At 38.9% G+C, this 57671-nt stretch carries 53 protein-coding genes, 1 other RNA gene and 1 riboswitch (2 of these 55 only partly in view); of the genes, 37 read left to right on the forward strand and 17 right to left on the reverse strand.

Going from position 1 to position 57671, the window contains the following annotated elements:
* The 5 genes from ccoG to ccoN form a co-directional block, all read right to left on the reverse strand.
* A protein-coding gene (ccoG, locus tag TW85_RS11445) for a cytochrome c oxidase accessory protein CcoG (RefSeq protein ID WP_046017248.1) crosses the window boundary here: on the reverse strand, positions 1 to 1317 show its 5' portion. Its footprint begins 90 nt before the window's first position; 1317 of the gene's 1407 nt are visible here — the first part of the coding sequence; the start codon lies at positions 1315 to 1317; its stop codon lies off the left edge, out of view.
* A gap of 102 nt (positions 1318 to 1419) precedes the next feature.
* Positions 1420 to 2319 (reverse strand): cytochrome-c oxidase, cbb3-type subunit III, encoded by a 900-nt coding sequence (gene ccoP, locus TW85_RS11450; protein WP_046017249.1) that lies wholly within the window; start codon positions 2317 to 2319, stop codon positions 1420 to 1422.
* Positions 2316 to 2495 (reverse strand): CcoQ/FixQ family Cbb3-type cytochrome c oxidase assembly chaperone, encoded by a 180-nt coding sequence (locus TW85_RS11455; RefSeq protein ID WP_046017250.1) that lies wholly within the window; start codon positions 2493 to 2495, stop codon positions 2316 to 2318. The genes ccoP and TW85_RS11455 overlap by 4 nt, the downstream gene beginning before the upstream one ends.
* A 9-nt stretch (positions 2496 to 2504) precedes the next feature.
* Positions 2505 to 3107, reverse strand: coding sequence for a cytochrome-c oxidase, cbb3-type subunit II (gene ccoO / locus TW85_RS11460; protein WP_046017251.1), 603 nt, complete (start codon positions 3105 to 3107; stop codon positions 2505 to 2507).
* Positions 3108 to 3118: 11 nt separating this feature from the next.
* Positions 3119 to 4561 carry a cytochrome-c oxidase, cbb3-type subunit I gene (gene ccoN / locus TW85_RS11465; protein ID WP_046017252.1) on the reverse strand — a complete coding sequence of 481 codons (1443 nt, stop codon included), beginning with the start codon at positions 4559 to 4561 and terminating at the stop codon, positions 3119 to 3121.
* A gap of 232 nt (positions 4562 to 4793) precedes the next feature.
* Between ccoN and TW85_RS11470 the strand changes: the two genes are divergently transcribed.
* The 15 genes from TW85_RS11470 to TW85_RS11540 all read left to right on the forward strand — a co-directional run bounded on the left by TW85_RS11470 (position 4794) and on the right by TW85_RS11540 (position 18931).
* Positions 4794 to 5399 carry an alpha/beta family hydrolase gene (locus TW85_RS11470; protein WP_046017253.1) on the forward strand — a complete coding sequence of 202 codons (606 nt, stop codon included), beginning with the start codon at positions 4794 to 4796 and terminating at the stop codon, positions 5397 to 5399.
* 25 nt (positions 5400 to 5424) lie between these two features.
* On the forward strand, positions 5425 to 5667 hold the full coding sequence (gene tusA, locus TW85_RS11475) for a sulfurtransferase TusA (RefSeq protein ID WP_046017254.1): 243 nt from the start codon (positions 5425 to 5427) through the stop codon (positions 5665 to 5667).
* A gap of 194 nt (positions 5668 to 5861) precedes the next feature.
* The gene (locus TW85_RS11480) at positions 5862 to 6806 is read left to right on the forward strand and encodes a triacylglycerol lipase (RefSeq protein WP_046017255.1); all 945 of its coding nucleotides are present in this window, start codon (positions 5862 to 5864) and stop codon (positions 6804 to 6806) included.
* A 13-nt stretch (positions 6807 to 6819) separates the two neighbouring features.
* Complete coding sequence (locus TW85_RS11485) at positions 6820 to 7854, forward strand: lipase secretion chaperone (RefSeq protein WP_046017256.1); 1035 nt, start codon at positions 6820 to 6822, stop codon at positions 7852 to 7854.
* Between the two features lie 162 nt (positions 7855 to 8016).
* Positions 8017 to 8122: riboswitch (TPP riboswitch) on the forward strand.
* Between the two features lie 61 nt (positions 8123 to 8183).
* Positions 8184 to 9008 carry a bifunctional hydroxymethylpyrimidine kinase/phosphomethylpyrimidine kinase gene (thiD, locus tag TW85_RS11490; RefSeq protein ID WP_046017257.1) on the forward strand — a complete coding sequence of 275 codons (825 nt, stop codon included), beginning with the start codon at positions 8184 to 8186 and terminating at the stop codon, positions 9006 to 9008.
* Positions 9009 to 9011: 3 nt separating this feature from the next.
* Positions 9012 to 9839 carry an ATP-binding cassette domain-containing protein gene (locus tag TW85_RS11495; protein ID WP_046017258.1) on the forward strand — a complete coding sequence of 276 codons (828 nt, stop codon included), beginning with the start codon at positions 9012 to 9014 and terminating at the stop codon, positions 9837 to 9839.
* Positions 9836 to 10597, forward strand: coding sequence for an ABC transporter permease (locus tag TW85_RS11500; protein ID WP_046017259.1), 762 nt, complete (start codon positions 9836 to 9838; stop codon positions 10595 to 10597). The genes TW85_RS11495 and TW85_RS11500 overlap by 4 nt, the downstream gene beginning before the upstream one ends.
* Before the next feature lie 37 nt (positions 10598 to 10634).
* Positions 10635 to 11570 carry an ABC transporter substrate-binding protein gene (locus TW85_RS11505; RefSeq protein WP_046017260.1) on the forward strand — a complete coding sequence of 312 codons (936 nt, stop codon included), beginning with the start codon at positions 10635 to 10637 and terminating at the stop codon, positions 11568 to 11570.
* A gap of 73 nt (positions 11571 to 11643) precedes the next feature.
* Positions 11644 to 12366 carry a TenA family protein gene (locus TW85_RS11510; protein WP_202904853.1) on the forward strand — a complete coding sequence of 241 codons (723 nt, stop codon included), beginning with the start codon at positions 11644 to 11646 and terminating at the stop codon, positions 12364 to 12366.
* Complete coding sequence (locus tag TW85_RS11515) at positions 12356 to 13372, forward strand: FAD-dependent oxidoreductase (protein ID WP_046017261.1); 1017 nt, start codon at positions 12356 to 12358, stop codon at positions 13370 to 13372. Before TW85_RS11510 ends, TW85_RS11515 begins: the two co-directional genes overlap by 11 nt.
* Positions 13369 to 13566, forward strand: coding sequence for a sulfur carrier protein ThiS (gene thiS, locus TW85_RS11520; RefSeq protein WP_046017262.1), 198 nt, complete (start codon positions 13369 to 13371; stop codon positions 13564 to 13566). Before TW85_RS11515 ends, thiS begins: the two co-directional genes overlap by 4 nt.
* 1 nt (position 13567) lies before the next feature.
* The gene (locus tag TW85_RS11525) at positions 13568 to 14341 is read left to right on the forward strand and encodes a thiazole synthase (RefSeq protein WP_046017263.1); all 774 of its coding nucleotides are present in this window, start codon (positions 13568 to 13570) and stop codon (positions 14339 to 14341) included.
* A gap of 56 nt (positions 14342 to 14397) precedes the next feature.
* Positions 14398 to 15012, forward strand: coding sequence for a thiamine phosphate synthase (locus TW85_RS11530; protein ID WP_202904854.1), 615 nt, complete (start codon positions 14398 to 14400; stop codon positions 15010 to 15012).
* Between the two features lie 308 nt (positions 15013 to 15320).
* A complete protein-coding gene (locus tag TW85_RS11535) occupies positions 15321 to 16577 on the forward strand; it encodes an endonuclease (RefSeq protein ID WP_046017264.1) in 1257 nt (418 codons plus the stop codon).
* 329 nt (positions 16578 to 16906) lie between these two features.
* The gene (locus tag TW85_RS11540; RefSeq protein WP_197477716.1) at positions 16907 to 18931 is read left to right on the forward strand and encodes a hypothetical protein; all 2025 of its coding nucleotides are present in this window, start codon (positions 16907 to 16909) and stop codon (positions 18929 to 18931) included.
* Between the two features lie 77 nt (positions 18932 to 19008).
* Here the strand turns inward: TW85_RS11540 and TW85_RS11545 are convergent, their stop codons facing one another.
* The 4 genes from TW85_RS11545 to TW85_RS11560 form a co-directional block, all read right to left on the reverse strand.
* On the reverse strand, positions 19009 to 19776 hold the full coding sequence (locus tag TW85_RS11545; protein ID WP_046017266.1) for a class II glutamine amidotransferase: 768 nt from the start codon (positions 19774 to 19776) through the stop codon (positions 19009 to 19011).
* Between the two features lie 80 nt (positions 19777 to 19856).
* Positions 19857 to 21533, reverse strand: a complete 1677-nt coding sequence (locus TW85_RS11550; RefSeq protein ID WP_046017267.1) for a methyl-accepting chemotaxis protein — start codon at positions 21531 to 21533, stop codon at positions 19857 to 19859.
* Positions 21534 to 21985: 452 nt separating this feature from the next.
* Positions 21986 to 22393, reverse strand: a complete 408-nt coding sequence (gene hisI / locus TW85_RS11555) for a phosphoribosyl-AMP cyclohydrolase (RefSeq protein ID WP_046017268.1) — start codon at positions 22391 to 22393, stop codon at positions 21986 to 21988.
* On the reverse strand, positions 22390 to 23253 hold the full coding sequence (locus TW85_RS11560; RefSeq protein WP_046017269.1) for a 6-carboxytetrahydropterin synthase: 864 nt from the start codon (positions 23251 to 23253) through the stop codon (positions 22390 to 22392). The genes hisI and TW85_RS11560 overlap by 4 nt, the downstream gene beginning before the upstream one ends.
* A 347-nt stretch (positions 23254 to 23600) precedes the next feature.
* Here TW85_RS11560 and ffs point away from each other — a divergent pair.
* The 14 genes from ffs (at position 23601) to TW85_RS11620 (ending at position 41310) form a co-directional block, all read left to right on the forward strand.
* Positions 23601 to 23697, forward strand: an RNA gene (ffs, locus tag TW85_RS25840) — signal recognition particle sRNA small type.
* Between the two features lie 327 nt (positions 23698 to 24024).
* Complete coding sequence (locus TW85_RS26470) at positions 24025 to 24192, forward strand: hypothetical protein (protein ID WP_238326207.1); 168 nt, start codon at positions 24025 to 24027, stop codon at positions 24190 to 24192.
* Between the two features lie 82 nt (positions 24193 to 24274).
* Positions 24275 to 24505: a DUF4113 domain-containing protein gene (locus tag TW85_RS26475; protein ID WP_052702112.1), complete on the forward strand. Its 231-nt coding sequence runs from the start codon at positions 24275 to 24277 to the stop codon at positions 24503 to 24505.
* 191 nt (positions 24506 to 24696) lie between these two features.
* A complete protein-coding gene (locus TW85_RS11570) occupies positions 24697 to 25482 on the forward strand; it encodes a hypothetical protein (protein WP_046017270.1) in 786 nt (261 codons plus the stop codon).
* Positions 25483 to 26077: 595 nt separating this feature from the next.
* Positions 26078 to 27286, forward strand: coding sequence for a TIGR02391 family protein (locus tag TW85_RS11575; protein ID WP_202904855.1), 1209 nt, complete (start codon positions 26078 to 26080; stop codon positions 27284 to 27286).
* Positions 27287 to 27423: 137 nt separating this feature from the next.
* The gene (locus TW85_RS25465) at positions 27424 to 28155 is read left to right on the forward strand and encodes an HNH endonuclease (protein ID WP_052702114.1); all 732 of its coding nucleotides are present in this window, start codon (positions 27424 to 27426) and stop codon (positions 28153 to 28155) included.
* Positions 28156 to 28820: 665 nt separating this feature from the next.
* On the forward strand, positions 28821 to 33893 hold the full coding sequence (locus TW85_RS11585; protein ID WP_046017272.1) for an AAA domain-containing protein: 5073 nt from the start codon (positions 28821 to 28823) through the stop codon (positions 33891 to 33893).
* Positions 33890 to 35272, forward strand: a complete 1383-nt coding sequence (locus TW85_RS11590) for a hypothetical protein (RefSeq protein WP_046017273.1) — start codon at positions 33890 to 33892, stop codon at positions 35270 to 35272. The genes TW85_RS11585 and TW85_RS11590 overlap by 4 nt, the downstream gene beginning before the upstream one ends.
* Before the next feature lie 85 nt (positions 35273 to 35357).
* A complete protein-coding gene (locus tag TW85_RS11595) occupies positions 35358 to 36137 on the forward strand; it encodes a hypothetical protein (RefSeq protein ID WP_202904856.1) in 780 nt (259 codons plus the stop codon).
* 113 nt (positions 36138 to 36250) lie between these two features.
* On the forward strand, positions 36251 to 36694 hold the full coding sequence (locus tag TW85_RS11600; RefSeq protein ID WP_046017274.1) for a hypothetical protein: 444 nt from the start codon (positions 36251 to 36253) through the stop codon (positions 36692 to 36694).
* Between the two features lie 788 nt (positions 36695 to 37482).
* Entirely contained in the window at positions 37483 to 38247 is a 765-nt protein-coding gene (locus TW85_RS11605) for a transporter substrate-binding domain-containing protein (RefSeq protein WP_046017275.1), read from the forward strand.
* A 188-nt stretch (positions 38248 to 38435) separates the two neighbouring features.
* Positions 38436 to 39329, forward strand: a complete 894-nt coding sequence (locus TW85_RS11610) for a LysR family transcriptional regulator (protein ID WP_046017276.1) — start codon at positions 38436 to 38438, stop codon at positions 39327 to 39329.
* Between the two features lie 178 nt (positions 39330 to 39507).
* Positions 39508 to 40449, forward strand: coding sequence for a 2OG-Fe(II) oxygenase (locus tag TW85_RS11615; protein WP_046017277.1), 942 nt, complete (start codon positions 39508 to 39510; stop codon positions 40447 to 40449).
* A gap of 537 nt (positions 40450 to 40986) precedes the next feature.
* Positions 40987 to 41310: a hypothetical protein gene (locus TW85_RS11620; RefSeq protein ID WP_046017278.1), complete on the forward strand. Its 324-nt coding sequence runs from the start codon at positions 40987 to 40989 to the stop codon at positions 41308 to 41310.
* Between the two features lie 131 nt (positions 41311 to 41441).
* On the opposite strand, the gene TW85_RS11625 is transcribed toward TW85_RS11620, so the two are convergent.
* From TW85_RS11625 to TW85_RS11635, 3 genes are all read right to left on the reverse strand, one after another.
* On the reverse strand, positions 41442 to 43292 hold the full coding sequence (locus TW85_RS11625; protein WP_046017279.1) for a monovalent cation:proton antiporter-2 (CPA2) family protein: 1851 nt from the start codon (positions 43290 to 43292) through the stop codon (positions 41442 to 41444).
* A 1-nt stretch (position 43293) separates the two neighbouring features.
* Complete coding sequence (locus tag TW85_RS11630) at positions 43294 to 43902, reverse strand: NAD(P)H-dependent oxidoreductase (protein ID WP_046017280.1); 609 nt, start codon at positions 43900 to 43902, stop codon at positions 43294 to 43296.
* Between the two features lie 242 nt (positions 43903 to 44144).
* Complete coding sequence (locus tag TW85_RS11635) at positions 44145 to 44990, reverse strand: enoyl-CoA hydratase/isomerase family protein (protein WP_046017281.1); 846 nt, start codon at positions 44988 to 44990, stop codon at positions 44145 to 44147.
* Between the two features lie 342 nt (positions 44991 to 45332).
* Here TW85_RS11635 and TW85_RS11640 point away from each other — a divergent pair, with 342 nt between their 5' ends.
* Positions 45333 to 46115 (forward strand): transporter substrate-binding domain-containing protein, encoded by a 783-nt coding sequence (locus TW85_RS11640; RefSeq protein WP_046017282.1) that lies wholly within the window; start codon positions 45333 to 45335, stop codon positions 46113 to 46115.
* 22 nt (positions 46116 to 46137) lie between these two features.
* Here the strand turns inward: TW85_RS11640 and TW85_RS11645 are convergent, their stop codons facing one another.
* On the reverse strand, positions 46138 to 46617 hold the full coding sequence (locus TW85_RS11645) for an Lrp/AsnC family transcriptional regulator (RefSeq protein WP_046017283.1): 480 nt from the start codon (positions 46615 to 46617) through the stop codon (positions 46138 to 46140).
* Between the two features lie 287 nt (positions 46618 to 46904).
* Positions 46905 to 47768 (reverse strand): hypothetical protein, encoded by an 864-nt coding sequence (locus TW85_RS11650; protein WP_046017284.1) that lies wholly within the window; start codon positions 47766 to 47768, stop codon positions 46905 to 46907.
* A 212-nt stretch (positions 47769 to 47980) separates the two neighbouring features.
* Between TW85_RS11650 and TW85_RS11655 the strand changes: the two genes are divergently transcribed.
* The 5 genes from TW85_RS11655 to TW85_RS11675 are packed head-to-tail and all read left to right on the forward strand — an operon-like array spanning position 47981 to position 52280.
* Positions 47981 to 49102 carry an ABC transporter substrate-binding protein gene (locus TW85_RS11655; RefSeq protein WP_157196937.1) on the forward strand — a complete coding sequence of 374 codons (1122 nt, stop codon included), beginning with the start codon at positions 47981 to 47983 and terminating at the stop codon, positions 49100 to 49102.
* Positions 49103 to 49121: 19 nt separating this feature from the next.
* Positions 49122 to 50165 (forward strand): iron ABC transporter permease, encoded by a 1044-nt coding sequence (locus TW85_RS11660; RefSeq protein ID WP_046017285.1) that lies wholly within the window; start codon positions 49122 to 49124, stop codon positions 50163 to 50165.
* Positions 50162 to 50947: an ABC transporter ATP-binding protein gene (locus TW85_RS11665; protein WP_046017286.1), complete on the forward strand. Its 786-nt coding sequence runs from the start codon at positions 50162 to 50164 to the stop codon at positions 50945 to 50947. Before TW85_RS11660 ends, TW85_RS11665 begins: the two co-directional genes overlap by 4 nt.
* Before the next feature lie 32 nt (positions 50948 to 50979).
* Complete coding sequence (locus TW85_RS11670) at positions 50980 to 51432, forward strand: plastocyanin/azurin family copper-binding protein (protein WP_046017287.1); 453 nt, start codon at positions 50980 to 50982, stop codon at positions 51430 to 51432.
* Positions 51429 to 52280, forward strand: coding sequence for a hypothetical protein (locus TW85_RS11675; RefSeq protein ID WP_046017288.1), 852 nt, complete (start codon positions 51429 to 51431; stop codon positions 52278 to 52280). The genes TW85_RS11670 and TW85_RS11675 overlap by 4 nt, the downstream gene beginning before the upstream one ends.
* A 22-nt stretch (positions 52281 to 52302) precedes the next feature.
* Here the strand turns inward: TW85_RS11675 and TW85_RS11680 are convergent, their stop codons facing one another.
* Positions 52303 to 53184 carry a LysR family transcriptional regulator gene (locus TW85_RS11680; RefSeq protein ID WP_046017289.1) on the reverse strand — a complete coding sequence of 294 codons (882 nt, stop codon included), beginning with the start codon at positions 53182 to 53184 and terminating at the stop codon, positions 52303 to 52305.
* A gap of 194 nt (positions 53185 to 53378) precedes the next feature.
* Between TW85_RS11680 and TW85_RS11685 the strand changes: the two genes are divergently transcribed.
* Positions 53379 to 54575 carry an MFS transporter gene (locus TW85_RS11685; RefSeq protein ID WP_046017290.1) on the forward strand — a complete coding sequence of 399 codons (1197 nt, stop codon included), beginning with the start codon at positions 53379 to 53381 and terminating at the stop codon, positions 54573 to 54575.
* 91 nt (positions 54576 to 54666) lie between these two features.
* Positions 54667 to 55275: a glutathione S-transferase family protein gene (locus TW85_RS11690; protein ID WP_046017291.1), complete on the forward strand. Its 609-nt coding sequence runs from the start codon at positions 54667 to 54669 to the stop codon at positions 55273 to 55275.
* Between the two features lie 80 nt (positions 55276 to 55355).
* On the opposite strand, the gene TW85_RS11695 is transcribed toward TW85_RS11690, so the two are convergent.
* Together TW85_RS11695 and TW85_RS11700 are read right to left on the reverse strand one after the other, a co-directional pair.
* Positions 55356 to 56489, reverse strand: coding sequence for a siderophore-interacting protein (locus TW85_RS11695; protein WP_046017292.1), 1134 nt, complete (start codon positions 56487 to 56489; stop codon positions 55356 to 55358).
* A gap of 75 nt (positions 56490 to 56564) precedes the next feature.
* On the reverse strand, positions 56565 to 57671 hold the 3' portion of the coding sequence (locus tag TW85_RS11700) for a type III PLP-dependent enzyme (RefSeq protein ID WP_046017293.1). 63 nt of this gene lie beyond the right edge of the window; 1107 of the gene's 1170 nt are visible here — the last part of the coding sequence; the start codon falls outside the window, past its right edge — the gene reads right to left on this strand; its stop codon occupies positions 56565 to 56567.

The following is a 57671-nucleotide window of genomic DNA, read 5'->3' on the forward strand; positions in this document are numbered from 1 at the left end:
CTTTTGTACTTTCAAAACATGAGGTGGAACCTGAATTGAAAGGGGAATAGAGCGAACTTCACCAGATGTTACGTAGATTTTCTTGCGGCCTATTACTTTAATGCCATCCAAGCCTTCAACTTCAAGTTTGAAAGTGTGGTCTGATTGGTCCATATTCATTACTTTAATGGTATAAATATTTTCAATCATGCCGCTAGGGGTCGTATTATATAGGCGATTTCTATCCTTTAAAACATCTAATCCAAGTGCTTCACGATCTGTCGCAATATAAGCAAAACTAATTACCATAATAAATAGTGCTATGGCGTATCCAATAGATTTTGGTCTCCACACTTTTGTCTTTTTCCCTTCTAGGCTATTTTCAGTGGTGTAACTGATTAAACCTTTAGGGTAGTTCATTTTCTCCATTACTGAATCGCATGCGTCGATACATAATGCGCAGCCTATGCACTGTATTTGAAGTCCTTCACGGATGTCTATGCCAGCAGGGCAAACATGGACACATTGATTACAGTCGATGCAATCGCCAAGGTTAAGTGCTTTTAGATCTGCACGACGCTTACGTTTGCCGCGGTTTTCCCCGCGAGCTTCATCATAAGAAATTACCAAGGTGTTTGTATCAAACATAACTGATTGGAAGCGAGCATAAGGGCACATGAAAGAGCAAACTTGCTCTCTCATCCAGCCTGCAAATAAATAAGTGGCACCCGTAAAAAATGCGATCCAAAAATAAGCCCAAGGGTGTGCTTCTAGAGTGAATATTTCAATGGAAAGCTCACGAATTGGGGTGAAGTAGCCAACAAATGCTAGCCCTGTTAAAGCTGAAAACAATACCCACAGAGCATGCTTGTTGAATTTCTTAAAAAACTTAGAGCGCGACATTGGTTGCTTATCAAGGGCAATACGTTGGTTACGGTTGCCTTCAGTTTTTTCTTCAATCCACATGAAAATCATGGTCCACACTGTTTGTGGGCATGTGTAGCCACACCAGACTCGACCAAAAAGTGTAGTCATTAGAAATAAAGCGAATGCCGCTATGATTAACAGCCAGGCGAGCAAGACAAAATCTTGTGGCCAGTAAGTAACATTGAAAATATGGAATTGACGACTAGGGAGGTCAAAAAATACAGCCTGACGATCGCCTAAATTAATCCATGGTGTTAAAAAGTAGCCTGCCATCAAAACCCAAAGAATCTTAGTCCTTATAGATTGAAAGAAGCCTTGAATTCGGCGGGTATAGATTTTTGTTCGTTTTTGATAAAGGTCGTATTCAACAACATCATTATCTAGATTCTTTAATGGAATCTGCTGACTCATAGCCATTCATCCTGTAAACAGATTAATAGAAAGTGACAGGAGAATAATACAGAAAAGAAGAGAGGATCGAGTGTGACATGGTGTCACACTCGAGAAGAAGCATTACTCTTGATGAGAAAGGCTGTATACGTAAGCAGAGACAATGTGAGTTTTGTCTTCACCTAAGATTTCATTCCATGCTGGCATTTTGCCTGCACGTCCGTTACGCAACGTTTGCATAACTTGCTGCTGAGTGCCGCCATATAACCAAATATCATCAGTTAGGTTTGGTGCGCCGAACAGTTTATTACCTTTACCATCTTGGCCGTGGCAAGCAACACAGTTTGCGGCAAAAATATCTTTACCTTTTGCGACTGCGTCGTTGTCAGTAGCTTTACCTGAAAGGCTTAGTACGTATTGAGTGGCATCGTTGATGCCTTGCTCGCCAAGACTTGCGCCCCATGCTGGCATAGCTGCTGTTCTACCGTGTAAGATGGTAGTTTTGATTTCGCTTGCTTCACCGCCATATAACCAATCGTTGTCAGTTAGGTTAGGGAAGCCGTAGCTGCCAGTCGCTGCTGAACCGTGACAAATTGCACAGTTATTTGAGAATAAGCGTTGACCTAGGCGCATTGCCTTTTCGTCTTGGCTTAGTTCAACAAGGTCTGTACTTTGGTATTTAGCAAATAAAGGCCCAAACTCTTGTTCCGCTTTAGCAACTTCACGCTCGTATTGGTTGATTTGAGTCCAACCAAGTAAGCCTTTAAAGTTACCAAGACCTGGGTAAAGGGCTAGGTAGATAAGTGCAAAAACAACAGTAATGACGAACTTCCAGTACCACCAGCGTGGTAGTGGGTTGTCAAGCTCTTCAATGCCGTCATAAACGTGTCCTGTAGTAGGTACTTCACCGTTAGGGTGTTTTTTATTACTACGAACACTCGCTAGTAACCAGTAGCAGCCAAAGATAGAGCCAAGTGTGATGGCAATAATCCAGGCGCTCCAAAAAGGAGTTAATTCATTCATTTTTGTTTATTCTCCACGGATTGCTTTTTGGGCATATCTTCATCTTCATCAAAAGGAAGGTTTGCAGCTTCATTGAAGTCACCTTTCTTTCTTTTGCTGAATGCCCATAACGTAACAGCGATAAAAGCAACGAATGCTAATACTGTTGCGATACTTCTAAGCGTATTAATGTCCATAATTGAGTCCTAGCGTTTGATTACTGTGCCAAGTTGCTGAAGGTAAGCAACTAGGGCATCAATCTCACGTTTGCCACGAACGTCTTCTTTCGCTGTTGTAATCTGCTCATCGGTGAAAGGTACACCAACAGAGCGTAGAGCTAGCATCTTGTCTGCAGTTGAGTTGCCATCAAGAGTGCTGTTAAACAACCAAGGGAAAGAAGGCATGTTTGACTCAGGTACAACATCACGTGGGTTGTATAAGTGAGCACGGTGCCATTCATCACTGTAACGTTGACCAACACGAGCTAGATCAGGGCCAGTTCGCTTAGAGCCCCAAAGGTGAGGGTGATCGTAAACAGATTCACCAGCAACACTATAAGGTCCATAACGTTCAGTTTCTGCTCTGAATGGACGAATCATTTGTGTGTGACAGCCAACACAACCTTCGCGGATATAGATATCACGACCTTCAAGCTCTAATGCTGTTAAAGGTTTTAGGTTTTCCACAGGCTGAGTGGTTTTTTGCATAAAAAACAGAGGTACGATTTCTACCATAGCACCGAAGCTGATTGCTACGATGATTAGTGCAATCATAAGGCCAATGTTCTTTTCGATTATTTCATGACGCATTTAAAAGCCCCTTATGCTGCTTGTGTATTTGCTGTGTTTGCAAGCTCTTGCTCTTTTTGGCAAGCACGTACAGTAAGGTAGGTGTTAACAGCCATTAATAGCATACCTGTTAAGAATAGAACGCCACCAATTACACGTACTGTCCAACCTGGCTTACTTGCATCAACAGCTTCAACAAAGCTGTATACCAAAGAACCGTCTTGGTTAAATGCACGCCACATTAGGCCTTGCATAATACCGTTTACCCACATTGAAGCGATGTAAAGTACAGTACCAATTGTTGCTAACCAGAAGTGAACGTTAATAAGTTTGATTGAGTGCATTTCACCAGCTTTACGGCCAAATACTACAGGCATCATATGGTAAACAGCGCCGATACTAACCATTGCAACCCAGCCTAAAGCACCAGCGTGTACGTGACCAATGGTCCAGTCAGTGTAGTGTGAAAGCGCGTTAACTGTTTTGATAGCCATCATTGGGCCTTCGAAGGTAGACATACCGTAGAAAGACAATGAAACAACTAAGAAACGTAGGATAGGGTCAGTACGTAGCTTGTGCCAAGCACCTGAAAGTGTCATTACACCGTTGATCATACCACCCCAAGAAGGTGCAAGTAGAATCAAAGACATTACCATACCAACACTTTGAGTCCACTCAGGAAGTGCAGTGTAATGTAAGTGGTGAGGGCCAGCCCAGATGTAAAGGGAAATCAACGCCCAAAAGTGAACGATAGACAAACGATATGAGAATACTGGACGACCAGTTTGTTTAGGTACAAAGTAGTACATGATACCTAAGAAACCAGCTGTTAAGAAGAAACCTACAGCGTTATGACCGTACCACCACTGTACCATGGCATCAATTGCGCCAGAGTAAATGGAGTAGGACTTAAATAAGCCAGCAGTCACAGATAAGCTGTTGAAAATGTGAAGCACTGCTACAGTTACGATGAATGCACCGAAGAACCAGTTAGCTACATAAATGTGCTTCATCTTACGTTGCATAATAGTGCCAAAGAAAACAACGGCATATACAACCCAGACGATAGTAATAAGAATATCGATAGGCCACTCTAATTCAGCGTACTCTTTAACTTGAGTAAAACCTAAAGGTAGAGTGATTGCCGCAGCGACGATAACTGTTTGCCAACCCCAAAAGGTAAAGCTAGCTAAAGTATCAGACCAAAGACGCGCTTGCGTTGTTCTTTGTACTACGAAATAAGACGTTGCGAAAAGTGCGCAACCGCCGAATCCGAAAATTACTGCGTTAGTGTGTAATGGTCGTAAACGACCAAAGTGTAGATATTCAATACCTGCGAAAATGTCTGGCCATACGAGTTGTGACGCGATTAATACGCCTAACCCCATGCCAACGACACCCCAAACGACTGTCATGATGGTGAATGCACGCACCACACTATAGTTGTAGGTTGGATGATCAAAAGCTGTGCTCATAGTTTCTTCCACAATCCACGAAGAGTGATTGACCTTGTAATTAATTGAAATGCCCGTATTAAGTTACTTCTTACAAAGACTTGGTAAGACCGACTTAAAAAGTCTCGAGTAATTAGTAAATCATACTGAAGCGGTGAGTAAACTAGCCGCGCTATTATAAGCGTTTTTGATCTTTTTTCTATTGGAGTAAGTTGTTTTTAATGGCTTTTCTTTGTCATATGGCAATATTTTTATGAGTAAGTTTTCTTTTTATATGGCCCATGGTGCGGGTCTTGGACATAGTGGTGGTTTTTTAGACAAATTTGGCGTGACATTTTGTCGCACACAAAAAATGAACTATTTGCCACTTACCTTTGAATATATGTCAGAAATCGAGGCCAGTGGTAAGCGTAGACCACCAACACGGTTTCCACAACTTGTCGATGAGTTTCGAAATAAGTTAGACCAAAATGCTTCTTTAAACTCACTTGTTGTAGCTGGTAAATCCATGGGTGGGCGTGTTGCATCGCAACTATCGTCAGATGAAAGAGTGGCAGCAATTGTGTGTTTAGGGTTTCCGTTTTATCAACAAGGTAAGCCAGAAAAACATCGCTTGTCTTTTTTACATGAAATTAACAAACCTTGTTTGATCATACAGGGGACTCGTGATGCATTTGGTAAGCCTGAATGGGTTAAACAACAAACGTTAAACCCAAACATTAAAGTGCATTGGTTTGAAGGCGCTGATCATGATTTTAATATGTTAAAATCGCTGAACAAAAATCAATCGCAAGTCATTGAAGAAATCAATGACGTAATTAAATCTTGGGTTGACTTAGACTTTAATATTGAAGCTTGAAATTAAAATGGGGATATGAGTAATAATGGACACTATAGAACATGATAGTTTTTTGGATGCAGTTGGGCTTTATTGTCCAGAGCCTGTCATGCTTTTGCACGTTGAAATGAGAAAGATTAAAGCTGAGCAAATACTTAAGGTTGAAGCGACTGATCCATCGACCACTCGAGATATTGTAAAGTTTTGCCAGTTTTTAGGGCATGAACTTATTCAGCAAAACGAAGAAGAAGGACACTTTTTTTATTGGATTAAGAAAAAGAAAAAGTGAATAAAGATATAACTTAGACTTGATTTTTATATAGTGGAGAAATAACAAAAAATCATATCTGTAATTGTTTGTTTTATACACGATTCTTACATACTCTCGACATTCCATAACAATAAAAAGCAATTTTGCGCACTTATAGGTCATTAATTTACGTTTAGTGTTTGTATTGTGCGCTTATAAATAAGGAATAGAATATGTTTAAGAAATCGTTAGCGATCGCCTGTATTGTTTCTTCCTCCCTTTGGTCTGCCAGCTCACAAGCTTGGTGGTTTTCATCTTCCGATGATGATTATACCCAAACAAAATATCCAATATTGTTAACCCATGGCATTTTAGGTTTTGATGAAATGTTAGGGGTCGACTATTGGTATAAAATTCCGCAGACACTTGAAGCAGAAGGTGCTGAGGTTTACACCACCCAGGTAGCAAATAGTCAGTCAGTTGAGGTTCGAGGCGAACAACTTTTGTCTGAAGTTCAAAATATTATTGCAGCAACAGGTGCGACCAAAGTCAATCTGATTGGGCATAGTCATGGTGGCCCTACAGTAAGATATGTTGCTTCGGTGAGACCTGATCTAATTGCTTCAGTCACCTCTGTGGGTGGCGTTAATAAAGGCTCTGATGTTGCAGATTTTGTAAGAAATGCTGTTCCAGAAGATTCAGCAGCTGAAGCGGTATTAGCTGGATTGACGACAGCATTAGCAACTGTGATTGATTATTTATCTGCAGGTGGTTATGAGCAAGATGTTCTTTCCATGCTTACTTCTTTAACGACCGAAGGCTCATTAGCATTTAATCAAAATCATCCTCAAGGTATTCCTACAACAGCATGTGGTGAAGGTGAATATAGTGTTAATGGTGTAAATTACTACTCTTGGAGCGGCGCGAGTGCGTTTACGAATGCACTAGACCCAAGTGATTACTTTCTTGGTTTAACATCTGTGTTAATTGACGACAGTAAAAATGATGGCCTGATTGAAAGCTGTGATAGTAATCTTGGTATGGTTGTTCGAAATGATTACAGCATGAACCATCTAGATGAGGTAAACCAATTCTTTGGTATACATCACTTGTTTGCAACTGATCCTTTAACCGTCTATCGCACACATGCTAATCGTCTTAAAAATGCTGGCCTTTAATGATTGGTGAGTTATGAATATTTCCCTAACTAAGAAAGTCTGCTTAATCGTGTTTGGTGGACTTGCATTTCTTGGTTTGGCGAAGTGGACAGGTGTTGCTTATCAAGCAGCGCCTGTCTTACAGACCAATCAAGATCAAGGCTCTTTAACCAATAACCAAATTTCAAATAAATCAGTTGAATCATTCGTTTTGTCATCTTCAGAAAAAGCCGACATAAAGGCTCAACTGAATGTTGCACAAAATAATGAATACAATCGCTTCAAAGATAAATTTGAATGGATAGGCTCACAATCCTCGTTAAGGGGAACCAGTATAGCTGGCTCATATCCTATTGATGCAGAGGGGCATTTACTTCCTCATATTAGTATTAAGCATAGATTTGATTATTTTATGACGCTGCTTGGTGAATTATCGTATGAACAACTCATTGAGTTAATAAAAGAAGATATCAAGCAATCACTTGAAGAGCCTGCTCTTAGTGAGGCGCTTTCATTGCTGGAAAATTATCAGGCTTATAAATATGCATTAAAGGCATTAGATGATGAATTTTCAAACTATCAAGTTAGCCTAAATGATAAGACTGCAATCATAAATAGGCAGATTAGCTTATACCAAGAAATAGATAAATTGCGCTATGAATATTTTGAACTTGATTATCGGTTGGCATTCTTTGCACAAGATATTGCAGATGAACAAGCGTTAATCGCAAATTTACAAGGTAATGATACAAACCGTGAAGAGGATAAAACCAAACTTAGTGGCTTAATAAATACACTAGAACTAACGAGTAAGGAAACGGGAGAAAGCTTATTTGATCTACAAGTAAAAGAGTTCGGAGTGGAAGCCGCCCAAAGGCTTGCTAATGTTAGAGAGTCGCGAAATGAGCTTAATACAAGAGTTAAAGAATATTTAAAGCAAAAGGAAGGTATCTTAAATTCAGGTCTATCTACCCAAGATCAAAGTTTAGAATTAAAGTACTTAATTGAATCAAGCTTCAGTTTAAGTGAGCAAAAGCGACTTAATGCTTTGGTTGCTATGCTAGAGTAATAACAAACTTGTGTTGTTGTTAACTTATTGATTTATTGTGAAATTTATTTAAAATTAAAGATTTTAATAAATTATTAGTAGATAAACTCCTTCGACTAACTAGTTGACACCTTCAATTTGTCTAGGCAATATCACGCAAAATTTGCTTAACAGCAATACATATTTAGTTAGTCGGGGTGCTCTTTTTGAGCTGAGACTGAGGTTCGCCTCTAGACCCGTTGAACCTGACCCAGTTAATACTGGCGTAGGGAACTGGCAAGCCTCATCTCTTTTAGACAATTTCGATCTGTCTGTCTTTTTTAGGCTCCAGTTTTAATTAGGAGCCTTATATGCAAACGCGCAATCAACCTTATATTTCGTTAACTATTGCTGGATCTGATAGTGGTGGTGGAGCAGGTATTCAAGCCGATATTAAAGCCATGTCTGCAACTGGGTCATTTGCATGTTCAGTGATCACAGCATTAACAGCGCAAAATACGCAAGGTGTTAGCGCCATACATCCTGTGCCGCAATCGTTTGTTGAAGATCAGCTTGAGAGTATTTTTTCTGATATGAAAGTTGATGCCGTTAAAATTGGCATGCTGTCAGATGCAGATACAATTCTCATGATTGCTCAAATACTAAAAAAGTACCAACCAAAAGCAGTAATTTTAGATCCTGTTATGGTGGCAACAAGCGGCGATGTACTTTTAGAATCGCAAGCAATTTCAAGCCTCGTTAATCACCTCATTCCTTTGGCTGATTTAATCACGCCAAACCTGTATGAAGCGCAAGTCTTATTAGGTAGAGATCTTAACGCTTTTCCGAAATCTAATGCAGAGTTAGAAAGTACAGCCAATGCTCTTTTGTCGCTTGGCTCTCAAGGCGTTTTATTAAAAGGAGGGCATATGGACACTCAAGACAGCACAGATGTTTGGGTGACCGAAAATCAAATTGAGTACTTTTCTAAAACAAGGGTGGTCACAACTAACACTCATGGAACGGGTTGCACCTTATCTTCAGCTATAACGAGCTATCTGGCACAAGGCTTGTCTATGTCTGAATCGATTAGAAAAGCTAAGGAATATATTTCACAAGCTTTAGTCGCCGCTAAGAATTATCAATTAGGTCAAGGTAGCGGGCCTGTTGATCACTTTTTTATGCTTAAGGCGTGATAGATGTCAGCTTGTAATGTTTTAGCATCAAACCTCACTAAACAAAATGAATACCTAGTAACAGCTAGTCTCAAGTATGAGGCTAGTCAAAGCTATATCTACCAAGATATCGAGCTCAGATTACCGTTAAATCAAGTGACCTGCTTGTTAGGTCAAAGTGGCTGTGGCAAGTCTAGCTTATTAAAGCATTTAGTTGGGCTACATAAGAATGCTTGTGTGAATGATTTATTGATACAAACAAGTGTGCATTCAAGTCTTGATGTAAAAGGCTTCCAGCATGAGCTCGCTTATATGGCGCAGCAGGATCTATTGCTGCCCTGGTTATCTGTTATTGATAATGTGCTGCTTGCTTATGATCTTAAGCGACCAATCTTGAAGAAAAAAAGTCAATTCAATCAGGCGTTAAAAAGTCGAGCGCAAGAAATTTTAGAGCAAGTCGGTTTACCTGATAAAGCTGATAAGAAAGTGTTTACCTTGTCAGGCGGTATGAGGCAGAGAGTCGCTTTAGCGAGAACCTTAATTCAAGATAAATCGATAATATTAATGGATGAGCCATTTTCGTCAGTTGATGCCATAACACGCGATAAGTTACAGCAGTTAAGTAGCCACCTATTAAAAAACAAGACTGTGCTTTTAGTGACACATGACCCACTTGAAGCCTTAGTTATGGGGCATAACATTTTACACTTTTCAAATAAAACTGAAAAAGAAACGACTCTCAAAACACTAGAGCCTATGCCTTTACCTAATTCTTTACCTCCACGAAATATTGGTAATGAAGTTTCTGGTTATCATGGGCAATTGATGCAGATAATGCAGGCAAGGCAATGAATAAATTTATCAATACAAGCTTTAGCCGAGTGCTCGTAATAAGTTTCCTACTAGTTTTATTTTGGTGGTTGATAGTAGCAGTAACTCAAGTTCCTAGCTTTATTCTTCCATCACCAGAGAAAGTTTTTACAAGATTTTGGCAGTTAACAGATGTGTTATACCCACATTTTTTGGTGACTCTAATTGAGATTGTCTTTGGTGTGTTGCTGGGAGTGTCAGCCGGATTAATTTTTGCGATTTTAATGGTTTACTTTAAGCCTGTTCGTATTTGGCTTTTGCCTGTATTGCTTTTCAGTCAGGCGATTCCTGTGTTTGCCATAGCGCCTATCCTAGTTCTTTGGTTTGGTTATGGGATAGTTTCGAAAGTCATTATGGCCGCGGTCATTATCTTCTTTCCTATTCTAATGACATCATTTGATGGTTTAAGGCAATCATCAAAAGACTATCTTGAGCTTGCTCAATCAATGCAAGCTAATCGTCTAAGTATTCTTTTTAGAATTCAACTTCCTGCTGCTTTACCTGTCATGGCGTCAGGGCTTCGAATGGCGATGGTTGTTGCCCCAATTGGCGCAATCATAGGAGAGTGGGTTGGCTCATCTCAAGGGTTGGGCTACTTCATGCTTTATGCCAATGCGCGAATGCAAGTGGCAGATATGTTCGCAGCACTATTCGTATTATGTCTACTTTCGATTTCACTTTATTACCTTGCTGATCAGTGTCTCAAGAAACTGATTTTTTGGCAGCAAGACAATAGTTAATAGCACCCAGTTATCACCCTTAAATAAGAGAAATATTATGTCTATGTTAAAGAAGTTAAATGCATTAATAGCGGGTTCATTACTCAGTTTGAGCGTTCAGGCTCAAGAGAGTATTGATGTGATGTTAGATTGGTTTGTTAATCCAGACCACGCTGCTTTGATTATCGCGGAGCAAAAAGGCCTGTTTAAAGATCAGGGTTTAAAGGTTAACTTGCAAGAACCAGCAGACCCTAGCATGCCTCCTAAATTGGTTGCTGCGGGTAAGGTTGATTTTGCAGTGACTTATCAGCCTGAACTAATACAAGATGTAGCTCACGGATTGCCACTTACTCGTATTTCAACCTTGATAGCAACACCACTTAACACGCTGATGGTTTTGAAAGATGGTGATATCAACTCATTAGCTGACCTTAAAGGTAAGTCTATTGGTACTGCTATTTCTGGTGGCGTCAGCGAAGCAACAATCGGTGTAATGCTTGAGAACTCAGGTCTAAGTTTAAGCGATGTATCTGTCATTAATGTTGGTTGGGCTTTATCCAGCTCTTTGGCATCTAAAAAAGTTGATGCCATCTATGGTGGATATCGTAACTTTGAAATGCATCAGCTCGCGATGGAAGGTTTTGAAGGTAAAGCATTTTTTGTAGAAGAAGAGGGCGTGCCTCCATATGATGAGTTAGTTGTTGTTGCAAACTCTCGTTCAGTTAATAAAACACAAGTAGCTAAGTTTAATCGAGCGCTAGAGCTTGCCACTCAATACATTGTTAACCACCCAAATGAAGCTTGGGAGTTGTTCAAGTCATACAAAAAAGATCTTGATACCAAGCTTAATCAGCTTGCATGGAAAGATACCTTGACTCGATTGGCGCTCCGCCCAGCGGCTTATGATGCTAATCGCTACCAATCCTATGCTGAGTTCTTACAGTCAGCTGGCATTATTTCAAAATTACCAAATACTAACGACTACCTTTTTTAATTGGTACTTAACCTATTTTAAATTTAGGGTTTTAGCGCAAGTTTAAGTGTTAAGGCCCTTTGGAGTGATTTATATGTCAGATGCAAACACGATTAGTGAAAGCTTGATGTCACTAAAAGGGTTAAATCGCCTTAGTGAAATGTTAGTGAAACCAAATGAAAAGGACTGGTTAGCTTATACGCAGCATGACTTTGTTAATCAGTTAGCGACAGGTGTCTTATCAAAGCCCGCTTTTCAGCATTATTTACAGCAAGATTATTTGTTCCTTAAACAATATGCCAGAGCTTATGCGCTTGCTATTTATAAAAGTGATTCGATTGAAGATATGCTGCCCAATCTTTCCTGTTTAACTGGTTTGGTAGAGCATGAAATTCAATTGCATATTAATTGCTGTAAAGAATGGGGGCTTGAAGAGAAAGCGCTTGATGAGCTAGACGAAGGTGTTGCGACTGTTGCTTATACGCGTTTTGTACTAGATGCAGGTCAAGCAGGCGATCTTACCGACTTACTTGTTGCTCTCGCTCCTTGTGCGTTAGGTTATGCTCAAATTGGATTCAGTCTAGATCAAGATGTCATAACCTTGAAGCAAGGCAATCCCTATTTAGAATGGATAGAAACCTACGCATCAAGTGAGTTTATTGAGTCTGCTTTGGCACAAATGGCACATCTAGAAAGCTTATTGCAAAATATCCCTGCTGACTCACCTAGATGGGTTAAATTAAGTCGCATTTTTGCCACTGCAACTAGAATGGAAGCTGCATTTTGGCAGCAAGGCTTAGATGTCAATGAAGGTTAATATTGTCGGTGCTGGTGTGGCTGGGCTTTCCCTTGCTTGGCAACTCGTGCAGCAAGGTGTTGAGGTTGAAATGTTTGAGCGAGGAACAAGAGTGGGTGAAAAAGCCTGTTCTTGGTTTGCTGGTGGCATGCTTGCACCATGGTGTGAAGCTGAAAATGCCGAACCTGTTGTACTCGAATATGGTAAAGAGTCATTGGCTTGGTGGCAAAATGCATTAGGTGAAGGCTTTGTAGATGCCAAAGGAACTTTGGTTTTTGCACAGCAAAGGGATAAAAAAGAGCTAAAACGTTTTGCAAGACGAACACAAGCTTATGAGGTTGTTGGTCACGATGTTATTTCAAGTCTAGAGCCTGACTTAGCCTCTCAATATCAAGAAGCGCTATTTTTTAAAGATGAAGCGCATTTAGATCCTAGAAAAGCCTTAATCAGATTGACAGAAGTTGTTCAGGCGTTAGGCGTTAAAATCAACTTTGAACAAGAAATCGAGCCAGAGGATCTACTGCCAGAAAAAGTAGTGGATTGTAGAGGCTATAACGCCGCTAAAACTGTGCAAAGCCTAAGACCTGTTAAAGGTGAGATGTTGTTGGTGAAAACCAATGAAATAAGCCTTTCTCGCCCTGTTAGGCTGCTCCATCCAAGAATTCCTTTATATGTTGTTCCGCGTGATGATCAGCATTTTATGATAGGCGCCACCATGATTGAAAATGGGCATGGTCATCAGTTTAGTGTGCGCTCAATGTTAGAGTTGCTTGGTTCTGCTTATGCATTGCACTCAAGTTTTGCAGAAGCTGAAATTATTGAAATGGGCGTTGATTTGAGACCCGCTTTTATCGACAACTTACCTAGAGTTGAGCGAGACAATAATATTTGGCGTATTAATGGTCTATATCGTCACGGTTATTTGTTAGCGCCTTACATGGCGAAACTCGCAGCGGATTCCATTTTTAGTGATACGCATGAAATTGAAAAACTCGCTGATTTCAAGATAAAGGAAGATAGGGTATGAAGATATATTTAAATGGTGTTGAGACGACGGTAGAGCATACCGAACTTGAGGCCGTACTTATTCAATTGGGTTATCAGGAAGTGACGATAGCGACCGCAATTAATGGTGATTTTGTGCCTTTATCTCTGCGTAAAAATACTCAGATTAATGAAGGCGATAAACTTGAAGTATTAGCGCCGATGCAAGGTGGATAGAATGTTAGAAGTTTACGGTGAAAAATTTACCAATAGATTGCTTTTAGGTAGTGCGCAATACCCATCGCCGGCTATCTTGTCGGAGTCAATCAAGCAGAGTCAGAGTCAAATTGTCACAGTATCATTAAGACGCGAAAGTGGGGGCGACCATGCTGGTCAAGCATTCTGGCAAATCATCCAAGATTTAAAGCTTAAAGTGTTGCCCAACACAGCCGGTTGTTACACGGTAAAAGAAGCGGTGACGACAGCACATATGGCGCGTGAAGTTTTTAATACAGACTGGATTAAATTAGAGGTTATAGGTGAAGAAGACACGCTGCAACCTAACGTTTTTGAATTAGTTGAAGCTGCTAAAATTTTAGTCGCGGATGGCTTTAAAGTATTCCCATATACCACGGACGATCTCATTGTTGCCGATAAGCTACTACAGGCAGGTTGCGAGGTGTTAATGCCTTGGGGGGCGCCTATTGGTTCAGGTCGAGGTTTAAATAACCCATATGCATTAAAAACTATGCGTTCGCATTTTCCTGATACGCCTTTAATTGTTGATGCTGGTATCGGGGTGCCATCTCATGCTGCTCAAGCTATGGAAATGGGGTTTGACGCTGTTCTTCTTAATACTGCTGTTGCGGGTGCTGGCGATCCAGTTGCAATGGCTAAAGCATTTAACTTGGCAATAGAGGCTGGCCTGCTAGCTTATGAGGCAGACCCGATTGATGCGAGAGATATGGCGGAGCCTTCAACTCCTATGATGGGGAAAGCTTTTTTAAGCTAATTCATTAGGAGCTATTAGAGTAGCTCCATGATTGTAAAAATTTGATGAGAAATAGAATGAAGAGCGCAATGACACAGCTAGATAGATTTTATCCCATTTTTGACTCTTATGATTGGCTCGAAAGACTGGTGCCATTAGGTATCAAGCTAGTGCAGCTTAGAATTAAAGATGAAAGCCAAGAGAGTATTAAATCTCAGATAGTAAAAGCGAAAGCATTATGCCATCAATATGAGTGTCAGTTGGTGATTAATGATTATTGGCAATTGGCGATAGAGCTAGGTTGTGATTATGTGCATTTAGGTCAAGAAGATTTAGATGTGGCTGACATTGAGGCAATTAAATCTGCAGGCATTAAATTAGGTATCAGTACCCATTGTGACGAAGAGTTAGAAAGAGCGCTGTTATTAAAACCGGATTACATCGCTTTAGGTCCTGTATATCCCACTATTTTGAAGAAAATGAAATGGCATCAACAAGGTGTCGAAAAGTTAACGCTTTGGAAAGAGCGAATTGGAGATGTTCCACTAGTGGCTATTGGTGGCATGACAATCGCTAGAGCAGAAGGTGCTTTTGACGCTCAAGCAGATAGTGTGGCAGCCGTTACAGATATTACCTTGAATCCAAGTCCAGAATCACAAGTACAAGCCTGGTTAAAAGCCACTCGATTGTAAATTTGGTTTTATATCAACTTATTGTGTTGGGTGAAAAATACCCAATTCTCGCTCGAATTTAGCTTGGCTGTGTATTTTTGGATAAAAAACATACAGCTAAGCCTATCCCCTCGTATTTTTCCTTTTGTTTAATAAATATACATTATCTTTGATAAATCCTGACCAAAAGGTCATGTAGTGATCTTTTGGTTTCAAAATATGAACCCGAGTTAAAAATGAACCCCATGTAATACTGCTTTGGCATAAGCCTTGTAGGTTAATTATTCACCAAATGTGATGTTAACTAATTAACTTAAAAGGAAAGATGTATGAAAGCACCAATTACAAGCTTATTACTACTTGGTAGTAGTTTGGGCTTCGCTGAGTTACAAATATCTGAAGTTCTTTACGACACACCAGGGACAGATTCAATTGAAGAGTGGATTGAAATCTACAATGCTGGGTGTGGGCAAGTTGATTTATCGAGTTATCAACTTAAAGATAATGGGGCAACTCATACCTTATCAGGAACTTTGGCAGCAAATACTTATTTTACCATTGCTAAAAGCTCAAGTGGGTTTGAGGCTATGTATGGTTTTTCACCGGACGCCTCTGGATTGGCTCTGTCCTTAGGGAATTCGGGCGATTATGTTGAACTTTATAATGGTGGTGATCTTGTTGATCTAGTGGCATGGGAGGGCAAGGTTTCAGGTTGGAATATTTCTGCTCAACATGTTTCTTTGTACCGTACTCAAACATCATCAGTGACAACGTCTTCTAATTGGGCAACAAGTAGTATCGATACCCCATCTACTGGCAACTTAACCCAAGATTGCAGTGGTGCAAGTGCAGGTGGTTCAGCTACTTATTCAGGTGATTATTATGATTCAGTATTAAACTTGTCTGGTGCTAGTTTAAAAGCTGCATTGCAAGATTTACTTGAATCAAACCATACCAAGCTTAGTTACAGTGAAGTGTGGGATGCACTTCAATACACAGATGAAGATTTAACGAACAGCAATAATGTTGTTTTGCTCTATACAGGTCGTAGCCATTCAAAAACGGATAGAGATGGACAGTCTGGGTTTGATAATGACAGTTGGAATAGAGAACATGTTTGGCCTAAATCTTTAGGTTTCTCTTCAACCTCACAATACGGCTATACGGATATTCACCATATTAGGCCCACTGATAAAACGGTAAACAGTTCACGTTCAAACAAAGATTACGATGAAGGCGGTAGCGCACAAGGAGAGGCTGCTGATACCTATGCAACAAGTGAGAGTTTTGAACCAAGGGATGAGGTGAAAGGGGATGTTGCCCGTATGATTTTTTATATGGATGTTAGATATGACGGTTCTGACGGTAATATGAGTGATTTGTATCTAGTCAATAATACTAGTTCAGAAACGGATGATCCCTTCTTTGGTGTTGTTTGTACCTTGTATACTTGGCATCAAGAAGATGCTGTTGATTCAAATGAAATGACTCGTAATGATCGTATTCAAGAGTGGCAGGGCAACCGTAACCCTTTGATTGATCACCCAGAGTGGGTAGATGAGTTCTACTCTAGTCAATGTAACTAGCTGACATAGCGTATAAATGTGGCTGATAAGGATGTCGGCCCTAATTAAGCTAATGCTGATAGATTTAAAAAGAAATGTAACTTATTGTTTTTATGAGGGTAAATGTAAGCTATTGTACCTCAGTGTATATATCTTTTGTGCTGGTCATCTGATATCTTGCTTAGTTAACAATTAAAAACATCATTAGGATAAATTTAAAGTATTTTCAGTGCTTATAAAGTGAGTGCTTAAAAGTGAATTTATCTACAAAAATGAATTGAGTCACGATTAACAGTCGTATTTTTGACTATGGTGTTATCTGTGTTAACTATTCATATAAGGGCATTATGATGAGTAAGGATGTAGCATTAAATGAACATCTCTATTATACAGAAGAGAATTTAGACAATATCCTTGAAAACCTTGATATTGTTCGTCGACAAATTTTCCCCAATCTGGATCCAGAAAGCGATATAAACGACCAAAACTTTCCTTCAGTCTGCCTTATTGGCTTAGGGCGTTGTGGTTCTAATATTGCGTTAGATGTAGCTACTCTTGTCTATAACGCTCGTAGTAATTATATGGCAGATTTAGAACTACAGGATAAAACCAATGCAGAAGGTGAATTTCGTCCTATGCGATGGATTCAGAAGCACCTTCCAATTGAGATAAAAGGGGAGCCAAGACCTGTTTTCTTAATTGAGCCTGTGGTTATGCTGGGTGACCTTGATAAAGATATAGAAGGTAGAATTAGATTCTCTTCTCAAAATGGTCGCAGTAACTTTTTAGAAGAATATAAAAAGTTACAGATCATGGACCTCTCTGAAGTGCACGCTGGTGGTGCCGGTAACGCGCCTATCCTAGGTCAATATCTAGCAAAAATTATTCTTAATAAGAATACCAATAGCTTTAATAATAATGCTTGGCGTCATATGCATTCTTATTTAGTTGACTCTTGCGGTATTAAAGCCAACCAATCACGCCTTTATTTTTACATTTTCAGCGCTGGTGGTGGTACAGGTTCTGGTATGGCCTCTGAATTTGGTTTAGCGCAACAATACTCATATATGAGTAAGACGTTTGATTATCATTCTGCGCAGAGTAAAGTGGTTGATAAGAGGCATAGTTTTGTTTTTGAACCAATCTTTACCTCAGGTATTTGTATTCTACCTAATATCTCAGGCGACAAAATTGAAGTGTCTGAAGCGCTTCATATCAACGCCGGTCGTTTACTTTGTAAATACTTATCAGAAGAGTGGGACTTCTCATACAATGTTGAGAGAGAAGATCACGACCATCCAAGTAATGTGATGCAGCGTATTCGTCCGTGGAACTCTATGATGCTTATATCTAATGACATCATGCGTTACGCAGAAGAGAATGATGGGTCAGGTGAATCTGATATTGATGTGAATACCATGGAGAAATATGCCAACCAATATATTTCTCAACAGATATTCAACATCTTAACCGCACAAGCTGTTACCACAGATTATGATGAAGATTACTTCCGTCGTGCGGGTGTTGATATTGCTGAAACTATTCGTCTTGATGCGAATGACTTGTTCATGAGTTTGGCGGGTCCTGTAGCGATTGCTTATGCAGAAAGTGTTGTTACTAGCAGTAGCAAAGAAAACATCGATATTGATGACTTATTCTGTCGTTCGATTGACTTGCCACACTTTAACCAAGATACATCTGCGATTGAAGGTATCAGTATTTTACCTATTGAGTCTTCAAGCTACAGCGAAGCGCTGAAAAATTACCGTGACTCAGGTTATGATACGTCTAGCTTGAATCATCTGCATTTCTTCAAGAACTGCTCTTCGGTTGTTTCTATTATTTCTTTGCCTAAGGATTACAAGCTGTCCTTCACAGCATTGAACCGTTTAAAACTACATTTAAACAGCTTGTTCCCGAATACGACTTTGAAGCGTTATGCCTTGGTGATTGGCGCATCTGCAAACCTTTCATTAACTACCTTAGTTGCTAAGAGTCCTTGTCTAAGCGATGACTTCTTAACGCTTATGGTTGCTTATGTGAAACGATGTTTTGCACGTGATGAGTATCGTTTTAGTGATGAAGTCGATAAAGCTATCTTGAACTTCATTACCACAGAAGAGTTTGATGAAGATGAAGTTGATCGTTATTTCAATACTCATGAGAATCCAGCAAAAATCTTGGATACAAATTGGTATGCGATTAAGCCAATGTATGAGAAGAAGTACCGTGAATTAATTGACGAGCAAGATAAGTTTGTTTCAATTAATGATATTCGCTTAGATGTTGAGAATGTTAAAAAATCGATCAAGTATCTAAGAGAAATCTATCGTCATAGAGTAAGTAAAACAAATGTTCTTTCTCTTAATGTTTAACTTATTAAAGTGAAATATAAATAGAGTTTGAGCAAACAAAAAAAGGACGCGAAAGCGTCCTTTTTTTGTTTAATGTTTTAAACGAAGACTGGTCGGCTAACTAAACCTTGGTGACCAATAACACCCATATGGTTAGGGCATACGTGCTGCCAGCCTTTTGTTGAATGCTCTGAAGGTTCTGAGGCAAGCACTAGATGGCCATCAAAGAGTTTGTAATAAAGACTTGCTGGTTGGTCGTCGTTAGAATAACGAATTGTAGTCAGTTGTTCGCCATCAGAAATAACGGCGGTTAGTCTAAAAGCATCATCGATTTGATTATCAAGCATGATTTTCTCAATTTGCTTGATAGTGATTTGAACCGCTCGCTCAAGATCCTCTTCAAGGCCATTAGCTATTAACAGTAGGAAGATCAACTCGGAGTCGGTGGCACCTTTACGTTGATTGTAGAGGTGTTCTGGTATCAATCTGTCTAAATGCCAGCGAATGCTCTCATAGCCCCCAATTTGGCCATTGTGCATAAATAGCCAATTCTTATAGGCGAAAGGGTGGCAGTTTGAACGATTAGTTGCAGTACCTGTAGATGCTCGGACATGAGCAAAGAAAAGTTTGCTTTTGATATGAGCGCTGAGGCTCTTGAGGTTGCAGTCACTCCAAGCTGGCATGATTTCATGATAGAGCCCAGGCTCGCTTCTTTCATCATACCAGCCTAAGCCAAAACCATCTGCGTTCACAGTAACTTGCGACTTCCTTGCGCTTAGGCTTTGGTCTATCAAAGAGTGTTCAGATTCAAATAAAAGAGATTCAAGGTAGATCTCTTCTCCCATGTAAGCAACCCAGCGGCACATTGTTAATCTTCCTCTTTATTTCTTTTAGTTATAAGTATATATCTCGATCCCTGAGATATATTACAGTAAAAACAGCAAGGTTACATTTTGAAATACTCAATTTTGTCACAAAGTTGCTTAGCGAGTTTCGCTACTTTAGCCGCATCATCAGTAATTGTATGAATTGACTGAGTAGACTTAACCGCTATCGCAGCAATGTTACTAACATTGGTGTTTACTTCAGATGTTACGCTCGCTTGTTGCTCTGCTGTTGCTGAGATTCGGTTATTCATGTCACGAATCTTAGACACTGAGTTATTAATGCTTTCAAGAGATGTTTCTTCTTCTTTAACTACATCGACAACATTGGTTGAGATAGTATGGCTAGACTGCATTGCTTTAACTGCTTGGCTAGTACCTGATTGCAATTTACTAATCATTTGTTCAATTTGTTGTGTTGCATCCTGGGTGTTTTGCGCCAAGGTTCTTACTTCATCCGCTACCACTGCGAAGCCTCTACCTTGTTCACCTGCACGAGCGGCTTCAATGGCAGCATTTAATGCAAGTAGGTTAGTCTGCTCTGCAATACCCAAAATCACATTTAGAATTTGAGTGATATTGTTGGTATCTTCTTCAAGCTTGTTGATTGTTTGAGCAGCAGTATTAATTTCAGAAGCAAGGTTCTCGATTGAACTAATTGTACCAATAACAATTTTATGGCCTTCATCTGCAGAGAGTGCAGCATCCTGAGCGGCAGAGCTGGCATCAGACGTAGATTCAGAAACATGCATAGCAGTTGACTGAATTTCATTGATTGCTTGCGAAATTAAATCTGTTTCAGACTGTTGCTCTTCAACCATTTTAGATGAGTTCTTAGTCTCTTCATTAAGGTTGTCAGCAGCTTCAGTCAGCATGTGGCTAGATAAAGAAACATCATTCAGTATGCTGCTTAATTGTTCAACTAAAGTGTCCATCGCAATTTCAAGCTGACCGATTTCATCTCGTTTAGCAGCAGAGCGCTGGCTTGAGCTCTTATGAGTTAAATTACCAGCAGCAATTTCTTTCGCACGATTAACAGATTTCTGTAATGCACTGGAGATATTGCCGACCATCAATAAGCTGATCACGATACCAACAGCAATTGCAATAAAAGCAACGATAGAAGAGGTAATTAAATTCTGTTCTAGTTGATCATTTTGCTCTTGGTTTACCTTGGTGACATAAGCATCAATTTTAGCAATGATCTGCTCCATGTCTGTATTTACTGCTTCTAAGCTAGCTTTAGCTGCTTTACGGCTTCGGTTAGCCTGCATAGTCTTAAGCTTGGTCCACCAACTATAAGTGGTACTACTGGACTCCAAGAAAGCGACTTGGTTCTCTTTAAGTGTATCAATGAGAACAAGCAACTCATCTAGCTCAGTGTTTCTTGGCATAACGCCTAAGATATTGGTTACTTCTACTAGGCTAAGTTCTAATTCGCTTGTGAACTCTTTAAACGCTTCGGCTGAACCTGCAATTTGTTCAACACCATAGCCACTTAATGACTTAGCAATGGAAACCTGAAAATAACCACGCTCAAACTCAACCGATTGTTTAAGAAGTAATTGACGACTTTTTTCTAGGTTTTTAACTAACTCGAGACTGTGCGTTGAAAGGGTATTAAGCTCTTGCGCTACTTTTTTGCTTGAATAAGCAGAGTTGATAGTGAGCGCAATGATAAGAACCGCGAAGAGAGCTACTAATGAGAGGGTCTTCGTTTTAACGGATAAGTCTAACATAGTCATCTTTACCTAAACATTTAATGATTCGTCCCTGTTTTATAATTGATTTTGACCCAGAACATCCTGCTGTACGAGGGTATTTTTACAATCGATTACACTGATCAAGCTAAAGTTTACAGTTAATCAGCAAAAATAAAAGCGAATTTATAGTTATACAAAAATAAATTATTGTGATTAATGTGATTTATATCAGAAGCCTAAGGCAAGTTTAGTTAATAAAATCTTGACTTGCGAATTCATAATGCGAAATAAAATTCGGTTTTGGTATAAGCAAAATACTTACTTAATAGCGACAATAATTATGCATTTAAGACATGAGCTTAAAGCTAAAAAGGTATCTTAAAGGTGAAGCTTAGGTGGGATAATTGACTTTTAATAGGGTTGAAAAGAGTTTTAAATAAAAACAATAAGAGTGCGATTATGCTCGCACCCTTATATTGAGTAATGAGTTAAACCATAGGTTTAGAATTAACAAATACCTTGTCGTCTTTCGCTTCAAAGAAAAAGCAGTTACGACGATTAGTATGGCAAGCAGGGCCTTTTTGCTCAACTTTAAGCAAAATGCAATCACCATCACAATCAAATGACATAGAAACAAGTGTTTGCCTGTGACCGGAGCTTTCGCCTTTACGCCAGTATGTTTGACGTGAACGTGACCAATAACAAACTTGCCCTGTTTCAAGGGTTTCTCTGATAGAGGCTTCATTCATATAAGCCAGCATTAATACTTCACCCGTATCATGCTGCTGTGCAATGGCAGCAATCAAACCTGCATCATCTTTTTTTAGGTTGCTTAATACTTGATCTAACTCTAATTCAGAACCCTGCGGAAGGGTTTCAAACGCTTTTAAGCTCATACATTTACTACCTTATTGGAAATTGCGCCTTTGCCAATGCCTTCATAGGCATGTACTTCGATATCGTGACCTGGGTTTTCGTTTGCTAGCACCTTAGCTACATGGCTAGAAAGAGATTCAACGGTTGTATCCGTATGTACCATGTAAGTTTGAGAACTTCTAATAATTAATTCAAAATGACCTTGTTGGCTTTCATAAGCAAAATGATGGAAGCGGTGGCCATCTTCACTAATAATGCCAATTAAATCTTCCTCTGAACCTATGTAAATATCATGCCAGCGTTTAGCCCAGTCATTTTCTAATGACTCAGACTTCTCACCATCTTTGTAGATATCAATGGTTGATCTATGGCCATGAGCAATACGCTGGCAATTACCGGTATGCTTTTTAAGTCCGTGGCTGTACTGATATTGCGCACCTTCAATCTTTTCAGGTGTGAAAGTAATGCGCACACGAGCAAGATCGGCAGGCAGAATCGCCATGATTTGATCTTCACACCAAGTTGCCGCAGCTTCTGGTGTAATCACATCCATAGGCAAGAGGCAAAAAGCCTGTTTCGGAGCCGCACAGTAAAAATGGTTTTTACCGCCTTTGTCGAACTCAAAGATGTGCTTATCTTCATTGTCAGTATTCATAGACACTGACGTGTTTTGATGGGGGATAGCTAAGCAATGATCGATGTTTTCATCTAACCACTTTTTAATCAGCTTTTTAACGATACTGAAATCGCACACCATGCTCTCATCGTTTAAATTACCTTCAAGTAACACATCTGTTTGCCAGCTTTCACCTAAAAGGCCACGATCAGTATCAAACAAAGAAAAGTCAACGTGGGTTAAGTTTTTAACGAAAAGCTTCAAAGGTAACTCCTAGTATGAAGTTGGCAAGGCCGAACAAAGAATAGTTAAATGAATAAGGAATAATTAGCGAGGTATTTTACGCAATAAAAGCCGCTATATCTAATACTTCCTGTACGTATGGTTAGATATTGGATATATAAATTAATTTTATCTATAGAGAAGGGTAAAAATCTTAGCAAAGGGCAAAGCTGACTAATAGGTTGGAACTTATTGATTTATAAAAGAAGTGTCTAAAAAACAAACAAGCTTTAAGTATTTGAAAAATAGTAAAAAAGACTGTTGCCAAATTGAATTAGCTAGGTATAATTCGCTCCAAGGTCAAGCAGAGATCTCCTCAATGGTACTTCTGCTGGTCCTCTCGCAACATGAAGTCGTTAATCTGGTCAGGTCCGGAAGGAAGCAGCCACAGCGATGGATTTGTGTGCCGAGATGCGGCTGGTGGAAGTGCCTCCAATATCTTCGTAATACCTCTCATAACTTATTTAAAAAATCTCCTTATTTAATTCTCAAAAATTAGATTTATATTGTATTATTCCTTTGGTTTTTAAATCTAAAGTTCAAAATTAGCTTTCTACACTCAAAACTCATAATTTCTCTAGCATTTTTAATGCAAATTCCCAAAAAATATTTCTCAATACTACCGTCTTAGTCGAGTGAACTGTAAGAGAACTAAATGGTATCTCTTTCATCGATCTTGAAGAAGCCGCACTCACCAAGAAGCAAATTATCTGCAGTAGATCCTTTGGTGAGCGCATATTAGAAAAGCAGTTAATGCGCGAGGCTATTTGCAAGTATGTGACGCGTGCAGCAGAGAAGCTCAGAGGTGAGAAGCGTTTAACTAAGTCAGTTAGTGTGTTTATTAGAACAAGCCCTTTTAGCAAAGGTGAGCCGCATTACTCAAACTCAATAGCAACTGAGTTACCAACCCCCCCCCGATGACACCCGTGATTTATTAGAAGTTGCTGAAGTTCTGTTAGATAGAATTTGGCGATCTGGTCACAGGTATGCAAAAGCGGGCGTCATGCTTATGGACTTCTATGAGCAAGGAACTTACCAAGGCGACATGTTTAGGCCTCATGAAGGTAAAAAGAAGTCTAAAGAGCTTATGAACGTAGTTGATAAGATTAACCATAGCGGCTTAGGGAATGTCTTCTTTGCTGCTCAGGGTGTTACGCCGCAGTGGTCTATGAAGCGTGAGCACCTATCACCAGCCTACACCACACGGTGGAGTGATCTTAAAGTTGTGAGGTGAATGTTTGTTCACTTTTTGATTGCTGATAGCATCGCTTAGTTAGAAAGGCTTTTAGTAGGTAAGCTGCCTTTCCTTTTAAGAATTAATCAGATGAGACGTTTTGAGTGCGGTGTATAAACCGTGCCAACCGAGCTTGCACATTATTAAGCTGATATATTGTTTCAGCTCTACACAGTTTACAGGAGGGATAAGTGAATAAGAACTCTAATTCATTATTGGATATGGTAAAAAGGAATATTGCCTTATGGGGTTTTGTTGCTTTTCTTGCTTTAGTCGTAGTACCTATCGGGTTTGATATAAGTGAGCCCTATTTGAAAATTTCAATATCAATAGGTTCATCACTTTTTGTCGCATTAACTGTTTCATATTTCATAAACAAAAAGGTCGCAGCGGCTACAAATTTCGAGGTTACTGAACTAATTGATGCAAAGTTTCCTAAGTTACTTCAGATTGATGAGATTGGTTTAGATAGAATAATCTATGAAAACAATATGGAATCTGTTGGTGTTGATTTAACTGAACCTGCTGAGCTATTTATAGCAATGAATGATGGAAAAAACTTTTTTACCAACAACTCTAGGAAGCTTTCCGAGCGATTTAAAAAAGAACATCGAAAAACGACTGTTATTTTAATGTCACCTGAGTCTGAATCTGAGAAAATACTAAATACAAGAAATGGTAAAAAAGATAATGGCTACTATTCCAACAAGATCAAAGATGCAACAAGAGACTTTGAAGAATTCCATAAAGACTCCCCAGAGTCCAATCATTTAGAAATTAGATATTTCGACTTTAATGTCTCAATGTCTGTCGTTGTGACTGATGAAGTAGCGATTGTAGGTCTATATAGAAACTCAGCTGGAAAATCACTAACTCCTCCAAGCTTTGTATTTAAGAATAATGGTGATAGTGGAGAGTATGCGAATATTTTCAAAGATGTGAATAATCTAGTAAAGGCGTCTAAGATCCATTGCTAGCCTGACGAAAAGTAAGTTTTCGGAAGTTGAGGCGATAATATAACAAGGCCATGCACCGATAGAGTATCGACATCAGGCCTTACAAGCAGCTTAGCAAAGCTTTCAACTTTATGGGGGCACTTCACAATAGGCTGTTTTTTTTGCCTTACGAAAGCTCAATTACTCTTAAATGGGTTCAGGTTAGATCCGATTATTACTAATACTGCACTAATATATAGTGAAAAACATACTCTATTTTCCACCCGTATACCGCCCGCGGCTTTTTGTACTAAATATAAATAATGATTAATAATCAATTGTTTATATAGTTAATTGCCGTTTTGTCAGAGGAAAAGGAAATCTCTAATGAAATTGCTTAGATTTAACGTTACAAATATCAATGAAGTGGCACGAACTATCATTGTGCCCATTACTAAATTATGTAGAATCAATTAATTATCTTAGATGTATGTAAATAGCCGTACTCGACAAGAGTAAATAGGAATCGAAATAACGCTCATACGTGTTTAGCCAGGAAGGCTTTCAGCTAATCAATTGTCCTTCCTTTTTCGAATTAATCAGATGTGGCGTTTTGAGTCCAGTGGATAATCTGAGCGTGAGCATTATTAAAGTGTTACGTTTTTTGCATCAAAATAATATACAGAGGAATATAATGTTTACGAAGGATAACTTTAATAAGGATAATTTTGACGATGGCTTAGTTGACGCTGTTGGAGACAGAATTTTGAATTCTGCTTATACGGATTCAATTCTTGCTGGTACTAAATATTTAACTCAATTTTTAAGAGATAAAGGTTCGTGTGAGGGAGATGGTTCACAATTAGTTGGGCAAGTCCTAGGAGGAACTGCACCTAAACTCCCTATTAATAGTTTGCAAAGTGTTTCTGAAAAGGATGAACAGAAAGGGTTAGAGCAGATAATAAGAGGTTTCTATGTTTGTATAAGAAACCCTAGAACTCACGAAATAACTGAAGATACAGAAGAGTATTGTATAAGGATAATGGTGCTTATCGATACTCTTCTTAGCTACTTAAAACGTGAAACAGAAGAGTTTGATGTAGCAGGTTTTGTTGATAGAATTTATGATCCGCATTTTGTTGCTAGTAAAGAATATGCTGAAACATTAATTTCTCAAGTACCAGAGAACAGGATTATTGATGTTTTTAGAATTGCATTTGGTAGGAGAGCTGAAGGACGAATAAAGGAAATTAAATTCGCATTTAGAGCAATGTATCAGTTAATGCCACAGAAAGATGTTTCTGTAGCTATAGAGCTAGTTGGAGAAGTATTAAGGAAGGAAACAGAAACAAAAGATATTGCAAATTTGTTCAGACTTCTTAAGCCTAGAGCCTGGGGAATGTTGCAAGATGATGTGAAACAAAGAATAGAGAATATGGTAATAGATAGCTGTAAGGTTGGCCACTTTGACATTTATTCTGGCATTGATCAAGGATCACTTGGAACCTGGGGCAACACTTTCGGGAAATACTTTACTCGAAGAGACGATCTTGCAAACGCAATTATATCAAGATTGGAAAGTAACTGGTATACCCAAAACTACATAGCAAATTACTTTATTTACTCTCTCCCAAGCATTGTAAGAGGTGATGAAAAGCGAGAAGAGTTAGCGGAAAATTTGGCATACGCTGCTTTAAGTAATAATGCTAAGTTGGTACGCAATGAGCTATTGGATGCTTGTGAAAATTACCCTAATAGCCTTAAAGAGCAATTAAGAGTTTCAGTGCAAGAAAGGCGACAATATGATCCTAATTATGCTGATAAACTTTTAGAAAAATTATCCTAGATAGAATAAACCTAACGAAGCTTTTTAAGTCGTACAAATTACTATCGGGTATAGTTCATCCTTCACAAACTTTAGTCAACTGTATTTAGTAACTTAAAGCGACGTTAGGGATCTTCTTCAACAACGGAGTTAATGCTTTGAATCTTAACGATGAAGGAAAAAAAATATTAGAGGTTTTGGTCTCTCATTTAGAGAGAGTAAAGCCAGGAAGGCAAGATACATATCTTGGCTATAAGCAAATGCATGAAATATTGAGTCTACCAAGGGTTCGTGAGCGTTGGGGAGATAGTCTAAAAATTCAAGGATTATCCGCACTTGCAGAGTGGACTGAAAGAAACGAATTACCAGGTATTACTGGATTAATTATAAGCAAAACAACTTTTGAACCTGGTAAGGGTTATTTTACTCTTTTTAATAAAAATGAGAGTGATTATAAGTGGTGGGAAGAAGAAATAAGAAAGTCGACAGTCTATGATTGGTCAACATATGTATCAAGTAATATTGAGTTTATTGCAGTAGATTTAGACACCCCAGAGCGAGATGATTTAACGGTATCAAGAATAATTCGAGATTGCTCTCTTTCATACTTTGTAAAACAGATTCATAACTATGAGTGCCAAATATGCGGCTTGGCTATAGGCCTTTCAGGTGGAAATAAATATGCAGAAGCACATCATTTAAAACCTCTAGGAAAACCTCATAATGGCCCTGATTGTATAGAAAATATGATCTGTGTATGCCCAAATCATCATGCAATGCTTGATTATGGAGCGATAGAAATTGATACGTCGAAAATCAAACAAATTAAAGAGCATGAGATTTCCAGAGAATATATAAACTATCACAATATTAACATTCTCAAGTCCTAACAAGTATGTTAAATGGAACGTTTTTCGCGCACTTACTTAGGCGTTAACCCCCATAATAAGAAGCAGCCAATAGGCTGTTTTTTTTCGTCTTAATAAAACTCAATTTTCTCTAAATAGAGAAATGTTAGGTACGGCTATCGCTAAAAACATGTAAAAAGCATACTCGATTTTCCGCCCCTATACCGCCCGCGGCTTTTAGTACTAGGTATGAAAAGTTATTAATAATCATATGGGTAGAGTATTAATTACCGTTTTGTTAGTAGAAAAGGAAAGTTCTAATAAAACTGGCTGTATACAGTTCATTTTAGGTTTTGCACAATTTTAGTGAAAATCGGTATGCTTTAACATTATAAATATCAATGATGTGGCACGCTTTGTCATTGTTCTCATTATTAAATTATGTAGAATCAATTAATTACAGTAGTGGCATGAAAATAACCGTGCACGACAAAAGTAAATAGGAATTGAGATAACGCGCATGCGCATTTAGCCAGGAAGGTCTTCAGTTGATAAGTACCCATTCTTCAAATTAATTAAGCAGGTGAGACGTTTTAGGTGCGGTGGATAAATCGGACAAACCGAGAGTGCGTATTATTAAGCTGTTAGGGCCTACAAAACAACACCTGAAAGCCCTTCATAATTATATAAGAGTATAGAAATAGAAAATGGACGTTAAATATTGGGAAGGCGGATTAACGCTGCATGAAATTGATGCTATTGAGAAAATGGCTGAAGTATTTGGGCAGAAAAAAACGGAAATAAAAAGTGAAGCACCAGCTTCTGGTAAGCCAATAAAGCTGGGATCATTTGACCAGCTTAAGCAGTTAAGGCCCGAAAGTAGTCCCATGTGGCCTTGGAAAGGTTATGCAGGGTTCCGATTGATTGGTGGTCGGAACAATGAAGGAGAGTTTGATTTAATCATTGTTACCCATTTTAGCGTCATCATTGTTGAGCTTAAACATTGGAATGGCGAGTTAATTGCCAATGGTGATCAATGGTATCAAAATGGAGAGCATCGAGGCCGTTCAGCCGTAAGTATTACCCAAGACAAGCAGTACATGCTTCGTGAAAAGTTGAGAAGCTCTGGACGAAAATTCCCTAGCTTTGAGGGGAATAAGTTTAATTCTCCCAGAGTTGATTTTTTTGTTGTACTCACAGGAACTGCCAATGGTAGCAATCTTCCAGAAAAAGACAGGAAGCATGTACTTAATCTCAAAGAGTTTTTGGCACTTGCTGATGAAAAAATCTTCGAGAAGACTTTTCTTCCTGCAAATGTACCTAAACGTGCTCTCAACCTGCGACTCAATGAAGACTTTGATGTGTTTGATAGCATCTTCAATGATGGGCAAACAAAACCAAAAAGTTTGCTGGTTAATGGTTATGAAGCTGAAGAGAAGATTTACCCCCCTGAAGGTGTTGATTCGGTTTATACCGAGTTCCAAGCAAAATCAAAGCAAAGAAAGGATGATAAAGCGCTTTTAAGACGTTGGGATTTTTCTAAATTCAACGACCGTGATCTGAAAACAACCGAGGGACGCTATAAGGTTGTTTCTCATGAGAAGGAAGTTCTTACTCATATACGCCAATATGATGATGAATTATACAAGTCTTGCCTGACTTCCCTGACCAATATTGAACCATCTCAAATAACTCAAGAGTTTTATGAGTTATACGAGCTACCTTATGGGCATAGTCGATTTAATGATTATGTGGCTGATCATGCCGATAAATTAAATGATGAACAGCGTTTGAGCTTGGTGAAAGTGCTTCTTCATCATTTCTCCTCTTTGCATGGGATTAATATCGCGCATCGAGATATTGGTGATCATAGTTTGTGGTTGTCGCCCGGCAATAAAATTGCTCTTTCCAGCTTTATGTCTTCGTACCATCAGCCAGCTGGCACTGTTGGGCCTAGACGGAAGACTATTAGTACTGGAGTTATCAGTCCTCCAGAAGATCGATCAGAAAGTTTAGATCATAGAGCTTCTGAGTATCACCGTGATGTGTATGCACTGGGGGTTCTGTGTTTCCTATTGCTTTCAGGTAAACGTTTATCTATCAAATCTGTAGAAGCTGCCTTACAGGGGATTGCAGAGAGCACTGAATGGTACGGAGTTGTTCTACGAAAAGCTGTTTCTGATATTCCATCAGAGCGATTTAATAATGCTGATGCTATGCAGGCGGCTTTGATTAGCGCACAACCTGTTCAGGAAGCTATTGAGCTATTTGATGATTCTTTATTAGATAAATACCGTAAAAAAATAAATCTTTATAAGGTTTATTGTGAAGATGAGGAAATCTCTAGTGATGAACTGAAAGAGATTTATCGCTCTGATGATCAGTTGGTAAAGATTTGGAATAATGTAAATGCTGGTAATGATCAGGCTGGTGTGTATCAGTGCATGAACTTCTTTGATCAAATAGAGAGGATTGGAGAGGTCGCTCCTGATTACCTAAGTACTATTAGGGATTATGGCATTACGCATAAGTCTGAATTGTTTCTTGTTCAAGATTATATCGATGGAGAGTCTTGGGGTGATTGGTCTAAGAAAGATCATTCTATAGAAACATGCTTGGCAGCCATTCAGGCCTTAATACGTAATATTGAGCATTTAGAAGGTATTGGCTTGAGTCATGGCGATCTCCATCCGGGTAACCTACTGGTTCAGGAAGATGGTGATGACTTACGTGTTGTACTGATTGATATTCCTGACTTCACAGGCTCTAGTGAAACGGCTCGAAATCACAGGTATAGCCCAGAGTATATTGAATCTGCTACGACAAGTGAGCGTGACAATTTTGCAGTTATGCGTATTTCAGCCGAGCTGCTTGCTCTCGACTGGGATAACCTTCAGGCCGAGACTGAATATTCAGTTGTTGCAGAGTTATTGAAGGAAGAGACAACTGACAGTAATGGCTTCTTGTCTTTGAATCGATTCAAATCTGCTTTAGTGGAACAGTTTGATCCTGTAGATGATTCGATCAGCAAAGTTAGTGTGAGTTTGAATCGAAGTGATTTCGAAGAAGCAGTTACTATTTTGCCTGATAACGGTGAGCTATATGTGTATATAGAAAAATCTCGCCAAAAAGACAACTCTGTTAAAGTTTCATTCTACGGTGTTAATGCTTTTCTGGATGTGTTCTTTAATACAGAGGGCGTGCTGATTGAAAATGCACTAGTTCCTAGGGCGATTGATGGTGTTCCTGGATGGGTGAAGAATAAAAGTCAGTTGGTTCTTAATCTGAGTATTGAAATCCTTACAGGGTATAACGACTTATCTGCTTTGAATAATCACTTATTGGAGCAAGAAACCTTTTTACCCGATTGTAAAAATATTGCGAATCCAATTGAAGATGATAAGGATATTCACGAAATCAAAAAGCTGATGGAGCAAGTCTCTTCACCAGCTCCTCAAGGTGTAGATGCTAGTACGGATAATTTTATTAGCTCTGGTCTTGATTCAATTCCTCGCTCAATCGATAAAAAGTTGACCACTAGAAATATCTGGAAGGCTATCATTGAGGCGGAAACTGAAGCATTACCAAGTATTGAAGTTGGCGATGACCCTCAGCCTGATTTGAAACGAAATGAACTGATTATCCCTTACGATTCTGATTCTGAAATTCTTGATAGCTTTAATCGCGATGATGAGGTCTTTGCCATCAAGAAGGTCGGTGATAGAGAATTCAATCTTGGAAAGATTATTCTTGAAAAATCTACTAGCTCAGAAGTCAGGCTGCCTTTAACCAATAAGAAAGGCCCTGAACTTGGTGATATTTTGTATCTTAGAACCAAGAAAGATCGGGCATCTTATACTCGTCGTAAAAAAGCGATGGAGAGAGTATTAAATCAGTCTTCTGTAGTGCCTGATCTGGTGAGTTATTTTGATCCTCTACAGGACATGAAGCCTGTTCATTTTCATGATGGCCCGACTGATGATCAATTGTCTCGTTATGATAGAGAAGATAAAGATAAAAAAATCAGTTTGAATAAAGCTCAACGAAGTGCATTCCGCATGTTATTCAGTAAGGGGCCTTTATCATTATTACAAGGTCCTCCTGGAACGGGTAAAACAGAGTTTATAGCAGCCTTTGTTCATTATTTGTTAGAACAGGACCATGCCAACCATATTTTATTGGTGAGTCAGTCCCATGAGGCCGTTAATACAGCTGTTGATAGAATTCGATCACATTGTGATCGCCTTGAAACGCCTATTGATATTGTTAGATTCAGTAATCGTGAATCTTCAGTGTCCGATGGGTTAAAGGATGTATATTCGAGGAATATTATTGAGTCTACTAGGCAATCATTCATTGCTGAATTGAAAGAACGGATATTACATCTTCAGCCCGCTCTAAGGTTGGATTCAGATTACTTAGAGGCTTTGCTAGGTGTTGAATTTGGCGTCAAGAAAAAGATCAAGAACCTGATACGGCTTCAAAGTGATGCAAAAGACGGAGAGGATGAATCTTATATCAAGAGTGTTACCCAAACTATTGCATCTCTAGAAAGCCAGTTGAAGAATGAGTTAACAGAGCAATATGATATTCTGAGCTTTGATCTCAGTAATGTGGCGGACAAAGTTGATAAAAAGATCAATCAGCTTTATGGCATTGGTCCTCATGAATATCGTCGAGTGAAAGCTTTGATACAAATCATCGATGATTATAAAGAGCGTTTGGCTACTAACCCTGGAAGTTACGAAGAATTCCTGGCTAGGTCTCGCACACTTGTTTGTGGTACCTGTGTAGGTATGGGGCTTGGGCATTTAGGGGTCAACACAGTGCAATATGACTGGGTGATTATTGATGAGGCAGCCCGTTCTATATCCTCTGAGCTAGCGATTGCTATGCAGTCTGCCAAGCGAGTTTTATTGGTTGGTGACCACAAGCAGTTACCACCGCTGTATCAGGATGAGCATAAGAATGTGATTCTTCGTAACCTCGGTGTTCCTAAGGTTGAGCCAGCACTGTCTCACGTCTTTATGAGTGATTTTGAAAAGGCTTTTGAGTCTTCTTATGGTCAACATATTGGCAGTAGTTTATTGACTCAATATCGTATGGCAGAACCTATTGGTAATTTAGTCTCACATACTTTCTATGATAAGAAATTGCAAACTGGGGAACGGAATATACCTGATTTTTATCGTAATGGTCCTGAGGCATTAAGATCAACGGTTACGTGGCTGGATACCAGTTCCAGAGGGAAAAAGTCTTATGATAGGCAGGATGGAACAAGTTTAATCAACCCTGAAGAAGTTGATCAAATCATTCATATTCTTAAGGAGATTGAGCAAGACTTCGACTATTGCCAAAAACTTTCAGATCTGGTCAAAGAAGGTGAACCACCTATAGGTGTTATCTGCATGTATGCGGCTCAAAAGCGTGTACTTAGGAAGAAGTTTAATGAAAGTAACTGGAGTGATAGTTTTAAGTCTTTAGTGAAAATTGACACAGTAGATAGCTATCAAGGCAAGGAGAATCGTGTTGTTATCGTTTCTATCACGCGTAATGCTGAAGATAGAAGGCCTCGCTTCTTAAAACAACCAAACCGAATTAACGTGGCGATGTCACGTTCAATGGATAGGCTTGTTGTGGTTGGCTCAATCGCTATGTGGAATAAAGAAAATTCGGAGTTACCTTTGGGCAAAGTTGCATCCTTTATTCAAGAGCGACAAGGAGAGGATTACAGGATTTTGAAGGCTAAAGATGTTTCTAACAGGAGGGCTGCCAAATGACTGGTCATCACATGAGAGTTGTGCAAGAAATAGACATCGCTGTGCCTGTTCAGGCGTTTCGTTTTGAGTATATGGTTGTTGGCCGAAGTGAGTTGTCCTTCATCAGAGAGTTTGTTCTACGCTTGTTGAAAGTGGGCGAGATGACATCTGATCAAGTGGCTAAATTTCTCGGCCTATCAGAGAAAGAGATACGAGTAGCAATATCTCAATTGAGCTCTCTGAAAGAGATTGCGATCGGTAATGATGGGCGTTTAAGTTTAACTGCCAAGTCTTTGAAGTATTTCAATGGTGAAGACGCAAGGCCAAAGGTTCGATCGATTTTCGAGCGGACTCATACCTTTAAGTTTGACCTATTCAATTTTGATCATATTCATTCATCTCAAAATACTGGAAATCCGCTCAGGGCCATAAAATTGACACCTGACCCTGCTATTTCAAGTGAGAGTACTTCCCATGCTAAGCAGGCCTTTCTTCGATCCTATTTAGATGTGTTTGAAAAAGAATCAATAAGGTTTGATGGCATCAGTAATCTACATGATATTGAGTTGTATAAGCTTAGCGACATCAGAAAGAGTAAAGATCATCACGTCCGAATTACTCTCAGATTCAACCTTGATGTTGAGAGAAATACGATTGAGCGTAGCTGTAAGCATAAACTTTACGATAGTGCGGCAATTCCTAGTACGGTTAATGAGTATCTTTCTGTAGCTTCTGAGGCTGATAATATTCAAAGCGTAGCAAAGGCGATGGATTTATTTGAAGATGGGTTCTCTTTAGATTGTTTAACCCCTGACGGCTTTGATGGGACTGGATACGATATTAAATTGCGTAGTGAGTCTTCGGCGAAAAGTCGAACTGAGCATTTTATTGGAGCTTCAACCCTCACTGATAATTGGGAAAAGATATATAAACCAATAAAATCATTAGTTAACAAAGCTTCTTCTGGGAAAGGTGACGCCCCTCAGGTTATTTGGGTGGCTCCATCTGATAGGCATTGGATTCAATCGGAAACCATGTTTAATCGGATGAAGAGTCTGAAAAACTTAGTGAGCGATAAATATTTTTCATTAATGATTCCTATAGATGGTGCTGATGACCGTGATGGAATTCGTAACTGGCGTTCTCAACTAGGAGAGCTTAAAGAGCAGTCTGAGAAAGTTTGTTCAGGATTTCTGGATGGTATTGTTGAGCTTATTATTGTGCCTGAAAGAATAGCTGTTGTTGTATACCACCTTCAGCGCTCGAATGAGCCAATGACTATTCCACTTGGATTTATTACTGAAGATAAATCGTTGGTTAAAAAAATTAAAGCTAATTATGAGTCATATCTTGATGGCTATTCTGAAAGCCTTGAGAATAGACAGCTCGGAAGTTTATGAATTTGAAAGCCCTAACAAGTCAAAACACTCGGACGCAGCATAGCTGCGCCGGTGTTTGCGGCGTTATACGTTTTGAGAAATATAGATGGCTAGACTAACTCCAAAACTGGAAGTTGTAAGGGCATTGTTTGTGCGCTCTGGTAACCAATGTGCGTTTCCAGGCTGCACTCAACCTCTAGTCAGCGATAACAATAAGTTTATAGGGCAGATTTGCCATATCGAAGCAGCCATGCCTAAGGGTGAGAGATACAATGAAAGTCAATCTGATGAAGGTCGAAGGGCATATGAAAACTTAATTCTATTCTGTTACCCGCATCACATCGAGACTGATGACGTTGACGAATATACCGTTGATGTCCTTACCAAAATAAAGCTCGAGCATGAGTCGCGGTTTGAAAAATCTGACTTCAAGATTAATGAATCAGCACTTAGGAAATTAGTTAATGAAATGGATGACTATTGGTCAGACATCGAGCGTTTGAATGGAATAGACCACTCCTTTGAAGAGCTAGCATTTAAAGTAGATGCGAACGGGAGTTTCTTCGATGTAATAAATAGTGCTAGAGAAGCAACAGATTGGATAGAAGAGCTTCTAAATAGGCTCCATAAAAGTGATTGCAATCTTCCGGATGATTTTAAGGAATTCATTTCCAAGCATGGGGTAGATCCTAGAATATTTGAAGATGTTTCATATTCACTAAATCCATTCGAGCTACGAAACTGGGAAGATCACAATCTTGCAACTCCCAATTGGCTTCAGCGTTTACGAATTGATTTGACGCACATAGAGGTCAAGTACCTAGAAGAGTATCTAAAAACAAATAGCAGCGACTTAGTAGCAAAGGACATATTAAAGCAGCTTTAGCTGAACTGGCACAGCATGCAATACATGTTGATTAGGTCACGTATAACAAAGCAAGGCAAAATCGCCCTGCGGGCTGGACGCGCGCCTTTATAACGATATGAGAATTTGGTGTAATGTCTGAAATGCATGAGTATTCGAAAGTTAAAATAGCATTGGAGTATTTAGAGTCAGCTGTTGATGAGTATGACTTACATGATCGTTATTTTTCTTCTATGAACTTAGCTTTTGTGGCTGAAGAGTTGTTGGGTAAATTTGTTAGAGTGCATACTGGAAAACCTGATAGACACTCAGGGTCAGTAGAAACTCTTTTAAAATTGCAAGAAAAAATTGACTTTGGTTTTAAAGATAGAAAAAAGTTAAAAAAGCTTCTACTCAAGGGTAAAAATACAATAAAGCACATGGATAATATTAGTGACAATATGGCTAAATTGTATTATCCAATAGAAGTTGAAGCTTTTTGGACAATTGAATGCGCAGTTGAGAATATTAAGTTACTGGAGATTCCTGTGCCAGATAAGGTTCAGGGTTTCTTAGATAGTTATGAAAGACCTGAGTGAAATCTTCAAAACAAGCCCTTTAAACGGAACAAAAACAGTTGGTTAGATTCCGCTTTACTTCACATTATAACCAACTGTTTTGTCCGCTTAATTGGGCGTTAACCCCCATGAAAAGAAAGCAGCCAATAGGCTGTTTTCTTTTCCCTTAAGAAAATTAAATTACTTCTAAATGGATAACGATAAAATCAAACTCTTACTGAAATAGCATAATTAAAACGCGAAAAAGACTCTCTATTTGCTGCCAGTATACTGCCCACGACTTTAGTATTAGTCATGAAAAGTTATTAATAATCATATGGATAGAGTTTTAATTGCTGTTTTATAACGAGAAAAGGAAATTGAAGTATTACGCACGTGAGCTTTGAAACCCTAGGTGTTATTAGGTGTTAAGGGGGACATTTTGTTCACGCTGTTATTTTTGTGTTTACAGCAACCTAAGTTATAGCGCTCGCAGATTGCGGGCCTTTCTCATTTCTAAGCCCTACATTCGTGTGGGACTTTTTGGTTTCTGGAATGGATGGCATCTATGATGCTTTTACCTGATAAGTTTTTGAGGTGGTTGTTTCAAGTTTTTGTCGCTGAGCTTATGGCTGAAGCTAGTTTGCTCATTTCCCAATTAACTCATTTTATAAGCGCTACCATGTTTTATTGTTAAAACTAGCTAGGCGCTCTGTTACCAAATATCCTTACGGAATATTTACGATTGATATACATTGATTATACTGAATGAAGTTCATTTTAACTTTTTCATTTTCCATGGCTTATTGTATCAAGAGATTTAACTATTAATGAAAGCGCTTAACAATCGTATTTTATCCTGTGTTAGTAAACTTGCTGTCCTTTCCTTTATCTCTTTATTTTCGTTAGGTGCCTCTTCGTCTGAGTCAAAAGTGATTGTCTTTGGCTCAAATGAAAAGCTGGTAGAGCAGTATGTTGCTCAATATCTCATTGAGAATATATATGATTCATTAGGATTACAGTTAGTAGTCGTGCCGCTGCCACCAGCTAGAGCAAAAAAGTCAAATTTAAACAGAAGGGTTGATGGGGAAATAGCGAGAATTACTCCCTATGGAAATGATAAGCCTAGTCTTACTAGAATTGAGCCAAGTTATTATTATCTAGAAACGGCTGCCTATTGCTTAATTGATTCTGAGTTGAGAATAACAAGCGCAAAAGATCTAGAAGGCTTAACCGTGGCAAGCATTCGCGGTGTTGCTCACTCGGATGCCGCCACAGCAAAGTTGAAAACAGTTCATAAGTTAGATTCAGCCATACAGTTATTTGAATTTTTAAAATTTAAACGAGCTGATGTTGTCATAGACACTGAAATCAACGGAAGAAGAATTTTACTAAAAGATGAATATCGCCCATTTATTAAAAGGTGCGGGGTGTTTAAGCGATTTGAACTTTTTAATTATATAAATGAAAACAGATTAGAAATCCGTCAAAAAGTGTCCAATAAAATTAAAGAGTTACATGATTCTGGTAGGTTAAACGAGCTTATTATAGAGGCTGAAAAGAAGGCCTTGCTGCTTGGTCCAGAACACTTTTAAGTCAATTATCTCAGTAGGATTCAGCTATTTTTATTTCAAAGCCTCGATCTTATGCGAGGCTTTTTCTTTCTTGGGCTTTCTAGTTTCATTGGCGTCAGGTTGGGCGAAATATTTTAATTCAAATTTATTTCATAAAGCGCTATAAATACAATCAATTCTTTAATTAATATTAATAATTGGCCCTCAAGATGAACAATGAACACCTTAAGCTCTTTATCCGTGTCGCTGCGACAAACAACATTAGTTTAGCTGGTAGCGAGCTTGGTTTATCTCCTCCTGTGGCAAGCATGCATATTAATAAGCTAGAGGAATCCTTGGGGGTCAAGTTAATTCACCGTACAACACGTAAAGTCTCTTTGACTGAAGAAGGGCGTGAGTTTTTACCTCATGCTGAAGATGTGTTGAATGCAGTTAACAATGCAAAAGCGTCTGTTGGGGCAGGCAGTTTTACGCCTCAAGGTACCATTCGTGCCACTGTTGCATCGTCTTTTGGCCGTATGCATGTCGTGCCTGCTTTAAAATCCTTTTTATCCTTGCACCCTCAGCTTAAAGTCGATCTTAGGCAAAGTGATAGCATTGTCGACATGGTGGAAGGTGGTTTTGATGTTGCGATTAGAAATGCATCTTTAAATGACTCTAGTCTTGTGGCCAGAAAGCTCGCATCCGATAGACGCATTATATGTGCATCACCTGAATACATTGAAGAATTTGGAGAGCCTAAAACCCCAGAAGCGCTGTTAGAACATAATTGTATTAATTTAATTGGGATTGATTACTGGGAATTTCAAACACCAGAAGGGCATGTGCGGATCAAACCAAAAGGCACTATGAGAATAGATAATGGTGAATCTACAAGGGATACTTGTATTGATGGAGCCGGCATTACAATATCCTCTAAATGGTGTGCTTATAAAGCATTGGAAGAGGGCAAGTTAGTTCAAGTTTTAAAGGACTATCCGCTAGCTACAGATACAGCAATTTGGGCAGTCTATCCCAGCTCTAGGCTATTGGCTCCTAAAGTAAGGGCCTTTATTGATTTCTTTGTCGATTATTATGGTGAAGTTCCATATTGGGAAAGTTAGCGTTTTATGTGCTCAGCCATTAATCATTCGTTTGATAATATAAAATAGAATTTTATTATCAATAAAAAGTGAATACTGTCTAGTCATTCATGTTATTTATCAATAACACTAGATGTAATAAATTATTCTCCCATAAGATCTAACAAAGTTAGTTCACTTTTTATTTGGAGAGAATGAGATGACCAAGACAACTACTTTAAATTTAAATGAGACATCTAGCCGGCTAGTTGAAGCACGTGAATTAGCGCTACCATCGCGTCAAGAAATGCTGAGCCGTTTGCCATCGGTTGAGCGCTTTTGGGATAAAAACCGAGATTTATTAGTCGATGCGTGGAAAGAGTGGGAAGAGTCGAACAAAGCGCAATTAATCGCGCTTGATGACTCAGTGATTGATAAAAACTTACGTGATGCTGTCAATCAGGCTTGGTTTGATCCTACTACTGAATCCAATGTTAGTGACTTATGGAACGAGGTGGCACCAGGCGTATTTCTAGCTCAGTTCTTTGATAAAGAGCAAGTTGCTATTTTAAGAGAGTTCCTAGAAGAAGTTGCTAATGCAAATATTCCTTTAAGACCCCCTTATGGTATTTCTCTTAATCGCTATGGCGCTATGCTTGACCCTCGATCAGATGGTTATTTAGCCGCACCTGAGTTCCAAGCCTTTTATAATCAGCTACTTGATAAGTATATGAGGCCTGTAGCCCGTATGCTTTTCCCAGAAGTAATGGGATATGACAGCCAAACCTTTGGTTTTTCAATAAAGTGGCAAGCAGGGATGGATACTTCACTTCGTTTACATACCGATGCGTCAGCTGTGACAATGAATATTAATATGAACTTAGAAGGTGAAGCATTTACAGGTTCTGAGGTTGATTTTTATGATCCAAGTACAGGTAAATTGAATCGTCTATCGTTTGAGGCTGGCACAGCAATGATTCACCGAGGCAATGTGGCTCATGCCGCTCAGCCTATTACAAGTGGAGAACGTTCTAATATGGTGCTTTGGTTGTATGGTAACTCGATGCAAGTACCACAAGCTTCAAAGCAAACTAATACTGTTGATGCAGCTAAACGTTGGACAACATCCACTGAGAAAAAAGATAGGTATGCTCCGTTTTAGAATTTTAATAAGAAGTAAATATAGTAGCGGTAGGTTAATTGGTAATAGAGCCTACCGTCTTAGTTTATAAATGTCTTATAAGTTTTAAATTAAAAACAGATACTCTTCAATAGTCGCAAATAATTTATTTCAAATAGTTTTGATAGATAGAAAAACTAGTATCTTTGATGGGAACTAGTTTTTTTGATCTAATCAGAAAGGTATAAAAATATCGTCATTAGAACCTTTCAAAATCTGATGTAAAAAATGGCATAGTCAGTAATTTACTAAAAAAGTTGTGTTTTATTGTTTGTAATGAGGTGTAATGTGTTTTTAATAAACATAAAAACATCGTAGAATTGTAAATACGCAGACAAACTAGGGATGGTTAGAGTGTTTTATCTTACTAAAATAATATTTAGAGTTAGATAAACTACATCATATCAAAAGCTACCATCAGTAAGATTTACTGCAAATTGATCTGCTTGAGGTTAATGTAAACATTACTTTACCCATGGCTGATTTTATGAATTTTTTGATAATAAGTGAATTAAAAGTATGAGCGTTAAATTGAAACTAAGTTTTATTGCATTCGTTAGTATGTTTCTTGTGGCATGTGGATCTGTACAAACAAAGAGTGTTGCTGAAATAGAACAAAGCTTTGAAAATAATGTTAATTTACACTGCGGCTATCGAAATGATATGAAGCCAAACAATAATATGGATTGCGCTTGTTATACTCAAGTGATGAGTGAAGTGACACCGTATGAAGTAAAAGTATTATCAGATGACCCACGACAAATTAATAGAAGTACAAAAGCAGTTTTGAGTGTGATGATTGAAAATACAGATCGAATTGAAGCATGCAGAACACCAAGCTAATAAATTTATATTGATAAAAGCAAGCCACCTTTTAGGTGGCTTGCTTTTTTGATTTTAGTGATCCGTTTTTAATATAAAAAAGTTGTAAACCTCAACTCCTATATTCATACAATTAAGTCGTTAATTCCAACTTAAAGCTCTGGATTTTTAGCTGTCCATGCTTTATCAAGCGCCGCTAGGTTTTCATTGTTATCCAATTTCATCACTTCTTCTAACTGAGCGTGGTGCTTTTTATAAAGCGAAATATAGCTATCTTCCTCGCAGCGCTTTTTGTAGAGCTCAGGAAGTATTTCGGCATCTTTTTTACGAAATATTTGCTTTAGCCTATGAACTTCATAAGGATCCATGCCTAATTGTTTTATCGCAGATTCACCCATATTTAAAGCTGTTCCAAAGGTTGCAGAATAAATATCAGTTACCCCTAAATCCATGAACTCAAAGGTGGACTCTCTGTCTTTAGCATTAAGTACAATTTTAAGGTGAGGGTAGTGTTTCTTTGTCAGTTCAACGAGATGTTTAACCAGCACAATATCGCTAAAACTAATGATTAAAATCTCTGCATTTGCAGCACCGGCAGATTCTAATAAATCTAACCTTGTCGCATCACCGTAATAGACTTCAAACCCTAACTTTCTTAGCACTTCTACATTGTTAGCATCGTAATCTAAAATAGTGGGTTTTATACCTGCTGATAATAGAAAGCGGCCAATGTCTGTGCCTAACCGTCCAAAGCCAGCAAGAATTACTTTGTGATCGCTTTTATCGATGACATCTTCTTCAATATCATTTTGAGTATCTAAGTCGTCTTTGTTCATTTTGTCGTGTAAAACAAACAAAATTGGCGCTAAGAACATAGAAATAGCAACGGCAGATATAAGAGGTTCAATAATATCAATTGGAAGTACGCCGCTGCTTTTGGTGAGTTGAAAGAGAACAAAGGCAAACTCTCCACCTTGTGCTAGCGCGATAGCAAACAGTGGCCTTTCTTTGGGGCTAATACGGAACACTAAGCCTATAGTAATTAATACTAGCCATTTAATGGTGATTAAAGCCAAGGTTAAGCCAAGAATTAATGCGATATTATTGCTGATTAGTGTGAAGTTTAAACTTGCTCCGATCGATATAAAAAATATACCAAGTAATAACCCTTTAAATGGTTCGATGTCACTTTCAAGTTCATGTCGAAATTCACTATCTGCGAGCACGACTCCCGCTAAGAAAGCGCCTAACGCTGGAGAAAGCCCAACCGTCATCATCAATAGTGAGGTACCAATAACAAGCGATAGGGCGACTGCAACGAAAATCTCTCTCACCCCTGTTTTAGCAATAGCACGGAAGACAGGGCGGCAGGCATATTTACCTAAAACAAGGACGAGCATGATTGCTGCTAGAGTCACAATGATTTGCATGTAATTAGGTAAAATACTGATATCGACAAGGACAGATGAATGATGATCTCCCCCTAAAACAGTTAATGTAGCAAGTAAGGGAATAATGGCTAACATGGGGATAACAGCTAAATCTTGAAAGAGTAAAACAGCAAATACAGACTGGCCTGCTTCTGTTTTCATCTTGCCTTTTTCTTGCAGTGTCTGTAATACGATAGCTGTGGAGGATAGCGATAATATCAAACCCACTGCCAAGGCTTGTTGCCAAGGCAAAAAGAGCAAGCTTACTACAGTGATAATGGCACTTGTAACGATAACTTGCGTTCCGCCAAAGCCTAAAATAGGTGTTTTTAACTGCCATAATAATGAGGGTTTTAACTCTAAACCCACAAGAAATAGCATCATGACCACACCAAACTCAGTAAAGTGCATGATCTCTTCAATGTCATGAATTAGAGAGGCACCAAATGGCCCTATGATTATGCCAGCAATTAAATAGCCTAATACCGAGCCAAGCCCAAGCTTTTTTGCAATAGGTACGGATATCGCGGCAGCGGTTAAAAAGATGAAAAATTGCAGTAGAAAGGCTTCCATCTTAATGCTCCTGAATTAGCTGATTGAGGTTAGTATTTAGCCGTTCTAATTGTTTGGCTTCTTCTAAATTAATTAGAGAGTCTCTAAGTGCTGTAATGGTTTGCTTATAATCTAAGGCGTACTCGTTTGTTTTTTCTGTACCAAGTCCTCTGTGTACACCAGTAACAGCAAAAGGAGGGAGCCATATAAGGCCGCATAATTTAGCAGTGGCCTGTAGAGGAGACGTGAGTTCTTTTAAGGTAAATTGGTTGTAGCCATCTGCTTGATATGAGGAGCCATCACCACCTGTTGATAGTGCTTGAAGAATTACTTTACCTGTAAGGGCTTTGCCATTAGAGCCATAAGCCCAGCCGTGCTCTAGAACTAAATCCATCCATTCTTTTACAATGGCTGGGGAGGAGTACCAATAAAAAGGGTGCTGGAAAATAATAATATCGTGCGCTTCACATAATTGTTTCTCACGCTCTATATCAATCATAAAGTCAGGGTAGTTGGCATATAAATCATTAACTGTGACACCTTCAAGCCCTGTGACGGCTTTTAGTAACGCTTTATTTACTTTTGAACGAGACTTTGCTGGATGAGCAAAGTTTATTAATACCTTCTTCATAGGGTTATTCGCCTAATTCTGTTACGCATCTTATTAAGTCTCTTGTCCATTAAACTGAGCCAGTATCCATAAAATTTTTTGCTTTTCTTCCTAGAGCACTTTTTAGAATAGAAAAAAGAGGCATAGAAAAATCGCTCTCTATGCCTCATAGAAACTTAAGAATTTAATTTATAAAGATTGAACTTCTTACATCTTTTTCACTAGGTTTAAGATGTATGCGAGCACTCGATCCAGAGCGTTAACTAGTTAATTTCTTGAACTTTCATAACGAGTTCATTCCAGTTGCGTTGGTTTTCAATATCGTGTTCTAGGCCTTGTTCATCCGCGATGGTGAAGCGTTTAATTGCCGCTGTTTTACTTGTTGCTTGATATAGCCAATAAGCTTCGGCTTTAAGTGCTTCATCAATAGGCTTATCAATAGACTCATACACGGCTTGTTTACAGGCATTGATTGATTCTGCTGGAAATTGAGAGATACGCTTTGCTAGATTTTCAACGTATGGGCCGATTTCATCTGCGTCAAAGGCTTTGTTGATTGTGCCGTAAGCTTCAGCTTCATCTGCATCAAAATCACGGGCACTTAGAATAATTTCAAGGGCTCTACCTAAACCAACTTGTCTTGCCATACGAGATGCGCCACCACCACAAGGTAGAATCCCCATGCCGACTTCCATTTGCATTAGTTTGTATTTACCACGTGCTGCAAATCTCATGTCTAGCGCTAAGGCAAGTTCATGGCCACCACCACGAGCAAAACCTTCTAGTTTGGCTATGGTTGCTTGAGGTACTTTACTGATGCGCTCGCAGATAGATTGTAGGTCGAGTAACTGAGCGTCTTCTCTTGATACTGCTTCTTCAGACATGTCTTTCAGTAGTTCAGTATCATAATGACATACCCAAATTTCAGGGTTAGCAGATTGAAATACGACCACTTTCGTATTGCGATCACGCTCTAGTCGCATAGCAAGACTGTTAAGGTCGGCAAGCATTTCTTGACCTTGAACATTCACTGAGCCGAAGTTAAATGTCACTGTCAAAATACCTTCATTTTGCTCAGTTGTGAAAGTTTGAAAACCTTCATATTTCATAATCATTTCTCCAGTAATAGCATTCAATATAAGAAACACAAATTGATAGATTGCTTATCAACAGTGTGTTCCACATACTAAATTGTTAATGGGAAATTTATTATTGAGCATAAATATTAAACAGATTTAATATTTTTTTAATAATTGTTGTTTATGATGAATGCAATAGACTGAGATGCTTACTTTCATAACTAGCGTAGCTGTCTCTCTGTATATCAGCAGCTATGAATGTAAACAGGCTAAGATAGCTCTGCTTAGCCTGTTAAACTTTATAAATGAGCTAAAGAAATCTAAGCTGATTGTATTGCTCACATTTAAATGTCCAATAAAACTGGAAAACTAATGACGGTTCGATACCTTCAAAGACTCTGTTTAACTCTATCTTTACTCTTAGTGCAAAGTAGCTTTGCTGAGGAGGCTCTTCAAGAGCTCTTAGTCGTGAGACCTGATGGTTCTTGGCCACCACATGAAATGTATGTAAATGGTGAATTGACTGGGTTTCATATCGAGTTAGTGCAAAAGGTTGCGAGCACAATACCCCTTAAACTTAAGTTTGAAAGCTTACCTTGGAAACGAGCTATCGAAATGCTTAAAAAAGGGGATGCAGACGCCATAACATACATGGGCAAGACAAGTGAGCGAGAGGCGTTTGGCTACTTCTATGATGGAAATGTCATTTCTAAAGCGACTGTTGGATTTTTCATTGAGAAAAAGTATTTAAATAATATTCAATTTTCTGGCGAATTAAGTTCTTTAATGCCTTATTCGATTGGTACTGTACTGGGGTTCTCTTATCAAGAAGAGTTTGATCAGATGACTTCATTAAACAAGATTAATATTGCTGAAAATGAAGAAAACCTATTAAAAATGTTGTTGGCAGGCCGTATGCAAATGGCAATTGGTCATGTTGGTGATATTGGCTATCATGCCAAGCGTATTGGTGTTGCGAATCAGGTAATATTTTTAAAACCCTATTTAACTGAAGGGAGGGAGCATTACATAGTGTTTGCCAAGGCCAAAGGCCATGACCAATTAGCTAAAACCTTTTCAGAGGCAATGAAAGCGTTTAAATCAACGCCAGAATACCTAGCGCTACAGCAAAAATATGGGCTTGATGAGAAGTAGCCCATTGGCTTTAACTGAATCTTTAAATCGTATTTAAGTTTTGTAGAGGGATGTGGCTCTTTTCAACACACGACTTCATCACTACAAAGCTAAAGTATTTTTTGATACCTATGTCTTTATCAATGAGACTTTCCATGAGCTCTTGATAGTCTGCAATATTTTTTGTCACAAATTTAATCAGGTAATCATAGCCGGCTGAGATTAGATGGCACTCTATTACTTGGCTTAATTTTGCAACTTCATTTTGAAATCTTAAAGTATCTTGCGGGTGGTGGCTTTTAAGGGTTACCTCAGCAAAAACAGTGACGTAGTCGCCTAGTTTTTCTAAGGCAATTTCAGCTGAATAACTTTTGATATAACCGTATTTATCAAGTTTTTTCACACGCTGTAGGCAAGGGCTAGGTGACAGAGAGACACGCTCGGCTAGCTCTGTATTGGTTATGCGACCATTTACTTGTAACTCTTGTAGGATTTTTAAATCTGTTCTATCAAGTTTGAGCATGACCTTAAAGCCTGTAAGTAAATATATCGATGTATTCTAGTAATGATGATGTAGATTAAATTTAGGCAGCAGTATATTCTGCTGAATTTTTAAATGCAAATAGTTATCATTTGATAAGTTGTTTTAATGCCTTATCTAGGACAAGAAGTGTAGAAATAAGTGGTTTTTGTCCTTTATTAGAATTATGAATGAAAACCTTTGCTAGTTCCTAAAGCTTAAATTGGTTATTTCATTGTTTAAGACAGCATAATATTTTGCATAAATATGTTAGCTATTTTGAAGCCAAGTCAACCCAGTGCTTGGCTCGCTAAGCCGATGGTATGGATGTCACTCTTAGGAATAGGTAGGTTACCACGAGCCATTTTTGTGGCTGTTTCATGTAAATTTAGGCCTGTACTTTTTATAAAGTCTTTAAAAACACCTGAGTCTAAATAGGTATCTATTCTTACGAACTCATCTTTAAGGTTATTTAAAATAGGGCTTACGAGTTCAATCGCCTGTTCTTGGCTTTTCGCGATAATAGGCCCAATGACATAGCCGCGGCCAAACTTTCGACAAAGAGCAAACCCAGTTATTTCACCATTATGTCGAATTAATCTACCTTGTGAATTTGCTAAAAGTTGCGAGATGATTTCATCACGTGAGAACCCCATTGCTGCATTATCAAGCTGTTTAATCTCATCATGATCTAAAACCTGTATTTCTTCTGAACAACGCGAAGTACTCGGTAAATGCTTAACATAGCCGTTATGGTGGTAAACATTTTGAATAACCTTAAAATCCAAACTTAAACAAAGGGGAAGAGAGTCTCTTGTGGCTACTAATAAAACATTACGATTACCAATTTGGTTTTGAACGTGTTCGGCAAGCCAGCGGCCAGCGCCAAGGGCTTGTAATCTAGGGGAGGAGATTCCCATGCCGACACTGGCAAAATTTTCATCATAGGAAAACCACATCATTGAAGAGACGAGCCTTCCTATCAAGTCATGAATAACAAAACCTTCGCCTAACTTTAGAAGCTCTGCCCAGTCTGCATCTCTATGTGGCCAACGTACTGAAAGGGATAGTTCGTGTAATTTTGGAATGTCATTCAACTGCATCTTTGCAATTTTAACTTCATATTCATTTAGTAATTTATCTTTAGATAGCATTGAATGACAGTCTCCGAAGCCCAGCTATTATTTTTGTATCAGCATTTTGACAGCATTATATATCAACAACTTATGTTTTTCTGCTGATTGAAAATAAGAATCAGTATCATTGTTCGTAAACTGAGTTGCATTCAAAATAATCTGCTGTTGGGAATGATTATTATTAACGCTCTAACTAACCCAAAACTTTAACTTCCTATGGAGTACCTTAAATGTCCCAAATAAAACGGCATTTTACTTTGTTTATTCTTGCCTTAGTGGCGCTCTTTTCTTTTGCTAATACTGCATCAGCCAAACCTCAAGAGTTGACTGATATTTTAGGAAGAAAAGTAACAGTAGATTTGCCAGCAAAACGTGTACTTCTAGGCTTTTATTATGCTGATTACATGGCTATTGGTGGCGTAAAAGCATTTGATAATGTTGTTGGCTTCTCTAAAGATGTTTGGACAGTCTGGACACCAAAGAGCTGGGATATGTTCGCAAAGGCTGTTCCTCAACTTCAAAACATCGCCGACGTAGGTGAAGTTGAAGCAGGTACATTCTCTATTGAAAAGCTGCTGTCGCTTAAGCCTGAAGTCGTGATTTTAGCTGATTGGCAGTTTAAAGCCCTTGGACCGGATGCTGATCGTATAGAAGCAGCAGGCATTCCAATCGTGGTGGTGGATTACAATGCTCAGACCATTGAAAGACATGTTAAAAGTACATTGTTGCTAGGACAAATTGCAGGTGAAGAAGCTCGCGCTAAAAAAATGGCAAATGAATACCAGACAAATGCCAACATGATTGCTGAGCGAATCTCACAAGATGGTCGTACTCGTCCACGTGCTTACATCGAATTTGGTAAAAAAGGCCCTAATGACTATAGCTTCACCTATGGTAAAAACATGTGGGGTGCATTAGTGACGTTAGCTGGTGGTGATAATATTGCCATTCCTTATGTAGAGTGGTGGGGACCAATGAACCCAGAACAAGTACTCACTTCGCAACCTGAAGTGATATTTATTTCAGGGCGAGAAACTGAATTGAACAAGAATAAAGAAGCACTTGTTATGGGTGTTGATATTCCAAAAGATGAAGCATTAAGACGCCTTAAAGGCTTTGAAAAGCGCACGGGTTGGTCTGAGCTACCTGCCATTCAAAATAAGAACCTATTTGCGCTTTATCAGGGGGCATCACGAACTTTGGCTGACCAAGCTATGATTCAGTATATGGCAAAAGCCATGTACCCAGATTTGTTCTCAGATCTAAACCCGAATCAAACATACCTTGATTTCCATAAGAAATATCTTCCTGTCATTCCTGAAGGCACCTTTGTGTTATCAGTTAAAGATTAATTATTTTGAGTTTGATTGAATGTCTTTAGAGTTTGAAGTAATCCAATCAGCAATCAAGAACCAACGTCGTAGTGAAATACGACGTTGGCGTATTGTGCTGATATTTGTGTTTGTCTGCCTTGCAAGTTTAACCTTGGATATTGCAACTGGCCCCTCTATGTTATCTCCCTCAGAAGTCTTAAATGCCTTGTTGTTAGCGGATGATGTTGAAGCAATGACTAAGATTATTGTGTTTGATTTTCGATTACCTATGGCGTTAATGGCGTTGAGTGTTGGGGCGGCATTAGGTGTTGGCGGTGCAGAGATTCAAACCTTGTTAAATAACCCAATGGCCAGCCCTTACACTTTAGGTTTGGCTGCAGCGGCTGGGTTAGGTGCCTCTATTGTTATCGCTTTTGGTAGTTTTGGTTTGCCACTGACTTTAGCCGTGCCAATCGGTGCTTTTGCCATGACTATGGTTGCAGCAGGGATATTATTTATTTTTGCATCGATTAAACGTTTATCGTCAGAAATGCTGGTACTTGCGGGTATCGCATTATTATTTTTATTCCAATCTGGTTTATCACTTGTTCAATATTTATCCGCACCTGAAGTAAGCCAACAGATCTTATTCTGGTTATTTGGCAGCTTAACCAAGGCTACTTGGGAGAATTTATTTGTTACTTCCGTCATAACGGCTATTTGCATTAGCCTTTTATTTAAAGACGCTTGGAAACTAACCGCGTTAAAAATGGGAGAAGAAAGAGCAGCAAGTTTGGGTGTAGATACAAAAAAGCTTAGGTTAAGAGTACTTTTTTTAGTCGCCGTGATGACTGCGGTTGCAATTAGTTTTGTTGGTGTTATTGGCTTTATTGGGCTTGTTGCTCCTCATGTTGCGCGCATGCTTGTTGGTGAAGACCAGCGATTCTTTTTGCCGCTTTCAATGGTGATTGGTGCTGCATTCTTATCTGTTGCCTCTGTGTTATCAAAAGTCTTGGTGCCTGGTGCGCTTTTCCCTGTCGGTATTGTGACGTCTTTTATCGGTGTTCCTTTCTTCTTTTGGATTATGTTAAGTAAAAAATGAGCAATTTAAATCTTAAAAAACTAACCATAGTTCGTGGAAAAACGCACACAGCGAGAGAACTGTCACTCACATTTGAAAAGGGTAAAATTTACGCCATTTTAGGGCCAAATGGCGCTGGTAAATCAACGCTTCTTAAAGCCATATTTGGCGATGTTAGCCTTCGAAAAGGTGAAATCGAATATCAAGATAAGACATTGCATAAAACCCGATTAGGGGAATGGCGTAAACCCATTGGGTATATGCCCCAAGATACTTATGTGTCTGCTAACTTGACAGCATTAGATGTGGTTTTATTGGGTAAACTTGATAGCCTTTCGATGCATCTGAATGAAAGTACGCTACAAGCTGCTCTTAAAGTCATGGAGAAAGTTGGTTGTTTAGACCTTGCTCAAAGAGATATTCAGAGTCTAAGTGGTGGTCAGAGACAACTTATCTTGTTTGCCCAAGTGTTATTAGGTTCGCCTGATATTTTGATGCTCGACGAACCTGTTAGCGCTCTGGATATGTATCACCAAAGCGTATTACTTGAGCATGTCTATCAAGAAACGAAAAAGCGTGGCCTGATCACCATAATGGTTATCCACGATTTAAGTTTGGCAGCTCAATATGCTGATGAATTAATTCTACTTAAAAACGGCACAATTAGAGCGCAAGGCTCACCTTCTAAAGTGTTAACCCCAGATAAAGTTGCTGAAGTCTATAAGGTCGATATTGAACGGCTTTTTGATAGTAGCGGCACACCTGTGATCCAGCCTAAACGCACTTCAAGCACTCACTGTTAATCATTTATAAAGGTATTTTTAAGGACTTTATGATGTATAAATTAGTCATAACATTACTCTTGTTAGCTAGCTACAACTTGGCTAATGCAGCAGATTACGAAATCAAAATGTTAGATTTTGGCAAAGATAAGGGCATGGTGTTTGAACCCGGTTTTTTATCTGTATTGCCAGGAGATACCATTAAGTTTATTCCAACTTCTAGCGGGCATTTTGTCCGAAGCTCACAGGTACCAGAGGGTGTTTCGCCATGGCAAAGTAAAATGGACGAAGTGTTTACTGTGACGGTTACAAAAGAGGGCGTTTATGTTTACTACTGTCCACCGCATCTAAGTATGGCAATGGTGGGTGTGATTCAAGTTGGGGAAGCTCAAATTGAATCTAAAGATGAGTTGATGGATGCAATGTCTTCATTTAATCGTCGTCACTTGATGAATAAGAAGCGTTTGTGGACTTATATAGAACAGATTGAGTGGACTAAAAAGTGATTGTTATTGCTACCTGTAATCAATATCCACAAATCTTTCTCGGCCTAAAGCTGATAGTAGATGCATTAACGCGCAAAGGGGAAGAGGTTAGGTGTATCCCTTGGCAGGAAGAAGACTTAAGTGTGTTTTGTCAGGCTAAGTATGTATTACCACTTTGTGCTTGGGATTACGCCAAAACACCTGAAGACTTTAAAGACTGGTTAATGAAAGTCAAAAATGGGGGAGGAAAACTTTTAAATTCCCCAGACATTATTTTGCAAAATATGAATAAAACTTATTTGTTAGAACTTGCGAATAAAGGCGTAAACGTAACGCCGAGCTGCTTTCTTAAAAAGCCATCGTTAGACAAAGTAGAGTCGATTAAATTGTCTCATCATTGGGACGATATGGTGCTCAAACCTGTTTATGGTCAAAGTGGTAATTTAGTGACTCGTTATTCAAACGCCATAACGAACCAAGATGAGGTGTTTAAAAGTGACGGGGGCATTTTGGTTCAACCCTTTATCCCAGAAATAAAATCGAATGGTGAGCTTGCCATTTGTTTTATTAATGGTATTTACTCCCATTCTGTATGTCGCATGCCTGCGAGTGATGATTGGCGAGCAAATACAAAATACAAAGTCAGTGTTAAGCCAATTGACCTTGATGAAAAGGTAATTGAACAAGCACGATCTAGCTTATCTTATCTAGATGAGATGCCTTTGTACGCCAGAGTAGATGGCATAATAGTGAATGAAAACTTTATGCTCTCAGAGTTAGAGCTGATAGAGCCGGCATTGTTTTTCGAGCTGGTGGAAGATATTAATCAAACAGGGTTTGATAGACTCATTAGCCATTTAGCTGGCTAATGAGTCTATTTGTTTTGTTCGATTACAAGGTTAGCCTCACTTGTATGAAATCAATAAATGCTGTGATGCGTTTAGCGACACTTGACGATTTATAATAAACAGCCTGAATTTGTTCTCTTCCTGTATTTATTAACTTCTCTTCTTCGAGAATTGAAATAAGACGGCCTGCTTCAAGATCTTTTTTGACCATAAAGCCCGATAAACAAGCAATGCCATTTCCTGCTATTGCTAATTGTCTGACCGTTTCGCCATTACTAGATGTCATTATAGGGTTAATGGATTTAAAGCCTTTTAAAGGCCATTGATTGAGTATTTTGGGGCCATTAAAGCCAATGCAATCATGATTGATAAGGTCTGCTTGATCTTTAGGCGTACCACGTCTCGCTAGGTAATCAAGGGAAGCAACCATGTATAAAGAGCTTTTGCCAAGAGCCCTTGCTTGTAAGCTAGAGTCTGCTAATTCTCCAATGCGAATGGCCAAATCGGTTTTCTTTTCGACTAAATCGACAAAGCCCTCATTTGATGTCAATTCAAGTTGTATATCAGGATATTCTTGGTGAAATTCTTGAATCAAAGGTACTAATTGATGGAATATAAATGGACTAGCGGCATCAACACGCAGTTGGCCTTTTGGTAAATCTTGACTAGATATCACATCATTTTCAGTTTGCTGAATATGCTTTAAACCTTGCCTTACCCCTTCTACAAACCGTCTACCTTCATCCGTTAACTCAACGCGACGAGTTGTTCGATTGAAGAGAGACACATTTAATTGCTTTTCTATCTTACTCACTGATCGAGACACTCGTGCAACTTGTATATCTAATGTTTGTGCTGCAGCAGAGAAACCACCAGTATCCACAACAGTAAGTAAAATCTCTAAATCATCAGAGCGAGTCAGCATTATTGATTACTCATAAAAAACTTGAATGAGTAACCTCTCATTTTGTTGTTAAAATGACAAATATAATTTGTAGTAAACACTGTTTTTAACAATATTTATGTTGCGCATAATCCTCCTTCTTAAATGAATCACCTAGATCAAAAGCTTATTTTTTATCTAATTGGTTTTAAAACTCTGAATTAGGATTGTGAATTATGCCCCTTGCTCTTTTTGCATTGACGCTTAGCGCTTTTGCTATTGGAACTACGGAATTTGTGATTGTTGGCTTGATACCGACAATGGCAAATGACTTAAATGTTACTTTGCCTTCAGCAGGCTTGTTAGTCAGCCTATATGCATTAGGTGTGGCTTTTGGTGCCCCTGTCTTAACTGCATTATCAGGTAGATGGAATCGTAAAACAGTATTAGTAAGCATCATGGCACTCTTTGTTATGGGGAATTTACTTGCTTGGCAAGCGCCAAATTACACGGTGCTTGTCATTGCTCGTATTTTAACCGGGCTTGCACATGGGGTGTTTTTCTCGATTGGCTCTACTATTGCGACAGGTCTTGTTTCAAAAGAGAAGGCTGCTAGTGCTATTGCAATTATGTTTACAGGTTTGACAGTAGCACTCGTTACAGGCGTACCTCTAGGGACTTATATAGGTCAAAATTTTGGCTGGCAATCAAGCTTTTTAATTGTATCGATACTTGGTTTAATCTCTTTAGTAGGCAGTGTTTTTCTAGTGCCTAACAACTTAAAGCAGTCAGCGCCAATACAATTATCATCACAGCTTAAGGTGCTGTTAGAACCCAGGTTATTGTTAGTTTATGCCATTACCGCATTAGGTTACGGAGGTACTTTTACTGCCTTCACATTTCTTGCGCCTATTTTAGAGAATGTAACGGGTTTTCACGCAAGTTCAATCAGCTTAATCATGTTGATATATGGTGTATCTGTTGCTTTTGGAAATATTGTTGGTGGAAAAATGGCTGATAAACTTGGCCCTATTAAGGCTTTAACAATTATCTTCTCTGGATTGGCCTGTATCTTACTCATTTTTAATCTTGTCGCTTTCCATCCTATTGCAACTTTAATTTCTGTTGTCATTTGGGGTGCATTTGCCTTTGGAAATGTACCTGGCTTGCAAGTTTATGTAGTTAACTTAGCCGAAAAATATACGCCAGATGCGGTAGATGTTGCCTCTGGTTTAAATATTGCGGCTTTTAATTTAGGCATTGCATTGGGTTCTTGGGGTGGTGGTTTAATTTTATCTAATGCAGGCTTGATACATACACCTTGGGTGGGCGCTGTGATTGTAATGATTTCCTTAGGGCTAACTCGATTAAGTGGCAGGCTAGATAATAGGAATCATCTACAGATGAAGAGTCGGTTAAACGCTACTCAATAATGAGTGTTTGTAAACTCTCTTGAAATCATTCGTTTTGCCCTGATTATCTGTACTTGAAACTCAATTAATAAGTCATTTAAAAGGACCTAATATGCTAGTTGTGCACCATTTAAACCAGTCTCGCTCTAAACGTGTTCTTTGGCTACTTGAAGAGCTAGGTATGCCATATGAACGCATTGATCATGAACGAGACCCTGTAACGCGTTTGGCGCCAGCTAGCTTAAAAGCCATTCACCCTTTAGCAAAAGCACCTATTGTTCAGGATGGTGGAATTACCTTGTGTGAATCCAGTACCGTGTTTGAATACATCCTTGATCAAGATAGCGAAGGGCGATTAAGACCTAACAAAGAGACTAAGGAATATTATCAGTATTTAGAGTGGTCTCATTTCGCTGAAGGCTCATTAGCCTTACCTGTTATGTGTAAGTTGTTTATGGGGCTAGAGGAAAGAGCAGGAAATCAAGCGATGGACGGTTATATTGCCAAAGAGATCGCGTTAGATTTTGGCTATATTGAATCAGTATTGGCTGAACGTGATTATTTCGCAGGCAGTGAATTTACTGGCGCAGATATCATGATGACTATTATGTTAGAAATCTCCGCTAGCTTAGGTTTGCTTGACGGTTTTACTCATACAAAATCTTATCTTGATAAGGTCCAAACACGTCCGGCTTACCTAAAAGCAGCGGCGCTTGGTTAGTAAATAGTGGCTATTATGCTTCATAGAAAAGCACCATCAAGTTACCCTTGATGGTGCTTTTCTCTATGATGAAACTGAGTCTATTTAGGCTCTGGACGGCTTTTTAATTGCCAATAAGCTTTTGTGTGATTATCGCGACCTATTATGTTTCTGTCATTGCGCAGGTAGCGCCTTACTTTTTTTGCAGATTCTGATTCAAAAGCAGCCCAAGCCACATCTACTGTTTCTAGCTTTGCAAGAATGGGCAAAATTTCATCTGCCTGCTTATTTGCATCACATACTAAACGATGAACTTGGCTACCTTCTGGTAATAATGCATCTTCAATATAGTCTTGTTCCGCGCTCTTTGCGCTTAGAATAATGACATGGGGCGGTAAAGGGTTATTCCAAGTTTCGAGAATACCCACAAGTGCTGGATAAGCGGTTTCATCCGCAATTAATAGCGCTTGACCACTTTTAAGGTGAGGGTGTTTATCAGGTGATTCTGAACGACTCATAATCACATCACCGGCTTTTAGTTCGCTTGCCCATTGGCTACCCGGGGTGTTGTCATGAGTAAAAATATCGATATAACCCATGTCAGGGAAGGCTGCATCTTCAGAGCTCTTCCAGGACTTACGCAAAGTATAAAGTCGAATGTCTTTATTGGCTTTTTGTAATAACTTCTGTCGGTTCTTACTGGATAAATGTTTCATCAGTTTGATGAAAGCGCGATCGAAAATATTTTTAAACCAATGTTTTTTCTGATTAGTTTGGGCGCTTAGGTTCGGTTTTTTCTGAATAATCTTTAGAAGAAAAGCAAACGCATAGCCAGGGTAATATTCAGGCAAGGGTGTATTACTTTTTACGCTAATGCGTATCATGTTTGGTGTGACTTTTTGTTTATCTGTCACTTCAAAAAAGTGCTTAGCTGCACCACTGAAATCCTTACCTTGCTGGGCAATGGCAGCATAGGCTTGATACAAGATTTTGTCTTCTAACCCACCTTCAATTTCAAAGGGGACAAAAGCCTCTTGCTCTGTATCTTGCTGATTAGATTTTATGAGAATTTTCATGCCTTCTTCAAAAATATCGAGAATTTTTGCAGACTGGATTTCACTTTTAGGCTGACTTGTTCTTGCTATGGCTAACAACTCTTCCGTGTGATCCTGATTGACATGGTCTAGGATATCGATCTTTTGATCGATATCCATTATTGGTGTAAATGCGCTCATATAGTATGTTTACTTCTTCTGTTTGATTTAAAACTGTGGCTAATCTTCTTAGTGAATTTGGCTAAGTTTCACTTCTCAGTTTTTAACGACATAACTTGTTAGTGGCGGTAAACCATTAAACTCAACAGAGCTGTAACTTGTGGTATAGGCTCCCGTCGACAACCAAAATATGTGGTCGCCTGTCGTTAAGGTATCTGGTAGTTGGTATTGGTGATCCTTGTACATTATGTCCATGCTGTCGCAGGTGGGCCCTGCAAGAATGACCTTTTTGTTATTTCCTTCTTTGCTGGTGAGAATAGGGTATTTAGTGCCTTCTCCAATGGTTTCTATTAAACCGTTAAAGGTACCAACATCTGTGTAAACCCAGCGATCTGGGTATTCTGGCTTTGTTTTCTTATCTGTCACTAATACGACCTCAGAGACGATGATGCCTGAGTCGCCAACCAGTGAACGGCCAGGTTCAATCAATATACGAGGCATATCTTGTGCAAAGCTGTCTTTGATAAAGGCAAGAATTGAATTAGCGTAATAAGAGAAACTATGGGTGTGCTGAATATAGCTTGCCGGTAAGCCACCACCTAAGTTGATCATTTCTAGACTAATATTATGTTGCTCTTTGATTTGATCAAACGCAGCCTTGGTCGCGAGGATGGCTTGTCGCCAAGTTTCAATGTCTCTTTGTTGCGAGCCTACATGGAAGGAGATGCCATAAGGTTTGAGACCAAGCTCTTTTGCTTTGGCGGCAAGTTCAACAGCGACATTCGCTTTACAACCAAACTTATCTGTTAGTGGCCAGTCTGCAGTGGCTGAACCATCAAAAAGTAGACGGAAATAAACGCTTGAACCCGGTGCTGCTTCGGCAATATTGATTAGATCAGCTTCGCAGTCAGTGGCAAAAAGCCTAACACCTTTTTGATAAAAGTATTCAATATCCGCTTTCTTCTTAATCGTATTACCAAACGAAATGCGCGACGGCTCAACATCAAAACTTAATACTTTTTCAAGCTCTGGCACTGAGGCAATATCAAAGTTTGAGCCCAGCTCGACCAATAGCTGAACAACATCATTTGCAGGGTTTGCTTTAACCGCATAAAAGACATCAGCCATAGGGAAGCCTTCTACCATTTCACGATAGCGCTTTTCGATGACAGAAAGATCGACCACAAGAAATGGGGTGGGCTT

The organism is Marinomonas sp. S3726 (assembly GCF_000967665.1).
Lineage (GTDB): Bacteria > Pseudomonadota > Gammaproteobacteria > Pseudomonadales > Marinomonadaceae > Marinomonas.

Bases quoted from the DNA above. Each gene is read 5' to 3' on its own strand.
- TW85_RS11525 (WP_046017263.1), top strand. From the start codon at position 13,568: ATGTTAGAAGTTTACGGTGAAAAATTTACCAATAGATTGCTTTTAGGT.
- TW85_RS11680 (WP_046017289.1), bottom strand. From the start codon at position 53,184: ATGCTGACTCGCTCTGATGATTTAGAGATTTTACTTACTGTTGTGGAT.
- TW85_RS11665 (WP_046017286.1), top strand. From the start codon at position 50,162: ATGAGCAATTTAAATCTTAAAAAACTAACCATAGTTCGTGGAAAAACG.
- TW85_RS26475 (WP_052702112.1), top strand. From the start codon at position 24,275: ATGCTTATGGACTTCTATGAGCAAGGAACTTACCAAGGCGACATGTTT.
- TW85_RS11515 (WP_046017261.1), top strand. From the start codon at position 12,356: ATGAAGGTTAATATTGTCGGTGCTGGTGTGGCTGGGCTTTCCCTTGCT.
- tusA (WP_046017254.1), top strand. From the start codon at position 5,425: ATGGACACTATAGAACATGATAGTTTTTTGGATGCAGTTGGGCTTTAT.
- hisI (WP_046017268.1), bottom strand. From the start codon at position 22,393: ATGAGCTTAAAAGCGTTTGAAACCCTTCCGCAGGGTTCTGAATTAGAG.
- TW85_RS11650 (WP_046017284.1), bottom strand. From the start codon at position 47,768: ATGCTATCTAAAGATAAATTACTAAATGAATATGAAGTTAAAATTGCA.
- TW85_RS11625 (WP_046017279.1), bottom strand. From the start codon at position 43,292: ATGGAAGCCTTTCTACTGCAATTTTTCATCTTTTTAACCGCTGCCGCG.
- TW85_RS11655 (WP_157196937.1), top strand. From the start codon at position 47,981: ATGTCCCAAATAAAACGGCATTTTACTTTGTTTATTCTTGCCTTAGTG.
- TW85_RS11480 (WP_046017255.1), top strand. From the start codon at position 5,862: ATGTTTAAGAAATCGTTAGCGATCGCCTGTATTGTTTCTTCCTCCCTT.
- TW85_RS11620 (WP_046017278.1), top strand. From the start codon at position 40,987: ATGAGCGTTAAATTGAAACTAAGTTTTATTGCATTCGTTAGTATGTTT.
- TW85_RS11550 (WP_046017267.1), bottom strand. From the start codon at position 21,533: ATGTTAGACTTATCCGTTAAAACGAAGACCCTCTCATTAGTAGCTCTC.
- TW85_RS11470 (WP_046017253.1), top strand. From the start codon at position 4,794: ATGAGTAAGTTTTCTTTTTATATGGCCCATGGTGCGGGTCTTGGACAT.
- TW85_RS11585 (WP_046017272.1), top strand. From the start codon at position 28,821: ATGGACGTTAAATATTGGGAAGGCGGATTAACGCTGCATGAAATTGAT.
- TW85_RS11695 (WP_046017292.1), bottom strand. From the start codon at position 56,489: ATGAGCGCATTTACACCAATAATGGATATCGATCAAAAGATCGATATC.
- TW85_RS11500 (WP_046017259.1), top strand. From the start codon at position 9,836: ATGAATAAATTTATCAATACAAGCTTTAGCCGAGTGCTCGTAATAAGT.
- TW85_RS11635 (WP_046017281.1), bottom strand. From the start codon at position 44,990: ATGAAATATGAAGGTTTTCAAACTTTCACAACTGAGCAAAATGAAGGT.
- TW85_RS11545 (WP_046017266.1), bottom strand. From the start codon at position 19,776: ATGTGCCGCTGGGTTGCTTACATGGGAGAAGAGATCTACCTTGAATCT.
- TW85_RS11640 (WP_046017282.1), top strand. From the start codon at position 45,333: ATGACGGTTCGATACCTTCAAAGACTCTGTTTAACTCTATCTTTACTC.
- TW85_RS11485 (WP_046017256.1), top strand. From the start codon at position 6,820: ATGAATATTTCCCTAACTAAGAAAGTCTGCTTAATCGTGTTTGGTGGA.
- TW85_RS11610 (WP_046017276.1), top strand. From the start codon at position 38,436: ATGAACAATGAACACCTTAAGCTCTTTATCCGTGTCGCTGCGACAAAC.
- TW85_RS11605 (WP_046017275.1), top strand. From the start codon at position 37,483: ATGAAAGCGCTTAACAATCGTATTTTATCCTGTGTTAGTAAACTTGCT.
- TW85_RS11690 (WP_046017291.1), top strand. From the start codon at position 54,667: ATGCTAGTTGTGCACCATTTAAACCAGTCTCGCTCTAAACGTGTTCTT.
- TW85_RS11645 (WP_046017283.1), bottom strand. From the start codon at position 46,617: ATGCTCAAACTTGATAGAACAGATTTAAAAATCCTACAAGAGTTACAA.
- TW85_RS11600 (WP_046017274.1), top strand. From the start codon at position 36,251: ATGTCTGAAATGCATGAGTATTCGAAAGTTAAAATAGCATTGGAGTAT.
- ccoP (WP_046017249.1), bottom strand. From the start codon at position 2,319: ATGAATGAATTAACTCCTTTTTGGAGCGCCTGGATTATTGCCATCACA.
- TW85_RS11670 (WP_046017287.1), top strand. From the start codon at position 50,980: ATGTATAAATTAGTCATAACATTACTCTTGTTAGCTAGCTACAACTTG.
- TW85_RS11495 (WP_046017258.1), top strand. From the start codon at position 9,012: ATGTCAGCTTGTAATGTTTTAGCATCAAACCTCACTAAACAAAATGAA.
- TW85_RS26470 (WP_238326207.1), top strand. From the start codon at position 24,025: ATGCGCGAGGCTATTTGCAAGTATGTGACGCGTGCAGCAGAGAAGCTC.
- TW85_RS11630 (WP_046017280.1), bottom strand. From the start codon at position 43,902: ATGAAGAAGGTATTAATAAACTTTGCTCATCCAGCAAAGTCTCGTTCA.
- TW85_RS11595 (WP_202904856.1), top strand. From the start codon at position 35,358: ATGGCTAGACTAACTCCAAAACTGGAAGTTGTAAGGGCATTGTTTGTG.
- thiS (WP_046017262.1), top strand. From the start codon at position 13,369: ATGAAGATATATTTAAATGGTGTTGAGACGACGGTAGAGCATACCGAA.
- TW85_RS11615 (WP_046017277.1), top strand. From the start codon at position 39,508: ATGACCAAGACAACTACTTTAAATTTAAATGAGACATCTAGCCGGCTA.
- TW85_RS11685 (WP_046017290.1), top strand. From the start codon at position 53,379: ATGCCCCTTGCTCTTTTTGCATTGACGCTTAGCGCTTTTGCTATTGGA.
- TW85_RS11590 (WP_046017273.1), top strand. From the start codon at position 33,890: ATGACTGGTCATCACATGAGAGTTGTGCAAGAAATAGACATCGCTGTG.
- TW85_RS11510 (WP_202904853.1), top strand. From the start codon at position 11,644: ATGTCAGATGCAAACACGATTAGTGAAAGCTTGATGTCACTAAAAGGG.
- thiD (WP_046017257.1), top strand. From the start codon at position 8,184: ATGCAAACGCGCAATCAACCTTATATTTCGTTAACTATTGCTGGATCT.
- ccoN (WP_046017252.1), bottom strand. From the start codon at position 4,561: ATGAGCACAGCTTTTGATCATCCAACCTACAACTATAGTGTGGTGCGT.
- TW85_RS11660 (WP_046017285.1), top strand. From the start codon at position 49,122: ATGTCTTTAGAGTTTGAAGTAATCCAATCAGCAATCAAGAACCAACGT.
- TW85_RS11505 (WP_046017260.1), top strand. From the start codon at position 10,635: ATGTCTATGTTAAAGAAGTTAAATGCATTAATAGCGGGTTCATTACTC.
- ccoO (WP_046017251.1), bottom strand. From the start codon at position 3,107: ATGCGTCATGAAATAATCGAAAAGAACATTGGCCTTATGATTGCACTA.
- TW85_RS11540 (WP_197477716.1), top strand. From the start codon at position 16,907: ATGAGTAAGGATGTAGCATTAAATGAACATCTCTATTATACAGAAGAG.
- TW85_RS11530 (WP_202904854.1), top strand. From the start codon at position 14,398: ATGAAGAGCGCAATGACACAGCTAGATAGATTTTATCCCATTTTTGAC.
- TW85_RS11535 (WP_046017264.1), top strand. From the start codon at position 15,321: ATGAAAGCACCAATTACAAGCTTATTACTACTTGGTAGTAGTTTGGGC.
- TW85_RS11455 (WP_046017250.1), bottom strand. From the start codon at position 2,495: ATGGACATTAATACGCTTAGAAGTATCGCAACAGTATTAGCATTCGTT.